This is a genomic window from Demequina lignilytica, from assembly GCF_030418375.1.
In the GTDB taxonomy this organism is placed as follows: Bacteria; Actinomycetota; Actinomycetes; order Actinomycetales; family Demequinaceae; genus Demequina; species Demequina lignilytica.
The window spans coordinates 56,269-109,633 of the sequence record NZ_JAUHPZ010000005.1; the positions used below are offsets into that span (position 1 = coordinate 56,269).

Genomic DNA, 53,365 nt, shown 5'->3' on the forward strand with positions numbered 1-53,365 from the left:
GGAGCGCGGATCCTCGAGCAGGTGGAGCAGGGGGTCGTCGAGCGCGAGGGGATCGGCCGTCACGGTGCCCATGAGGTCGATGTCGAGCAGCACGGACCAGAGCCGGTGCGCGGCGGCAGCGTCGAGGGCGGCGAGCTCCTGGGTGGTGACCACGCCGTCGGGGAGGGCGTCGTCACCCCACGCGCTGCGGCGGCGCAGCATCGCGAACGCCCGCGGGTCGCCGTCGGGCGTGGTCACGGTGAGCATGCGGAGCGGCTCGCTCTGGTGGCGCACGGAGGGGTCCGCGAAGCGCGCCGCGAGCGCCTCCGGGTCCGCCAGCGTCATGCTGCCGGGCCGGGTCAGGCGAGCCTGGACCGACGAGATCACCGGACCGTGCCGAGCCGGGTCGACCGGCTCGATCGCCACCAGGAGGTCCTCCGAGCCGGGCACGGGGCGCAGCCCGGCGCCGCGGGGCACCCGCACCGTCGCCTGCCAGCTCGCCAGCCCGTAGCCGAACCGCTGGTAGATGGAGGTCTCCGCGGCGTAGAGGGCGCTCGCGACCTCGCCCCGCCGGCGCGCGTCCTCGAGGTGCGCCGCCATCATGGCGGTCAGCAGCCCGCGCCGCCGGTGGCCCGTGTGGACGCCGACCCCGGTGAGCCCGGCGACGGGGACCTCGGCGCCTCCGGGCACCCGCATGCCGAAGCGGAACGTCGCCGCCACCCCGGCGAGGGTGCCGACGGTGCCGCGCGACGCATCGTCGATCTCGACGCCGAGCATCCGCGAGGCCGGCGTCATGGTCTCCCAGTGCGGCAGGTCCTCGTCCTTGAGCTCGTCGGCGAACGCCCACGAGGCGACGCGCAGCACCTCGCCCACGCGGGACGGTGCGACGTCGATCAGGCGGTACCCGGGTGCGAGGCTCATGGCGGCCATCGTCCCACCCGGGGCGATGACGCGCGCCCTCACTCCCCGCGCAGCTCGCGGATCCGGCCCTCGAGCCGGCGGTACTCGACCTTGAGGCAGCGGTTCTGGATGGCGTCGATGCCGGCGGCGTCCGCGATCTCCATCGCCTCGTCCGACCGGATCCCCAGCTGGAGGAACAGCGTCTTCACGTCCGCGTCGACCGCCTCGCGGGCGATCGCCGGCGTGTGCTCGGCCCGGCGGAACACGTCGACCATGTCGACCCGGACCGGCAGGTCCGCGAGCGAGGCGTAGAAGCCGTGGCCGCGGATCTCCTCGGCGCCCGCGGCCGGGTTGACCATGTAGAGCTCGTACGGCGTGTGCTCCATCAGCCAGATCGCCACCTGGTAGCTCGTGCGCGACGGGTTGGGGGAGGCGCCGACGATCGCGACGCGGCGGGTCGCCGCGAGGATCCGGGCGAGGTGCTCGTCGTCGGGCGCGTCGGTGTGGTGCGGCGCCGGGCAGGCGTCGCCGGCGGGGAACGCGTCGAGGCGGAACTGGTCCATGGCATCGGAACATAACAGCGCGCCGTGGGATTCCGAAGGGACCGCGGTCCTGCCGTGCGACGGCGTGGCCGGGCCCGCCCGCGCATCGTCCCGACGGGGAATGTTGACCAAGTCTTTGCTGTTGCCACCGAGTGACGGCGTGCCGCCCCGGTGCGCCGGAGAGCGAGAGACACCAGGAGGAATGATGGCGAGCAACGCTCCCGTGAAGACCACCGAGTCGACCCCCAAGATCGGCCTCAAGGTCGATGACCTCACGGCGATCAACGCCGGTCTCGGCCAGGTGCTGTCGGACACGTTCACCCTCTACCTGAAGACCCACGGCTACCACTGGAACGTGACCGGGCCGCACTTCCGGTCGCTGCACCTGCTCTTCGAGGAGCAGTACCAGGAGCTGTGGGCCGCCGCGGACGTGCTGGCGGAGCGCATGCGCGCGCTCGGCTCCGGCGCCCCGGGCTCCATGGCCGAGTTCCTCGAGCACGCGTCGATCGTCGACGACGAGCGCACCACGGACGCGATGACCATGGTCGAGAACCTGGCGCGCGACCACGAGACCCTGGCACGCCTGATCCGCCCGCTGGTCGAGGTCGCCGAGGACGCCGGAGACGGTGCCACCGCGGACCTGTTCAACGCGCGCCTCGCCGCGCACGAGCAGGCGGCGTGGATGCTCCGGTCCTTCGCGGCCTGACCCGCGCCCCGGACGCGACGGAGGCCCCCACCGACCGGTGGGGGCCTCCGTCGCGTCCGGCTCAGATGTAGTACATCGCCGGCTCGCGCACCGGCTCCGGCGGCTGGTCCGGATCGGGGTGACGGTGCGAGTCGCCCGCGTCCACCGCCGATGCGGCGGTCGACGCCTCGGTGGGCCCGGGGTGGCTGCGGATGACGGCTGGGATGCCGACCGCCGTGGCGCCGTCGGGGATGTCCTTCACCACGACGGCGTTCGCGCCGACGCGGGCGTCGGAGCCGACCCGCAGGGGTCCGAGCACCTTGGCGCCCGCGCCGATCACGACGCGGTCGCCGATGGTGGGGTGGCGCTTGCCGGGGCTCATCGTGGTGCCGCCCAGGTTGATGCCGTTGAACATCAGCACGTCGTCCCCGACCACGGCGGTCTCGCCGATCACGACCCCCGTGCCGTGGTCGATGAACAGCCGCCGCCCGAGCTGCGCGCCCGGGTGGATCTCGATCCCGGTCGCGCGACGCGCCCGCTGCGAGATCAGCCGGGCGTAGGACCGCATGCCGTGCCGCCAGAACCAGTGCGCGACCCGGTGGTACCAGACGGCGTGAACTCCCTGGTAGGAGCCCGCGATCACCCACCACGCGGGCGCCGCAGGATCGCGGCGCTGCACGGTGCGGATGTCCTCGAGCGCTCGGGCGAGCGCTGAGATGTCGGATGCCATCGGTACTGCCTTCCGGGAGGGGCTGGGGTGCTGGGGGACTGGAACGCGCGGGGCGTCCGCTTTAGTCCATCAGGTCGGCGTAGAGCACCGAGGAGAGGTAGCGCTCGCCGAACGAGGGGATGATCGCGACGATGGTCTTGCCGGCGTTCTCAGGGCGCTTGCCCAGCTCGATGGCGGCGTGGATCGCGGCGCCGGACGAGATGCCCACGAGCAGCCCCTCCTTGCGGGCGGCGGCGCGCGCGGTCGCGACCGCGGTCTCCGCGTCGACGTCGATGATCTCGTCGTAGATCTCGGTGTTGAGGATCTCCGGGACGAAGTTCGCGCCGATGCCCTGGATCTTGTGGGGGCCCGGCTGGCCGCCGTTGAGGATCGGGGACTCGGCCGGCTCGACCCCGACGATCTGCACGGAGGGCTTGCGAGCCTTGAGGACCTCGCCGACGCCGGTGATGGTGCCGCCGGTGCCGATGCCGGCGACCACGATGTCGACCTCGCCGTCCGTGTCGTTCCAGATCTCCTCGGCGGTGGTCCTGCGGTGGATCTCCGGGTTCGCCTCGTTCGCGAACTGGCGCGCCAGCACCGAGCCGGGACGCTCCTCGGCGATCTTGGTGGCCGCCTCGACCGCGCCGCGCATGCCCTCGGGCCCGGGCGTGAGGATCAGCTCCGCGCCGAAGGCGCGCAGCAGGGCGCGACGCTCCTTGGACATGGTCTCGGGCATGGTGAGCACGACGTTGTAGCCGCGCGCCGCGCCGACCATGGCGAGCGCGATGCCGGTGTTGCCGGACGTGGCCTCGACGATCGTGCCGCCGGGCTGGAGCGAGCCGTCCGCCTCGGCGGCGTCGACGATCGCGACGCCCAGGCGGTCCTTGACGGAGTTCGCGGGATTGTAGAACTCGAGCTTGCCGAGCACCGTGGCGTCGACGCCCTCGGTGAGCGTGTTGATGCGGACGAGCGGGGTGTTGCCGATGAGGGCGGTGGCGTCCTGATAGATGCGGGCCATGGCGGTGTCTTCCTGTTCCTTGAGTCGGGGACCTGCGTCGAGATGGTGCAACAACGGTGCATCGCGAACGATGCCGGGGCGAGCGCTGGGCGGCCGTGTCCCGTCGACCCGCGGGCGGGTTCGGGGGCGGTCAGCGCTCTACAGACAGCAGCAGACGCAGGCGCGGCAGCACATCGCGTCGGAGGAGCGCATCAGGCGGGCAGAGGCGGGCGCGGTGACCGCGCGGCGCTCGATGCTCATCGTCCTGACCTTTCGTCGCTCCGCCGCAAGGGTAGCGCCGGGCCGGGGGCGAGGCAACCCGTGCGGGCCTCCTGACGCGGCGGCGTTCCTGCTACTACGGTGGGAAGACGGGGTGCGGACGATGCCCCGGGCCAGGGAGGCGACGATGACGGGACCGCTCGACGTGGCCGTGGAGCGCGAGGGCCTGGTGCCGGCGACGGCCAAGGACGTGTGGCGCTGCGTGACCGAGCCCGATCTCCGGGTCGAGGTGTTCAGCATGGTCACGCAGGCCGTCACCGAGGCGGGTGAGCCCGGTCAGGTGGGCCACGTCCTCCAGTTCAGCGAGATCGACGCCGGGAGCGATCCGGTGGTGGTCCGGCTCACGACGATCGAGGTCGAGCCCTACCGGCGGCTGGTGCAGGAGCGCGTGGGTCCGGACGGCACGTTCACGTCCTCGACCTTCCTCGAGGAGACGCAGGACGGCACCCACGTGAGGCGTGTCTTCCACGTGTACAAGGCCGAGCCCAGCGTCGCCGAGCGCGCGATGCGCAAGGCGATCTCCACCTTCTTCACGCTCGGCGGCACGGTCCGGCTCAAGGCCGACATCGGGGACCTCATCAGGCACTTCTCCTGACCGGCGCGTTAGCCTGAGCGTGTTGAGGGCGCGAGGGAGAGAGAGCATGGTCGGGCACAGCATCAGCGTCGAGCGGGTCATCGCGGCCGAGCGCGAGCGCGTGTGGCAGGTCATCACGGACCTGGACTACTCACCCGAGGTGATCCGGTCGATCCAGTCCGTCGAGCGGGTGGCCGGCGAGGGCTGGGCCGTCGGCGTGCGGTGGCGGGAGACCCGGCGGCTGTGGGGCAGGTCGGAGACCGAGGAGATGTGGGTGGACGCCGTCGAGGCGCCGGTGTCCACCACGGTCGGCTCCCACTCGCGGGGCACGGACTACACGACCGTGTTCGCCCTCGAGGAGGTCGAGGGCGGCACGCTCCTGCGGATCGACTTCGGCGCCGAGACGCCGAACCCCGGGCCGGCGCAGCGGGTGGGGTGGCTGGTGTTCGGCAAGGCGGGCATGAGAGCGACGGAGAAGGCGCTCGAGGACGACCTCGAGGACATCGCTCGGGTCGCCGAGGAGGCGGCGGAGTGAGCTGGTTCACCGCCAGCCACATCGAGTGGCTCGCGGTCATCCTCGCGACCATCGCGACCTTCGTGGTCGGCTTCGCCTGGTACCACCCCCGCACGCTGGGCCCGCTGTGGATCCGGCTGGTCGGGCTCACCGAGGAGGAGGTGCGGACGGCGCCGCCGCTGCGGTTCGTGGCGACCGGCGTGGTCGCGTTCGTCACCGCGATCGTGCTGAACGTCCTGATGGTCGAGCTGTCGGTGCTCTCCGTGGGCGGGGGAGCGCTGTTCGGAGCCTTCCTCGCGTTCGTGATGCGGGCGGGCAACCAGGTGATCCATCACGGCTTCGAGCTCCGGCCCCACACCCTCACCCTGGTCAACGGCGGGCACGACATCGTGGCGCTCGCGGTCGCCGGGGCGATCATCGGGGCGTTCGTCTGACCCTGACGGTACTGTCGCCGTAGGCGGGGCCCTCGGGGCCGCGTCGCCGACTCGGGGAGGGGTCATGGACTGGTTCGATCTGGGCGCGATCAACTGGATCGCGGTGCTCGTGGCGTTCGTGGTGAGCTTCGCGCTCGGCTGGTGGTGGTACTCGCCCGCCGGCTTCTGGAACCTCTGGCGGGACAAGGCCGGCGTGACCGACGACCTGATGAAGGACGCGAACATGGGTGCCGCGTTCGGCGGGACGGTCGTGTTCAACGTGCTGGGCGTGATCCTGCTCGCGCTGCTGATGGCGGGGCTGGGGATCGACACGTGGTCGGGCGGGCTCGTGCTCGGCGCGCTGGTCGGCCTGATCTTCCGCGGAGGCGCCCACGCCATCCACAACGGCTTCGCCGTCCGCAGCCCCGCCGTCACCGCGATCGACACGGCGCACGACACGGTCGCGCTCGCGGTCGCGGGCGTGATCCTGGGACTCTTCTGAGAGAAGCGCGCGACGGGAATGATGCCCGGTCGGGGTGGTTGACGACAGTATGACTGCAGAGATCACCGCCCCCACCCTCGGAACCCTCGACCTGTCCGGCGCGCCGCTTGCGCTCGGCGGGAACGTCTTCGGCTGGACCGCCGATCGTGAGGCCTCCTTCGCGATCCTCGACGGCTTCGTCGCCGCCGGCGGCCGCATGATCGATACCGCCGACGCCTACTCGGCCTGGGCGCCCGGCAACAGCGGCGGCGAGTCCGAGACCGTGATCGGGGAGTGGCTGGCCGCCGGCCGGTCCCGCGACGACGTGCTCGTCGCCACCAAGGTGAGCCAGCACCCCGAGTTCGCGGGCCTCGCAGCGGCCAACGTCGCGGCCGCGGCGCGGGCGAGCCTGGCACGCCTCGGCACCGACCGCCTCGACCTCTACTACGCCCACTTCGACGACGCGTCCACGCCGCTCGAGGAGACGGTCGCCGCCTTCTCCACCCTGGTCGACCAGGGCCTGGTGCGGGAGATCGGGATCTCGAACTACAGCGCGGCTCGCATCGACGAGTGGATGGCGATCGTGGAGCGCGAGGGCCTGCACCGGCCCGTCGCCCTGCAGCCGCACTACAACCTGATGGAGCGCGACTTCGAGACGGAGCTGCGGGCCGCCGCCGAGCGCCACGGGCTCGGAGTCCTGCCCTACTGGGCGCTCGCCAAGGGCTTCCTCACCGGCAAGTACCGCGACGGTGCGGAGGTCGACAGCCAGCGGGCCGGACAGGCCGCCGAGTACCTCGACGACCGTGGGCGCGCTGTGCTCGCGGCGCTCGACGCCGCCGCGGCCGCGCATGACGTGCCGGTCGCGACCGTCGCGCTCGCGTGGCTGCGCTCGCAGCCCACCGTGGTCGCGCCGATCGCCTCCGCGCGCACGGTCGGCCAGCTCGACCCGCTGATCGAGGCGCTCACGCTCGAGCTCACCGAGGACGAGGTCCAGGCCCTCACCGACGCCTCGGCCTGACGCCGTCCGGACATGCCGCCCGGACGGGCGGCACAGTCCGGTCGGAACGCGGCGCTCCGCCCCTCCCGCCGGTGCGGTCGACCGTGCGACGATGCGCGCGTGGACACCACAGCATCGTTCCCGCGGCTCGATCACGACGCGGCGACCGCCTTGGTGCGGCAGGCCTGGGGACTGGACGTGACGGACATCCGCGACCTGGGCAGCAACGAGGACCAGAACCTCCTCGCCACCCTCGCGGACGGCCGGCGAGCGCTGCTCAAGGTCTCCCACCCGGGCATCGCACCCGCGGCGCTCGACGCGCAGCACGCGGCGGTGGCCCACCTGTCGGGGCGCGGGATCGGCGCGCTCCTGCCGTCGCCCTGGCCCGCGCTGGACGGCGGGACGGTGGTGCCGCTCGCGGCGCCGGAGCGGCCCGCGCACGCGAGGGTGCTCGACTTCCTCGACGGCACGCCGCCCGGGGGTGCACGACGGCTCCCCTCCGGGCTGGCCGCGAGCCTCGGCGCCGTGGCCGGACGCGTGGTCGCCGGGCTGGAGGGGTGGAGCCATGAGGCGCTCTCCGCGGGCGGGCCGTGGGACCTGCGCGAGGCATCGGCCGTGGTCGCGGAGGCGGTTCCGCTGCTCGATGCCGGCGAGCGGGATCGGGTCGCGGTCGCGATGGCCCGCGCGGACGCCGCCCTCGCGTCGCTCGCCGACGCGCTGCCGGTGCAGCCCATCCACGGCGACCTCACCGAGGACAACGTGGTGCTCGCGGCGGACGGGGCGCTCGCCGGGGTGATCGACCTGGGCGACCTGGGCACGTCATGGCGCGTGGCGGAGCTGGCGATCGCGCTGTGCGCACTGCTCCATCGCGGCGACGCTGCCATGTCCGACGTGCTGGCCGCCGCCGCGGCGTTCGACCGTGAGGCGCCGCTGACGGAGCCGGAGCTCCGGGCCCTGTGGCCGCTCGTCGTGCGTCGAGCGGCGGTGCTGGTCGCGGCGGGCGCCCGGGTCCGCGCCGAGGATCCCGGGAACGCCTACGCGGAGGCGCGCCGCCTGCTCGAGGCCCGCATGCTCGAGACCGCGCTGCGGTGGGCGTCGGGCGAGGCCGAGCTGCTCCTGCGCGACGCGCTCGGCCGCGTTCCCGCGGTCGACTGGAGCGGCGCGCGCCCGCTGATCGACCTCGGATCCGCTGCGGTCATCGACCTGTCGGTCACGTCCGCGGTGCACGACTCCGGTGCCTGGCTGGAGCCGTACCGCCCCATGGGCGTGCTGGCGGCCGCACGGGACGGCGCGGGAGCCGCGGTCACCCGCTACGGCGAGCACCGCCTCGACGTGCAGGCGGGGCAGGGCTACGCGCCGCGCTCCTACGCCCTCGCGATCGAGGGCGCGGTCGACGGCGGCGCCGTGCTGACCGCGCCGTGCGACGGATGGGTCGAGGAGGCGCGGGGCGCCGTGCGCCTCACCTGCGACGTCGGGCCCGCGATCCTGCTGACCGGGGCCACGGCGCTGGTCGAGGGGCGGGTCGCGGCGGGCGAGCCCCTGGCGCGGGTGCGCGACAACGGGATCGTCGGCGTGCAGGCCTCGGCAGTCGCGGATGCCTGGCCGCCCGCGCGTGTGGCGGCGGGGCACGAGGGCGCGTGGCGGCGGCTCTGCCCCGACCCCTCGGCACTGCTCGGCAGGAAGCCGGCCGTCGCATCGTCCCCCGACGAGCCGGGTCTTCTCGCCGCGCGGACCCGGGCGTTCGCGCCGGTCCAGGAGCACTACTACGAGGCGCCGCCGCGGATCGAGCGCGGCTGGCGCCACCATCTGATCGACGTCCGCGGGCGCGGCTACCTCGACATGGTGAACAACGTGGCGATCCTCGGGCACGGGGAGCCGCGGATCGCTGACGCCGTCGACCGCCAGCTGCGGCTGCTCAACACCAACTCGAGGTTCCACTACGGCGCGGTGGTCGAGCTCTCCGAGGCGCTCGCGGCCCGCGCTCCCGAGGGGCTCGACACGGTGCTGCTGGTCAACTCGGGTTCGGAGGCGGTGGACCTCGCGCTGCGGATGGTGCGTGCGGCGACCGGGCGCTCGGACGTGCTCGCCCTCACCGAGGCGTACCACGGGTGGACCGTGGGCTCCGATGCCGTCTCGACGTCGCTGGGCGACAACCCGCACGCGCTCGCCACGCGACCCGACTGGGTGCACCTGCTCGACGCGCCCAACGCCTACCGCGGGCGTCACCGGGGTCCCGACGCGGGGCGGTACCTGGACGACGCGCTCGGGAGGCTCGAGGAGCTCGACTCCGCGGGGGTGTCGCTCGCGGGGCTCATCGCGGAGCCGATCTTCGGCAACGGGGGAGGGATCCTGCTGCCCGGCGGCTACCTGGCCGGCCTGGCGTCGGCGGTGCGGGAGCGCGGCGGGCTGGTGATCTCGGACGAGGTCCAGGTGGGCTACGGCCGGCTCGGCGCGCACTTCTGGGGCTTCGAGCAGCAGGGCCTGGTGCCCGACCTGATCGCCGTCGCCAAGGCGATTGGGAACGGACATCCGTTGGGGGCGGTGATCACCACGCGGGCGATCGCGGAGGCGTTCGCGGTCGAAGGCTCGTTCTTCGCCTCGGCGGGCGGGAGCCCGGTGAGCTGCGTGGTCGGATCGACGGTACTGCGCGTGCTCGACGAGGACGGGCTGCAGGAGAACGCCCGCGTGGTCGGCGCGCTGCTCGCCGACGGTCTCCGGTTGCTCACGCGCCGCCACCCCGCGCTCGGGGCGGTGCACGGGATGGGGCTGTACCTGGGCGTCGAGGTGGTGGCCGGCGGTCCGGACGCGCCCGACCCCGTCGCGGCCCGTGAGATCTGCGAGGATCTGCTGACCGAGGGCGTGATCGTGCAGCCCACGGGGGACCACAAGAACGTGCTGAAGATCAAGCCGCCGCTCACCATCGACGCGGCGGCCGTGCGGCGCTTCCTCGGGGCGCTCGGGCGGGTCATGGAGCTCCGGGAGGCCCGTGCGGCGCTGTGACGCGCATCGTCCCTGCCCGAAATGGAGAATCGGGGTACGAAACCCGACGGTTTCGTACCCCGATTGTCCATCTCGCGAGAGCGGGTGACGGGAATCGAACCCGCACCATCAGTTTGGAAGACTGAGGCTCTACCATTGAGCTACACCCGCGTTGCCTGCCCGCGATGCCGCGTGCTCAGCGCGTACTAGAGTAGCGGAGCCTTGCCGATGCGGGGTACCGCGCCCGCGCCACGGGTGCGACGGGGTGTAGCGCAGCTTGGTAGCGCATCTGCTTTGGGAGCAGAGGGTCGCAGGTTCAAATCCTGTCACCCCGACCATGCACGAGGGGCCGGATCCGCGCGGATCCGGCCCCTCGTGCGTGCGGGTGCGGCGCGTCAGGCGAGCGTGATGAGCGGCTCGGTGATCGTGAGGCCCATGGCCGCGCCCTGGCTCGCGAAGAGCAGGAACAGCGCGAGCGCGCCGCCGATGAGGCCCAGGTTCTTGTTGAAGGAGATCTGCTCGGTCTGCTTGGCCTGAGCGTCGCTCTCCTTCCAGTACGCGTGCATGAAGAAGGTGATCGGGATGAGGGTCGCGGCGATCAGCAGCGCGCCGATCTCGCCCCAGACGCCCAGCAGGATCATCACGCCGCCGATGCCCATGGCGACGCCGGACAGGATCACGCCGGCCTTGCCGCCCGGCGCGCCCTTGTAGGCGGCGTACTGCGCCATGGCGTTGGCGGCCGCGATGTGGCCGAACGCGGAGAACAGGAAGATGAGCGCGACCAGGATGCGCGCGACCAGGAAGACGATGTCCATGGGATACCCCTCGGTTGGTTGTAGGTTGAACTAACGAGGGAGACTGTAGGGCGTGATTGGTTGAGGTGTCAACTACCGCGTCGCTCTCAGCGCCTCGATCAGCGCCTCGACCCCGTACGCGAAGGCTCGGTCGAGGTCTCCGTCGAGGTGGAAGGCGCCCGCGAGCTCCATCGACAGGAAGCCGGAGGCCCACGCGGTCACGGTCCGCGCGGCGTCGAGCGCGCGCTCGGCGCCGGCGAGTCGCGCGGCGACCTCGAGGATCGGCTCCGCCGCGTCCGCGTATGCCCCCGCGTCGAGCGCCGACTCCTCCGCGGCGGGGGAGAACATCGCGCCGAACGCGTGGGGGTCGCGGCGGGCGAAGCCGCGCAGTGCGGCCGCCATCGCGCGCAGGTCCTCGCCGGCGTCCACGCCGACCGCGGCGCTCGCGAGCAGGCTACGGACCTCGCGGGCGATGTCGCCGACGATCAACCGGACCAGGTCGGCCCGGTTCGCCACATGCTTGTACAGCGACGGCGGACGCACCCCGACCTCGGAGGCGACGCGCTGCATCGTCAGCCCCTCCATGCCCGCGTCCGACAGGACGGAGCGCCCCGCGGCGACGATGCGCTCCACCGAGGTGCGAGACGGTGCTGGCATGCGGGCCCCTCCTTTGGCTATTGACATTAGCCATGATGGCTACGTATGTTAGCCATGGTAGTCGATGACGGAGGTGCGAACGATGATCGCCACGAATCTCGCGGTGCGATTCCTGCTCGAGGTCGCAGGTCTCGCCGCGCTCGCGTACGCAGGGACCCAGGTCGCCGATGGTGCCTGGGGGTGGGTGCTCGCGGCGGCGCTCCCGGCGGCGATGATCGCCCTGTGGGCCCGGGTCGCGGCCCCGAAGGCCCGCACCGGCCTGTCGCAGGAGGCGCGCCAACGGCTCGGTTCCGGGATCCTGCTCCTCGCCGCGGTCGCGCTGGCGATCGCGGGCGCGCCGGGGCTCGCCGTCGCATACGCCGTCGCGGTCGTCGCGAACACGGTCCTGCTCGGGGTGCTCGGCGCGGCCGACACGCTTGCCGCGGTCGAGGCGGTGGCGCGATGAGGCTCGCGGATGGGCTGCACCGGATCGGCAACGAGATCGTCGCCTGCTACCTGGTCGAGGACTCGTCCGGGCTGACGCTGGTCGACGCAGGGCTCCCGGGACAGTGGCGCGAGCTCGTGGCCGAGCTCGGGGCCATGGGGCGCGAGGTGTCCGACATCCGCGCGGTGGTGCTCACCCACGGCGACGAGGACCACATCGGCTTCGCCGAGCGCCTGCGCCGGGATCACGGGATCCCGGTGCTGGTGCATGGCGCGGACGCGGGCCGGGCGCGTGGTGAGGGCAAGCCGTCGACGCCGTGGGGAAGCTGGCGCCTGGGGCCAGCGCTCCGATTCCTCGCGTACGCGGCGCGTCGGGGCGGGCTGCGCGCCGCCCCGCTCACCGAGGTCGCGACCTTCGAGGCGGGCGAGGTGCTGGACGTGCCCGGCGATCCCCGGGTGATCGGGATGCCCGGGCACTCGCCCGGATCCGTCGCCCTCCACTTCCCCCGTGCGCGCGCCGTCATGGTCGGGGATGCGCTCACGACCCGCCACGTGCTCACGGGCGCTGAGGGACCGGCTCCTGCCCCGTTCACGGACGCCCCGGCTCAGGCGGCGTCCTCCCTGGACGCGCTCGCGGGGCTCGACGTGGACTGGGTGCTGCCGGGGCACGGCGAACCGTGGAGCGGCGGGGTCGAGGAGCTCGTCCGGCAGTACCGCGCGGCCTCCTGAGCCTGCGGCCTCAGCCCGCGAGGAGGCCGACGGTGAGCAGGATCAGCGCGAGCGCCGGCAGCGCCCCCTGCACGGCGGCCGCGCGGCTGTAGGTCCGCCCGCCCGACGCCAGGAGCACCGCCGCGGCGGCCGCCATCGAGCCGCAGCCCGCGTACACGAGCGCGGCCCCGGCGGCCTCGGACCCCGTCCAGAGAAGGACGATGCCGACCGCCGTCACCACCGCGAGGAAGAGGTTGTAGAACCCCTGGTTGAACGCCAGTCCCCGGGTGACCCGCGCATCGTCCTCCGACGCGATCCCGAACACCGCCCGCGTCCGCGGCGTCATCCAGGTGACGGACTCGAGCCACCAGATGTACACGTGGATGGCGGCGGCGAGCGCGGCCAGGACGAGCGCGGCGACGGTCATGGTGCTCCTCGGCGTCGGTGGGACCTGCGACGATGCTCCCATGACCAACGTCGCAGCGCTCCGCCGGGCCGTCATGGCCGTGGCGCTCATCAACCTGGGCTACGGGATCGTCGAGTTCACCGTGTCCCAGCTGATCGGCTCGGTCTCGCTGGTCGCGGACTCCGTCGACTTCCTCGAGGACGCCGCGCTCAACCTGCTCATCTTCTTCGCGTTCACCTGGTCGCTCCGCCGTCGCGCGAAGGTGGGCCACGTGCTCGCGGTGATCATCTTCATCCCATCCGTGTTCACGCTGGTCACCGCCGTGATCAAGATCATGGACCCCACGCGCCCCGACACGGTGCCCATGTCGCTCGCGGCGCTCGGCGCGCTGATCGCCAACCTCGCCGCCGCGGCGATCCTCGCCCGGCATCGTCACCACGGCGGATCGCTGGCGCGCGCGGCGTGGCTCTCGGCGAGAAACGATGCGCTCGCGAACGTCGCGGTGATCGCGGCGGCCCTGGTCGCGCTCGCGTGGGTGTCGGGATGGCCCGACATCATCGTCGGGATCGGCATCGCCTATCTCAACGCCGACGCCGGCATCAAGGTCTGGCGCGCGGCCACCAAGGAGCGGCTCGAGGCGAAGTACGCGGAGGCCTGAGGTCCCGGCTCCGGAATACCCGATGGGGTATACGCTCCGAAGTGGACCGAAGGAGGCTCCCATGGGATTCGTACGCTTCATGAGCTCGACCGCAGGACGGTGGACCCGCTCGCTCGCGGGCGTCGCGCTCGTCGTGGCCGCGGTGTCGCTCGGCGGTGCCTGGCTCTGGCTCATCGCGCCGGGCGCGGTGTTCATCCTGGTCGGACTGCTCGACGTGTGCCTGCTCGCGCCGCTGTTCCGCATGCCCCTGGCGGGCCGGAAGGTCCGCGACCGGGTCGCCTGACCGGGCGCTCAGGCGAGCTCGAGCCGCATGACCGCCCGCGCGGTCGTGGGGCGGGACACGACCGCGAGCCCCGCCGCCGCGAAGATCCCCACCGATCCCACGTAGAGGTCGGAGACGGTCGCGTCGCCCGCCCGCGGGTAGCCCTCGACGGCCGTCGCGCCGCCCTGGCGTGCGTGATCGACCGCGGCGACGGCGAGCGCCTTCGCGAGCCCCAGGCCCCGGAAGCCCTTCCTCACCACGAAGCACGTGATCGCCCACACGTCGGCATCGTCCCGATCCTCGTCGCGCCCGCTCCACGGGATCCGCGCGGTGCGCAGGCGCGGATAGGCCGTCCGCGGCTCGACCGCGACCCACGCGGCGGGCTCGCCGTCGACGTAGGCCAGCAGCCCGGACGTGGGCGCGTCGGGCCGCCCGCAGCCGGCCTGCTCCTCGAGCCTCGCCGCGCGCGCCTCGCGGCCGGTCGCCTTCCAGTCCCGCTGGGCCAGCTTGAACCACTGGCACCGGCAGCCGTTCGCATCGCCGCCCTCCCGCATCACCAGGTCGAGATCGGCGCCGGACGCCAGATTCGCAGGGACGATGCGCGGCTGGGTCATGCGGTCACGCTACCGGCGCCGTAGTCTCATCGCATGGCAGACTCCTCGCGGCTCACGTACGTCCTGGTCGATGGCGAGAACATCGACGCCACGCTCGGCACCTCGATCCTGGGCCGCCGCCCCAAGCCGGAGGAGCGGCCGCGGTGGGAGAGGGTGCTGCGCCACATCGAGCAGCGCTGGGGTCAGCCCGCGCAGGGGCTGTTCTTCCTCGCCGCGAACAACGAGCTGCCGATGACGTTCGTGCAGGCGCTCCTGGCGATCGGCTTCCGTCCCGTGCCGCTGTCGGGGTCCGCGGGGGAGAAGGTCGTGGACATCGCGATCCAGCGCACCCTCGACGCGCTCGCGGAGCGTGACGCGGACGTGCTGCTGGTGAGCAACGACGGCGACTTTGTGGACCACGTCGACGAGCTCCTCGACGGCCGCCGCGTCGGCGTCGCCGGGTTCGTGGAGTTCCGCAACAACGGCTTCATCCAGCTCCAGTCGCAGGGCCTCGAGTTCTTCGACATGGAGTACGACATCCATGCCTTCAACGAGCCGCTGCCGCGCGTGCGGATCATCCCGATCGAGGACTTCGACCCGCTCGAGTTCCTGTAGGGGCGTGCGCTCGCCGCGCCGTCGGCGCCGGCCGGCATGTGAATCTCGATTAACAAAATGCGTGACAACCGCGCCTCGGCGCGGCAGACTGAGGGCGTCCTCGCGCCCGCGTCCCGGGCGCGGTACAGCGTCGTACGAAGGGATGCGGGATGAGCATCGATGCCTCCGCGCCGCCGGTGGTGGCGCTCGCCGCCACCGTGCGGGAGCCGGGTGGCGCCCCCGAGATCGCCGAGGTGCGGCTCGATGCGCTCCGTGCGGACGAGGTGCTGGTCGCGGTCGCCGCGTCGGGCGTCTGCCACACGGATCTGACCGCGCTCGACGGGGGCGTCGGCTACTCGTTCCCCGCGGTGTTCGGCCACGAGGGCGCCGGCACGGTGGTCGAGGTGGGATCGGGCGTGACCCGCGTGGCGCCGGGAGACCGTGTGGTGCTGACCTTCGACTCGTGCGGGGCCTGTCGACGCTGCCGCGACGGGCATCCGGCGTCGTGCGAGGAGTTCGCGGCGCGCAACTACCTGGGCGCCCGCGCCGACGGCTCGCCCACGCTGCGCGACTCCGCCGGGGAGCCGGTGGCCGCCGCCTGGATGGCGCAGTCGTCCTGGGCCACGCACGCGATCGCGCGCGAGACCAACGTGGTGCGGATCGGGGATCACATCCCGTTCGCGCTCGCGGCGCCGCTCGGCTGCGGCGTGCTCACCGGCGCGGGCACGGTGCTCCGCGTCCTCCGGCCCACCGACCGCGACTCGCTGCTCGTGATGGGCGCCGGCACCGTGGGGCTGTCGGCGGTGATGGTGGCGCGCTCGCTCGGATGCGCGACCATCACGGTGGTCGAGCCGGACGTCGCGCGCCGCTCGCTCGCGATCGACCTGGGCGCGGACCTGGTGGTCGCGCCCGACGCGTTCGACCCACGGGCCGCGGCGCACGACCTCGCGATCGACACGGTCGGCACCCAGGACTCGCTCGACGCCGCGCTCGGTGGGCTCGCGTCGCCGGGCGTGTGCGCCACCGTCGCCCTGCGGCCGGGGGCGAACCGGGTGACGGTGAGCCAGACGGCCCTCCTGTGGGGCCGCACCCTGGTCGGAGTGATCGAGGGGGACGCGATGCCCGACGCGACCATCCCGCTCCTGGTCGCGATGTGGAGGGCGGGTCTGCTGCCGCTCGAACGGCTGGTGGTGCCGTTCCGCTTCGAGCGGGTGGACGATGCGGTGGGCGCCGCGCGCGTCGGGCGCGCCGTCAAGGCCGTGCTCCTGCTCGGCGACGAGTCGGTGCCGCCCGCACGACGTCCCCGCACGGCGACCGCCGCGGACCGGGTCAGACGGATCGCCGCCTCCGGCGCGGGCGAGGCCGACGAGCTCGCGATGCTGTGGGACCTGCTCCCGCCGGTGCGCGCCGACGACCTGCGAGGCCTCTGGCACGGCGCCGGCATCGACACCGGGCATCGCACCCAGCAGTTGCTGGTGCGGTCGCGCTGGTACGGCAAGAACTTCATCGACGCCGAGACCGTGCAGCCGCTGGTGGTGCGCGACGAGCACGGGGAGCTCCGGTCCGCCTCCACGCTCGCGGGCGGCGCCGGGGCGTGGCTCGCCGACTCCGCGCACCGTGGGAAGGTCACGGCGACCATGAGCTACGACGCGCGCCCCCTCCACGACCACTTCGTGCGCGTCGACGCGGACACGCTGCTCGGCGTGATGGCCGGGCGGGGCGCCCTCGACGACGGCCGTCCCTACTACTTCGTGCTCGAGCGCGACCCGCGCGGCGAGGTCGGACCCCTGCCGGAGCTCGACTCCTGAGCGGCGCTACGCGGCATCGCCCACGGAGATCGCGACGGCCTCGACCGCGGGGCTCTCGGCGAGGTGCGCGTCGACGCGTGCGAGCAGGTCACGGGAGGCGCGCACCACGATCGCGCCGGCGAGGACGGCCGCGGCCGCGACCGTGTAGGGCAGCCAGTCGCCCGCCTGCGACGCCAGCCAGGCCGCGAGCGGCGGCGCGACCGCTCCGCCGAGGAAGCGCACCGACGAGTAGGCGGAGGAGGCGACCGTGCGGGGGAGGTCGGTGGCCTCCATGACGGCCTCGGTGAAGACCGTGTTGAGCACGCCCAGCAGCAGGCCGCCGACCACCACGCAGACCACGAGCGCCGACGGCGAGCCGACGGCCGCCGCCGCCGCGAGGAGGTCCGCGGAGAGGAGGGCGAGCGTGACGGCGAGCACGCTGGTGCGGCGGTAGCGCGCGGTCAGGAGGGGTGCCACCCACACCGACGTGACGGCCACGCCCACGCCCCACCCGAAGAACGTCAGCCCCAGCTCGATGGCGCCGAAGCCCAGGGGGAAGGGCGTGTACGCGAGCAGGGTGAAGAAGCCGATGTTGTACAGCACCGCGGTCACCGCGAGGCGGCGCAGGCCCCGCTCGCGGCGCAGCGCCGAGAACGGCGCGCGCAGCGGCACCCGGACCCGCGGGGTGGTGTCGTCCCTGTGCATCACGAGCAGCGCGACGAACGCGATCGCCATCAACGCCGCCGTGCCGAAGAACGGGGCGCGCCAGCTGACCTCGCCCAGCAACCCGCCGAGCAGCGGGCCGATCGCGATGCCGAGCCCCAGCGCGGCCTCGTAGAGGATGATCGCGTTCCCGGCGCCGCCGGCTGCGGCGCCGACGATGGTGGCGAGCGCCGTCGAGATGAACAGCGCGTTGCCCAGGCCCCAGCCGGCGCGCAGCCCGATGATGGTGTTCACGTCTCCCGCAGCGCCCGCGCAGGCGGCGAACACCACCACCAGCCCGAGCCCGATGAGCAGCGTCCGGCGCGCGCCGATCCGTCCAGACACCCAGCTGGTCACCAGCATCGCGAGCCCGGTGACCAGCAGGTACGAGGTGAACAGCAGCTCCGCCTGCGTGGGGCTCGCGTCGAGCTGCGCGGAGATGGCGGGGAGGATCGGGTCGACCAGGCCGATGCCCATGAAGGCGATGACCGCGGCGAACGCGACGGCCCAGACCGCGCGGGGCTGGTGCAGCAGGCTGGAGGTGGCGGGGGAGCGGCTCATAGGGACTCCTTGTCGAGAGCGGTGAGGATCTCGACGGTCGCGGCGAGGTGCTCCCACGCGTCGGCGTCGAGTCCGGAGAAGTAGGGGGAGAGGGCGCCGCCGAGCTCGGCACGCCAGTCGGCGATCGCGACGCGGCCCTCATCCGTGAGGGTGAGGATGGCGGCGCGTGCGTCGTCAGGGTCGGGCCCCTTCACGACGAGGCCCTGCTCGGTCAGCTGCTGGGCGATCTGGGTGAGCGCCGGCTGGCTCACGCGCACGGCGGCCGCGAGGGTGCCGATGCGCTGGGGCCCCTCGCGGTCGAGGATCGACAGCAGGCGCCACGACGACGCGGGCGTGGAGTTGCCCGTGGCCTGCGCGGCAAGGCGGGTCAGGCGCTGGGTCTGGGCGACGAGCTCGACGATCACGCGGCGACGGTTTTCCATAAGCAACTTATTTAAGTGGCTGATGTACAAATGTCAAGGCGACGACTCGTGCCCGAGGCTCCCGGGCATCGTCCGGTTCGAATTGGGTCGTTCGCGTATGGCGGGTACGCTTGTGGGGTTGCCCGACCACCGGGAGCCGACGGAGCACCCGCGGGCCCCACACCCCACCATTCAGGAGTAGTAGTGACCAGCGCCCTCGAGAAGATCGACGCCACGACTGTCAAGCTGACGGTCAACCTCACCGAGGAGGACCTCAAGCCCTCCATGGAGCACGCCTACGAGCACGTGGGCAAGCAGGTGCAGATCCCCGGCTTCCGCAAGGGCAAGGTCCCCGCGAAGGTGCTGGAGCAGCGCGTGGGCAAGGGCGCGATCATCGAGCACGCCGTCAACGACGGCCTGCCCGGCTGGTACTCGGAGGCCGTCAAGGAGTCGGGCATCCGCCCCTTCGGCCAGCCCGAGGTCGAGGTCACCAAGATCCCCGGTGTGGTCGCCGGTGACGAGGGCCTCGAGTTCACCGCCGTGGTCGAGGTCCGCCCCGAGGTGACCCTGCCCGCCGCCGCCGACCTCACCATCGAGGTCGAGCCGGTCGCCGTCTCCGACGAGGACGTCAACGAGCGCCTCGACGCGCTCCGCGAGCGCTTCGGCACCCTGGTCTCGGTCGACCGCCCGGCCGCCGAGGGCGACTTCGTCACCATCGACCTCACCGCCGTGATCGACGGCGAGACCATCGACTCGGTCCAGGGCACCTCGTACCAGATCGGTGCGGGCAACATGCTCGAGGGCATCGACGAGGCGATCACCGGTCTGTCCGCCGACGAGACCACCACGTACGAGGGCCCGCTCGCCGCGGGCGACCACGCGGGCGAGACCGCCCAGATCACCGTCACGGTGACCGCGGTGAAGGCCCGCGAGCTCCCCGCGGCCGACGACGACTTCGCGCAGCTCGCCTCCGAGTTCGACACCATCGAGGAGCTCCGCGAGGACCTCACCGAGCAGGCCGCGCGCATCAAGACGAACAACCAGGCCATGGAGGCCCGCGAGCAGCTCCTCGAGAAGCTGACCGAGGCCACCGAGTTCGAGCTCCCCAAGAAGGTCATCGAGACCGAGGTCCACAACCACCTCGAGAACGAGAACCGCCTCGAGGACGACGAGCACCGCGCCGAGGTCACCGAGGAGGCGACCAAGGCCCTGCGCACGCAGATCCTGCTCGACCAGCTCGCGGACGACCTGGACATCGAGGTCGAGCAGTCGGAGCTCCTCGACTACCTGATCAACTCGTCGCGCCAGTACGGCATGGACCCGGGCACCTTCATCCAGCAGGTGGAGCAGGCCGGCCAGATCCCCGCGATGGTCGCCGAGGTCGCCCGCTCGAAGGCCACCGCCTTCGCGCTGCGCCGCGCCACCGTGGTCGACACCGCGGGCGCCGCGGTGGACCTGTCCGCCGTGATCGGCTCGCTCGAGGACGAGAAGTCGGAGGAGGCCGAGGAGGCCGCCGCCGAGACCGCCGAGGCGTAACCAGCCGCAGACGCGACAGCGCCCCGGTCACCGTGAGGTGGCCGGGGCGCTGTGCTGTCCGCGGTGCGGGCGCCGCTACTGGGTGTCGAGGTCGGTGCACCAGCTGGCGGGGTTGTCGCCGCCGCACTCGTTCACGAGCCAGCCGGCGAAGGCGATGATCGCGATGGTGGCGACGATCCCCAGCACGATCAGGATGTAGCCGATCACCAGGGCGGCGACGCCCTGGCCGCGGTTGTCGGCCTCGCCGCGCTTGACCGCCGCCAGGCCCAGGTGGCCGAAGATGACGCCGGCGATCGCCGTGATGCCCGTGATGAGACCGAGCAGGGAGAGCACCATGCCCGTGGTGTTCATCCAGTTCTTCGGGTACGGCGTGGTCATGGGCGCCGCGGCGTACTGAGGGGCGCCGTACGCCGGCGGGGCCGCGTACTGGGGGGCGCCGTACCCCGGCGGGGGCGGGGGCGTCGAGCCGGGCGGCGGCGGGGGCGTGGCGCCGGGCTGCTGGCCGTACGGCGCGGCGGGCGGCTGCGCGTACGGGTCGGCCGGAGCGGCCTCGCCGCTCGGCTCGGGCTGATACGCCCCGGACCCCGTGGGGTCCTGGGGGTTCGGGTTCTGGTCCTGGGTCGACACGTCCCCTCCTCGGTGCTCGGGTGCCGGACGCCTCCAGGCTATTGCCCGGCGGTGCGCCGCGCATCGTCCCGTCGGTGGATCCGAGCGGCGTCGCACCTCGGGGTTCACCCTGGCGGTGGCGGGGCGAGGGCTACGGGGTGGTGCTGCACCAGGACGCGGGATCGGGCCCGGCGCATTGCGACACGACCCAGCCGACGAAGCCGAGCACGACCACCATGATGACGATGCTCAGGCCCAGCAGGATGTAGCCGAGGATCAGCCCCGCGAGACCCACGCTGCGGTTGTCCGCCTCGCCGTGGGCGACGGCGTTGAGGCTCAGGTGCCCGAAGACGATGCCGGCGATGGCGGTGACGCCCGTGACCAGCCCCACCAGCGACAGCACGAGCGAGGTGACGCCCATCCAGTTCTTCGCGCGCCACGGCGGCGGGGGATAGGGGCCGGGTGGCGCGGCCGCGTGGGGCGGAGGCCCCGGGGACGGTGCCGGCGCGACGTCTCGCTGCGGGGTCGGAGTCTCGGCTGAGGTGCTCATGATGCCCTCCTTCGGCCAGCGCCTCTGGGGACCTCATCTCCACGGTAGTCCCGCCGGTGCGGGCCCGCATGCTCTGCCCGCGCATCGTTCCCCCCGTAGCGAAAACCGGGGTCAAACGGCATGGGGGTGTCCTCGTGTCGCGTTAGTGTCGAGCAGGACGCACGACAGGAGGAGAGGCGTGGACCACATCACCGCACGAGGCGACGGGCCCGGGATGGCCCTCAACGACTCGATCTTCAACCGGCTGCTGCGGGAGCGGATCATCTGGCTGGGCGACGAGGTGCGCGACGACAACGCGAACGCCATCTGCGCGCAGATGATGCTGCTGGCGGCCGAGGACCCGGACCAGGACATCTACCTCTACATCAACAGCCCCGGCGGCTCGATCACCGCGGGCATGGCGATCTACGACACGATGCAGTACATCAAGCCCGACGTCGCGACCGTGGCGATGGGCATGGCGGCGTCGATGGGACAGTTCCTGCTGAGCTCCGGTGCTCCCGGCAAGCGCTTCGCGACGCCGCACGCCCGCGTGATGATGCACCAGCCCTCCGGCGGCATCTACGGCACGGCGACGGACATCCGCATCAACGCCGAGCTCATCATGCACATGAAGAAGACGCTCGCCTCGCTGACCGCCGAGCAGACCGGCAAGACCGTCGCGGAGATCACCAAGGACGCCGACCGCGACCGGTGGTTCACCGCGGACGAGGCGCTCGAGTACGGCTTCGTCGACAAGGTCATCAAGCACGCGGCCGAGGCCGGCGACAAGTCCCAGGGAGGCAAGGCGTGAGCGAGATCCAGCGCGCGTTCCAGGCGGCCGGACGCACGGCCGGCACGTTCGGCGGCGGGGCCTACGACGCCCCCTCGTCGCGATACATCCTCCCGCAGTTCGAGGAGCGGACCGCCTACGGCTTCAAGCGTCAGGACCCCTACGCGAAGCTGTTCGAGGACCGCATCATCTTCCTCGGCGTGCAGATCGACGACGCGTCGGCGGACGACGTGATGGCGCAGCTGCTGGTGCTCGAGTCGCAGGACCCGGACCGCCTGATCACGCTGTACATCAACTCGCCCGGCGGCTCGCAGACCGCGCTGACCGCGATCTACGACACGATGCAGTACGTCAAGCCCGAGATCCAGACCGTGTGCCTGGGTCAGGCGGCGTCCGCGGCGGCGGTGCTGCTCGCGGCGGGCACGCCCGGCAAGCGCCTCGCGCTGCCCAACGCCCGCGTGATGATCCACCAGCCGCGCATCGAGGGCGGCGCCCGCGCCCAGGCCTCGGACATCGAGATCTACGCGGAGGAGATGCTCCGCATGCGCGAGTGGCTCGAGAACACGCTCGCCTACCACTCCGGCCAGACCCCGGAGAAGGTCCGCGAGGACATCGAGCGCGACACGTTCCTCTCGGCCGAGCAGGCCAAGGAGTACGGCCTGGTCGACGTGGTCCTCGAGTCGCGCAAGGGCGCGACCGCGGTGGCCGCGCCGCCCGCCTGACCCGCGCATCGTCCCGTCCGAGGGGCTCCGGCACGCGCCGGAGCCCCTCGGCGCGTTTCCGGGCCGTGTCGGGGAGGTCACGATTCGGCTGACTTGCTTGGTGTCCTTCCTGCTAGGCGGATTCCGGGCCCGACGGACCGGCGCGCCGCCCCGCGCGTGTCACACCGCCTGGGTAGCCTGGAGGGGCGTGAGAGGAGACTCCCGATGAATCGACCCGCGGACAGCGGCGACCTGCTGAAGTGCTCGTTCTGTGGCAAGACGCAGAAGCAGGTGCGCAAGCTCATCGCGGGCGGTGGCGTGTACATCTGCGACGAGTGCATCGAGCTGTGCAACGAGATCATCGAGGAGGAGTTCGCCGAGCAGGTCGAGGCCGAGCTCACCGAGCTGCCCAAGCCGCGCGAGATCTACGACTTCCTCGAGCAGTACATCGTGGGCCAGGACCAGGCGAAGCGGGCGCTGTCCGTCGCGGTGTACAACCACTACAAGCGCGTCCGCGCCGGCGAGACCCGCACCAAGGCGGACGACGACCAGATCGAGATCGCCAAGTCCAACGTGCTGTTCATCGGTCCCACCGGCACCGGCAAGACCTACCTCGCGCAGACCCTCGCGAAGATGCTGAACGTACCGTTCGCGATCGCCGACGCCACCGCGCTGACCGAGGCCGGCTATGTGGGCGAGGACGTCGAGAACATCCTGCTGAAGCTGCTGCAGTCGGCTGACTACGACGTCGACAAGGCGCAGCGGGGGATCATCTACATCGACGAGATCGACAAGGTCGCCCGCAAGGCGGAGAACCCGTCGATCACCCGCGACGTGTCCGGCGAGGGCGTGCAGCAGGCGCTGCTCAAGATACTCGAGGGCTCCGTGGCGTCGGTGCCGCCGCAGGGCGGGCGCAAGCACCCGCACCAGGAGTTCATCCAGATCGACACCACCGACGTGCTGTTCATCCTCGGCGGGGCGTTCGCGGGTCTCGAGGAGATCATCTCGGCGCGTGTGGGCCGTAAGGGCATCGGCTTCGGGTCGACGCTCAAGGAGGCGGACAACACCGACCTGTTCTCTCAGGTCACGCCGTCCGACCTGCACAAGTTCGGGCTGATCCCCGAGTTCATCGGCCGGATGCCCGTGATCGCCACGGTGTCGCCGCTGGACGTCGATGCGATGGTCTCGATCCTCACCGAGCCCAAGAACGCGCTGGTGAAGCAGTACCAGCGGATGTTCGACCTCGACAACGTCGAGCTCGAGTTCGAGCCGGCCGCAGTGCGCGCGATCGCCGAGCAGGCGCTCGAGCGCGGCACGGGCGCGCGCGGCCTGCGGGCGATCATGGAGGAGGTCCTCCAGGACACCATGTTCGAGGTCCCCGGCCGCGACGACATCTCCCGCGTGGTGGTGACGGAGGCGACGGTGCTGAGGCGCGGCGAGCCGACGTTCGAGGGCCGCGACCTGGAGGCCGGCGCAGCGTAGTCGGTTGCCCTCAACCCGCTGCGCACCAGTCGCACCCGCCCTCAACCGGCTGCGGGGAAGTGAGCGCCCGATCTGGGCGTTCGTGAACTCCTGCGGGAGGTTCAGCGACCATCGGGCCGGTGCTCACAGCCCACGGCTCGACGTGGCGCATCCCCACGGCGCCGGGCACGGCGGCGGTGCTCCTGTCGGAGTCCTACAACGGCTGCATGACACACCTCCGTGCGATCCCTCGCACGAGCACAGCGCTCACCATCAGCGATGCGCTCGCGCGTGATCCGAGGGCCTTCACCTTCGCCGAGCTGGTCGCGTTGTCATCCCACAAGCGCGCTCGGGGCGCCGTCGCTCGGGGCGATGCCGTCAGGCTGGCGCCGGATTCCTACGTCGCGGCATTGCACGCGGACTCGTTCGCGGCGCGCGCCGACGCCGCGCTGCTCTGGGCGGGCCCCAATGCGGCGCTGGCGGGCAGCGCGGCGCTGTTCGCGTGGGGACTGATCGACGCCCCTCCGATAGAGATCGAGATCGCGGTGCCGCACGACGAACGCCCCTACCCTCCGCCGTGGATCCGTGTCCGTCGCCTGACGTATCGACCGCGCACGCGCCGGATCGGCCGTGCCACCGTGCTGAGTCCGTCGCTCGCGATCGTCCTGGGATTCGGCGGCCTTGCTCGGGACTCGCGCGGCGCGATGGTCTTCCGGGCCGTCACCCGGGGTGTCGCCAGCGCCGACGAGCTGGCGGATGAGCTCGCCCGGGTGCCACGGTGCCGGGCGCGCAAGGAGCTGATGCGAAGGATCGACGCCGCCGCTCGCGGCGCCGAGAGCCACCTCGAGGAGCAGGGTGCGCGGACGGTGTTCAACACCCGGGAGTTCGCGCGCTTCGTCCGACAGCACCGGGTGCGGGTCCGGGGCGAGCGCTTCCGGATCGACATGTACGACCCCGGGACCATGACCGCCGTCGAGCTCGATGGCGCGGCCTATCACTCGAGCCCCTATCAGCGCCAACGTGACGTCCGAAGGGACGCGATCCTCGCGAGCGTGGGGATCCTGACCGTGCGGCTGACCTACGAGGACATCACCGAGAGGCCGGAGTGGTGCCGGTCGGTGGTGCGCGACGTCCTCCGGTCCAGGCGGGTGCAGGCCTCGAGTTCCCCGCAGGAGTCGAGGACCTCGCAGAAAGGGCGCTGAGTTCCCCCCTGCCGGAGCGGTGAGGGTGGAGGCGCGAGGGTGCGGGTGCGGGTGCGGGTGAGGGTGAGGGTGGGGGTCAGGCCAGGACCGCGTTCTCCGTCCGCATCACCGTCGGATCCGCGATCTCGTCGACCGAGCCGTCCTCCGGCGCCTCGCCGTCCACGCCGGGCTCCAGCGCCGCGACGGCGTCCACGATCTGCATCGTGCGCACCCGACCGGCCGCGAGCAGGTCGGGCTCCGCGGCCCGCACGAACGCGACCTTGGCCTCCGGGACCAGCAGGTCGATCGACTCGATCTCGGTGCGCTGCGACACCTTCGCCTCGGACTTCACCTTGCGGAGCACCGAGAGCGCCTCGCCCGCGGCGGCCAGCAGGGGAGCGCCGCCCGAGGTCGTGCCCGCGGCGGCGCGCACCGGCGCCGAGACCGGCCACGCGGCGCGGTGGACCGAGCCCTCCTGGTACCAGCTCCAGACCTCCTCGGTCGCGAACGGCAGCACCGGCGCGAACAGGCGCAGGAACACGCCCAGCGCCGTCACCAGCGTGGCGCGCGCGGACGCGGCTCCCTCGGAGCACGGCGCGAACGGGTCGATCGCCTCGCCGGGCGCGGCGCCGTCGTACGCGCGGGTCTTCACGAGCTCCAGGTAGTCGTCGCAGAACGTCCAGAACAGGGTCTCGGCGACCTCGAGCGCCTTCGTGTGGTCGTAGCCGTCGAGCGCGGCGGTCGCGGCGTCCACCACGTCGGCCAGCGCGGACAACATCGCGGAGTCGAGGGCCTCGGTCACCGGCTTGGCGGTGACGGCGGCGGCCGCGGACACGCCCTCGGCGAGCGACGAGCCCGCGGCGGTCGCGACGCCCGAGGCGCCCAGCACGAACTTCGACGCGTTCAGCACCTTCATCGCGAGGCGGCGGCCGATCTTCATCTGGCCCTCGTCGAACGCGGCGTCGGTGCCCAGGCGTGCCGCGGCGGCCCAGTAGCGGACCGCGTCCGAGCCGTGCGACTCGAGCAGCCCCATCGGGGTCACGACGTTGCCCTTCGACTTCGACATCTTCTTGCGGTCGGGATCGAGGATCCAGCCGGAGATCGCCGCGTGCTTCCACGGCAGGGTGCCGTGCTCGGCGTGCGAGCGCACCACCGTGGAGAACAGCCAGGTGCGGATGATGTCCTGGCCCTGCGGGCGCAGGTCCATCGGGAAGGTGGCGGCGAACAGCGCCGGGTTGTCGCGCCAGCCGCACACGATCTGCGGGGTGAGCGAGGACGTCGCCCACGTGTCCATGATGTCCTTCTCGCCCGTGAAGCCGCCGGGGACGTCGCGCTGCGACGCGTCGAAGCCCGGGGGCACGTCGGCGGACGGGTCCACCGGGAGCGCGTCCTCGGACGGCACGATCGGGTGGTCGTAATCGGGCGAGCCGTCCGCGAGCACCGGGTACCAGACCGGGATCGGCACGCCGAAGAAGCGCTGGCGCGAGATCAGCCAGTCGCCGGTGAGGCCCTTCACCCAGTTCTCGTAGCGCACGCGCATGAAGTCGGGCACGAAGTCGAGCTCCGCGCCGCGGGCGACCAGGTCCGCATTGAGAGAGGCGTCCGTGCCGCCGTTGCGGATGTACCACTGCCGGGTGGTCACGATCTCGAGCGGCTTGTCGCCCTTCTCGAAGAACTTCACCGGGTGGCTGATCGGGCGCGGCTCGCCCTCCATCAGGCCCTTCTCGACCAGCATCTCCACGATCCGCTTCTGGGCGGAGAACACGGTCATCCCGGCGATCTCGCCGTACGCGGCGAGCCCCTCGGGGGAGGAGATCCCCGCCGGCGCCTCGGGGAGCACCCGGCCGTCCCAGCCGAGCACCGGGCGCGTCGGCAGCTTGAGCTCGCGCCACCACGTCACGTCGGTGATGTCGCCGAAGGTGCAGATCATCGCGATGCCGGAGCCCTTGTCGGGCTGCGCCAGGTGGTGCGGCACGACGGGGACCTCGACGCCGAACAGCGGGGTCCGCACGTGGGTGCCGAACAGGCCCTGGTAGCGCTCGTCGTCCGGGTGCGCGACCAGCGCCACGCACGCGGGCAGCAGCTCGGGGCGGGTGGTCTCGATCCACACCGTCCCGAAGGATCCGGTCGCCTCCTCCATGTCCGCCGCCGGCTCGAAGGCGAGCCGGTGGTACGCGCCGGGGCGCTCGCGGTCCTCGAGCTCGGCCTGCGCGACGGCGGTGCGGAACGTCACGTCCCACAGCGTGGGGGCCTCGGCCTGGTAGCACTCGCCGCGACCGAGCCCGCGCAGGAAGGCCTGCTGCGCGACCGCCTGCGAGGACGGGGAGATGGTCTGATAGGTGCGCGACCAGTCCACGGACAGGCCCAGGTGGCGCCACAGCGCCTCGAACTGCTTCTCGTCCTCGGCGGTGAGGCGCTCGCACAGCTCGACGAAGTTGCGACGGGAGATCGGCTGCTGGTCCGCGGCCTTGACCGACTTGCCCTCGCCGCCGGCGAACGGCGGCTCGTAGCCGTCCACGTACGGCAGCGTCGGGTCGCAGCGCACGCCGTAGTAGTTCTGCACGCGGCGCTCGGTCGGCAGGCCGTTGTCGTCCCAGCCCATCGGGTAGAAGACCTCGCGGCCCTGCATGCGCTGGTAGCGCGCGACCACGTCGGTGTGCGTGTAGGAGAACACGTGACCCACGTGCAGCGACCCGGAGACGGTCGGCGGAGGGGTGTCGATCGAGTAGACCTGCTCACGGGTGGCCGACTCGTCGAACCGGTAGGTCCCGGCGGCCTCCCACGACTCGTTCCAGCGGTCCTCGAGGCCGTCGACGGTCGCCTTGTCAGGGATGCGAGAAGTCATGGGGGACATTCTTCCAGAGCCGGGACGATGCGGCGGTCGGCTAGAGCTCGACGGCCGCCACCACCTCCGTGGGCGTGGTGGAGCCCTCCCCGGGCCGGGCGGGGTCCCACGGCTCGACGGACACGGCCACCGCGGCGGCGCCGTCGAGCGGCGTGATCCAGGACGATGCGTAGGTGCCGTCGGGCGTGGGCCGCAGCACCGGCCCGGGCACGGGTGCGCCGCCGTCGGCCGGCACCACCCACACCTGGTACGTGAGGTCGTCGCCCAGCGCGGGGAGCGAGCCGTCGATGGCGATGCCGTCCGCCTCCTCGCCGCCCACGGCGTGCGAGACCCATACCGTCGCCCCGCCGAGACCGAGCGCCAGATCCTCGCGATCGCCCGCCGCCCGGATCCGCTCGTAGTCGGTGATGGTCGAGCCGTCGGTGCCGAGGCCCTGGAGCAGCGAGACGACGCCCACGCCGGCCACCACCAGGACGGCGGCGGCCAGGGCGAGCACCCGTGCGACGGGGCGCCGCCGTCGCGCCGCGGCAAGGGACGATGCCGGTCGCGGCGCCTGCGGCGTGTCCCGCACCTCGCGGGCGATCCGGGAGGCGAGGTCGGCCGAGGGGCCCGGCACCGCATCGTCCCGGGTCTCGGCGAGCGCCTCGACGGTCGTCGCGAGCGAGCGCAGCTCGGCACGGCATCGGGTGCACGAGTCGAGGTGCGCCTCGAAGTCGCGGAGCTCCTCGGGGTCGAGGGCTCCGATCGCGTAGCCCGCTGCCAGGTCGTGGACGTCCATCACGCTCCCTCCAATGCATCGCGCAGGCGGCCCAGGCCGTCGCGGATCCTGGTCTTGGCCGTGCCCAGCGGCACGCCCAGATGGTCGGCGACCTCCGCGTGCGTGCGGCCGCCGTAGAAGGCGGCCTCGACGGCCTCGCGCTGCAGGGCGGAGAGCCGTCCGAGCGCGGTGCGCACCCGGTCGGTCTGCCAGGCCCGGTAGTCGTCCTCGACCACGGCGTCCTGGGGGACGGGCGCCGCGCCGGGCGCTCCCAGGGTCGTGGCCTCGTGCTCGGCCTGCACCCGCTGGCGCTGCTCGCGGCGCACGCGGTCGACTGCGCGGCGGTGGGTGATCATGAGCACCCAGGAGCGCGCGGTCGCGCGCCGGGGATCGAACGAGGCCGCCCGGCGCCAGGCCTCGACCAGCGCCTCCTGGGTCACGTCCTCGGCCAGCTGCGGATCCCGGACTGTTCGCAGGGCGAGGCGGTGGGCCTGGGGGAGCAGCTCCGTGTACAGCCGCTCGAAGGCGCGAGCGTCGCCGCGGCCGGCGGCGACGAGCAGAGCATCCAGGTCCACCGTCACCTCCTCGCGGTCGTCGATCCTCGGGGTCATGCGGGCTCCCATCCCACCATGCCGGCCCGGGGCGCCCTTCAGCGACGCGCCCCGGGCCGGGGTCTCAGGCGCGGACCGGCTCCTCGACGCGGGCCCGGCGGTCCGCGGCCACGGCGATGCCGATCAGCAGCACGGCGGACGCGGCGTGGAGCACGTTGTCGGCCGAGTTCAGCGCCAGGATGTTGAGCGAGTGATCGCCGCCGATGAACGGACCGAGCGCGGCCAGCAGCAGGTACGCGGCGCCGATCACGCCGTTCGTGACACGCGACGCGCTGATCGAGGCCCGGGCCGCGAGGATCATGGCCGCGCCGATCAGCAGGTGCGCCACGTTGTGCGTGACGTTGACCTCGAAGATCCCGAGGAGCATGCCGCCCTCGTGGCCGGCGGCGGCGTGGCCCCCGGAGACCGTGAAGCCGAGAAGCCCGACCAGGACGTAGACGGCGCCGAACGCCGTGCCGATGCTGCGGTTGATGCTGCCCTTCATGCTGTCCTCCTTGCTAGGTGTTGACGAGGCGGGTTCGCGCGGCCCACCGGCGCGGATTGGAGGGATTTCACGATCGGGCCGGTAGCCTCCCGTTATGCGGGCGACGCTGGCGGGGGACGTGCTCAAGGAGCTGGAGGCTCTCGACGCGCGCGCCGGCGCCCAGCTGGAGCCCCGGCTGCGCGACATGCTCCGCCTGCGGGTGTCCTACCTCAACGGATGCGTCAACTCGATCCGCCTGCATTCCGAGTCGCTCACGCTCGAGGGCGTCCGCCCCGACGTGATCGCCGCGCTCGCGCGCCCCGTGCGGCTCATGCGCGCGGGCCTGGTCTCCGACGGCGAGGAGGCGGCGCTCCGGCTCGCGGAGGTGCTGACCGATGCGCCGCGCGGTCTCGAGCCCGAGGCGCGCGTGGACGCCGGGCACTGGTACAACTCGACGCAGATCGGCGCGATCGTGCAGACGGTGGCGCTCACCAACGCGTGGAACCGCGTCCTGCGCGGCACCGACTGACCGGTCCGCGGCGCGTCAGTACCGGGCGGCCATGAGGTCGGCGACCTCATGCACGCCGACGAGCACCTCGGTGGCGCCCTGCGCGCTGAGATAGCCGACGTCTCGCGAGCCGTGCCCGCGGGCGACGATCTCCGCGTCGAGCGACAGCCCGCGTGCCGCCGCGACCACCGCGCCCGCGTTGAGCGGATCGGGGATGCCGATCACCACCGCACGAGCATCGGCGATGCCGGCGGCACGGAGGACCTTGGCGCGCGCGGCGTTGCCGAGCACCGCCTCGTGCCCGAGCTCGCGGATCGCCTCCACCCGCGTCTCGTCGTCGTCGATCACCACGACCGGCACGTCCCGGTCCCACAGGCTGCGGGCCACGCGCCCGCCGACCCGCCCGTAGCCGACCACGATCACGTGACCGGTCGCCTCCGCGTGGATCGGTGCGTCGTCCGCGTCGTCGGGGTTGGCGCGGGCGTAGACCCGCGACGCCCACGCGAACAGCAGGGGATTGAGGACGATCGAGATGATCGCTCCCGCGAGCACCAGATCCTGAGCGCTCTGAGGCATCACCTCGAGATCCGCCCCGAGCGTCACGAGGATGAAGGAGAACTCGCCGATCTGCGCGAGCGACGCGGCGACCATGAGCGCCATCGATCGCGAGTAGCGCATCATGCGCACCAGGGCGAAGGCGACCACGGCCTTGCCCGCGACGATGATCGCGACGGTCGCGAGCAGCGCCCACGGGTGCTCGACCACGATCGCCGGGTCGACCAGCATCCCGACCGCGACGAAGAAGAGCACGGCGAACGCGTCGCGCAGCGGCAGGGAGTCCTCGGCGGCGCGGTGGGCGAGGTCGGACTCGCGCAGGATCATGCCCGCGAAGAACGCCCCGAGCGCGAAGGACACCTCGAACAGCCACGCCGCCCCGACCGCGACGCCCAACCCGATCGCCAGCACGCCCAGCGTGAACAGCTCGCGCGAGCCCGTGTGCGCGACGCGGGCGAGGGCCCAGGGGATGACGCGCCGGCCCACGACGAGCATGAGCACCACGAACGCGGCGACCCGCAGGACGGTCATCGCGAGCTCCCCCGCGAGTGCGCCGAGCGACAGGTCCCCGTCGGTGCCCGCGAGGACGGGCACGACCACGAGCGCGATCACCATCGCGAGGTCCTCGACGATCAGCCAGCCGACCGCGATGTGCCCCGCGCGGGTGTCGAGCATCTGGCGCTCCTCGAGCGCCCGCAGCATCACGACCGTGGAGGCGACGGACAGCGCGAGCCCGAACAGCAGCGCCCCGCTGATCCCCCACCCCAGCCACAGGCCCAGGCCGGTGCCCAGCGCCGTCGCGAGCGTCATCTGGGCGATCGCGCCCGGCAGGGCGATCTTGCGCACGGCGAGCAGCTCGCGGAAGGAGAAATGCAGGCCCACGCCGAACATCAGCAGGATCACGCCGATCTCCGACAGCTGCGTGGCCAGCTCCACGTCGCCGACGTAGCCGGGGGTGTGGGGGCCGATCAGCAGGCCCGCCGCCAGGTAGCCGACGATCGGGGACAGGCGCAGCTTCTGCGCGATGAAGCCGAGGATGAACGCCCCGACCAGGCCCACCGCGATCGTCGTGATGAGCGGGGCGTGATGCAGCATGCCCTGAACCTAGTCGACCCATGTGACGCCGATATGTCGGTTGCCCCCGTCGGCCCGATCGGGCCGCGCGGCGCGCCGCGGCCCGACGGGTACCCGGGACGGGGCGTATGGGGTATCGTTCTGGGCACTAGGTCCTAGTACCTACGTCCCGGCCGCAAGTCCCTGGTGGCCGGACGGGGAACGGTCGACAGCACACGAGGGCGCCTCTCCCCGGAGGCGCCCTCGTCGTCTGTGCGGGTGGCGCGCGGAAATCGTGCGTCCTGCCTGGTTCGACGCGCGAAACGGACCGCGCGCGGGTAGCGTCGGTCCCATGATCCGTTTCGTGGTGAATGCGCTGATCTTCCTGGGCTCTGCGGCCGTCGGCCTGTGGGTCTCCTCTCTGATCGTGGACGGCTTCTCGATCACCGGCGTCGGCATCGTGATCGCCGTGGTGATCTTCGCGATCCTGCAGAGCATCCTGTCGCCGTTCATCTTCAAGATGACCACCAAGTACGCCTCGGCGTTCACGGGCGGCGTCGGGCTCGTGTCGACGTTCGTGTCCCTGCTGATCACCTCGCTCATCTCCGACAACCTGTCGATCGACGGCGTGACCGCGTGGATCGCGAGCACGGTGCTCGTGTGGCTGTTCACCGCGATCGCCACGTGGCTGCTGCCGCTGATCTTCCTGCGCAACCAGGTCGAGAAGCGCAAGGGCTGATCCGGCGCCGGACGTCGCGACCTCCCGGGGTCGCGGCGCGCCGTCGCGCTCCGGCACACGTATCGTCACCCCTGGATTTGGGACCTTCGACCCTGGCGTGATATACCCCTAGGGGTATAAACCTGAAAGGTAGGGCGGTCACCGACGATCGCCCTCATGATCAGCGAAGAAGGTGATCGGAATGGCCCGAGTGGTCGTCCTCGGGGCCGGCGTGTCCGGCCACACGGCGGCGCTCTACCTGCGCAAGCTCCTCCCCAAGGAGCACACCGTGACGGTGGTGAACCCCAAGCCCACCTACAACTGGATCCCGTCGAACATCTGGGTCGGCGTGGGCAAGATGACCCACGAGGACGTCGTGTTCGACCTCGGACCCATCTACGCCAAGAAGGGGATCGAGTTCGTCCAGGCGAAGGCCTTCGCGCTGTGGCCCGAGGGGGACGCGGACGATGCGCGTCCCGCCGTCGAGGTCGAGCGCACCGACGCGGGGCATCAGGGGCAGACGGAGAAGCTGCGCTACGACTACGTGATCAACGCGACCGGTCCCAAGCTGAACTTCGGCGCCACGCCGGGCCTCGGACCCGACGACGGCCACACGCTCTCGGTCTGCACGCCCGACCACGCGACCGAGGCATCGGCCCGGCTGGCGGCCCTGACGCAGGTGCTGCGCACCAAGAAGCAGACCGTGGTGATCGGCGTCGGGCACGGCACGTGCACCTGCGAGGGTGCGGCGTTCGAGTACACGTTCAACGTCGAGCACGAGCTGCGCGAGGCCGGCGTGCGCGACAACGCGCGGCTCGTGTACCTCACGAACGAGAACGAGCTCGGCGACTTCGGCGTGGGCGGCATGCAGTTCGAGCAGAACGGCTTCCGCACGTCCTCGCAGCTGTGGACCGAGTCGCTGTTCCGCGAGCGCGGGGTCGAGGCGATCACGGGCGCGGCCGTCACCTCGATCGAGCCCGGAGTCATCCACTACGACCAGCTGGACGGCTCGCACAACGACCTCGAGTTCGACTTCGCCATGCTGCTGCCGCCGTTCAAGGGCAACGACTGGAAGGCGTTCGGCAAGGACGGCGAGGACATCACCTCGACCGTGTTCGCGCCGTCCGGGTTCCTCAAGGTCGACGCGGACTACACGCCCAAGAAGTACGAGGAGTGGAGCGCGAAGGACTGGCCTCGCACCTACCAGAGCCCGGTCTACCGGAACGTGTTCGCGGTGGGCATCGCGTTCGCTCCGCCGCACCAGATCTCGAAGCCGCGGGCGACGCCCGACGGCGTCGCGGTCGCACCGTCGCCGCCGCGCACCGGCATGCCGTCGGGGACCATGGGCAAGGTGGTCGCCAAGTCGATCGCCGACATGATCCTCAAGGGAGCCGCCGCGCCGACCCACTCGGCGTCCATGTCCGAGATGGCCGCGGCGTGCGTCGCCTCCGCCGGGCACGGCATGAAGTCGGGCACCGCCGCCGCCATGACCATGAGCCCCGTGGTGCCCGACTGGGAGAGGTACCCGGAGACGGGTCGCGACCTCAAGGCCACCAAGGGCGAGATCGGGCTGTCCGGCCACTGGGTGAAGCGCATGCTCCACACCCTGTTCATCTACAAGGCGAAGGCCCGTCCGGGCTGGACCATGATCCCGGAATGATCGGAGGCGAGTGATGGATCAGACCAACGCCCGCATCGGCGAGGCCCCGCTGCCCACCACGGGCGAGCTGCGCCGCCGGCGGAACGTGCTCGTGCAGTTCTGGCGCTTCGTGTCCACGTCATGGGTGATGTGGAGGCTCGCGCAGAAGCACCACTAGGTGCGGGGCGGCGGACGTCCTCCGCCCCGTCAGGTTCCCGGCCCGGCGCGCCCCCTTCGGCGTGCCGGGCCGATGCGCGCCCGGGCTAGCCTGGGCGCATGCGAGTGGTGATGGACCACGAGATCCCCGACCGCGCGCCGCTGGTGATCGCGCCGGGGGAGCGGGTGACCGTGGGTGAGCGCGACGCCGAGTGGCCCGCGTTCGTGCTGGTGTCCGCCGCGTCGGGTGAGGGCTGGGTGCCGGAGCGGCACCTCGACGCCGCGCGACCCGTCGCGACCGTGCTCGCCGCGTACGACACCCGGGAGCTCCCCGTCGCCGCGGGCGACTCGGTCGAGCCCGTCAGGGACGATGCGGTGAGCGGCTGGTGCTGGTGCCGCGACCTCGCAGGGCGCGAGGGGTGGGTGCCGCACCGCGTGCTGCAGATGGACTGAGCGGTCAGCCCTCGCGCGGATCCGCCGGGCAGGCGGGCATGGGGCCCGCGGGGCACTCCGCCGCCGGCGCCGGGTCGGCGAGGCAGGCGGTGATGTCGAGACGGCGGTCCGGGTCCAGGCGGCCCAGGATCTTGAGGGCGAGTCCGGCGAGCTGGTCGACCTCGTCGTCGCTGAGGTCGTCGAGGATCATCTCGCGCACGGCGTCCGCGTGCAGGGGTTGCGTGTCGAGGAGCGTCGCCGTGCCGCGGTCGGTGAGCTCGGCGTTGAAGGCGCGCCCGTCCTCGGCGCAGGGGGTGCGCGTGGCGAGCCCCTTCTTCTCGAGGCTCGTGACCACGCGGGACAGCCGGGGGAGGGTGGCGTTGGTGCGGGCGGCGAGCGCGCTGAGGCGCATCCGGTGCCCGTCGGCCTCCCACAGCGCCTCGAGGAGCGTGTACTCGAAGGCGGTGAGGCCGGCGGCGGCCATGCGGTGGTCGAGCGCGGTCGGCAGCAGCTCGAGGAGCGCGTGCAGGCGCGCGACGGCCACGCGCTCGCCGTGGCGCAGGGCGGTGTCGGTGGTCGTCATGAGCCCATCCTACTCGAAGGTTGCATCTACAACAATAAGGGTCTAGAGTCTGTACTTGTAGGTACAACCAAAGGGCCGCGAGGCGGTCCGGATCCCAGGAGAGGATGCACATCATGACCACCTTCACCATCATCGGCACCGGCAACATGGCCAACGCGATCGGCGGCGTGCTCGCCGAGGGCGGCTCGTCCGTCACGTACATCGCCAAGGACCAGGTCGGCACCGCGCCGCTGTCCGGCGACGTCGTCGTGCTCGCCGTGCCCTACCCGGCGGTCGACTCGATCCTCGCGGCCTACGGCGACGCCTTCGACGGCAAGGTCGTCGTCGACATCACCAACCCGCTGAACTTCGAGACCTTCGACTCGCTGGTGGTGCCCGCCGGCTCGTCGGCCGCCGCCGAGATCCAGGCGAAGATCCCCGGCGCGACCGTGGTCAAGGCCTTCAACACCAACTTCGCGGCGACGCTCGCGTCGAAGCAGATCGGCGAGCTCACCACCACCGTGCTGGTCGCCGGCGACTCCGCCGCCGCCAAGGCCGCCCTGGTCGCGGCCGTCGAGGCCGGTGGCCTCGGTGCGATCGACGCCGGCTCGCTGGCCCGCGCCCACGAGCTCGAGGCGATCGGCTTCGCGCAGCTCACCCTCGCGGTGGGCGAGAAGCTCGGCTGGACCGGCGGCTTCGCCGTCCAGCGCTGACTGCGCCGGCGCGCGCCGGCCACCCCTCCCGGCGCGCGCCAGCCGTCACCCCTCGCCCGCGCGGCCACCCGGCCGCGCGGGCGCACCCGTACCCGCATCGTCCCCGGAGCTCCCTTCGCATGAACGCGCCCTCCCGCCGCCGCACGTCCCTGATCATCCTGAGCGCGATCGTGCTCCTCGCCGTCGGCGTCACCGTCGGGACCACGATGGCGCGGTCCTCCGACGACGGCGTCCCCCCGGTCGCGGCGCTGCCGGGTGCCGCGGGGATGGGCGAGGTCGAGCTCCTGGTCGCCGACCTCGCCCCCATGGTGGAGTTCTACGCGGGTGGAGTCGGCCTGGAGGTCATCGAGCAGACCTCCGAGACCGCAGTGCTCGGCGCGGACGGCGAGGCGCTGGTGCGGATCGTCCGCGCGCCCGGGCTCGGCACCGACGACCCTGGCGAGGCGGGGCTCTACCACTCCGCCTTCCTGTTCGCGGATGCCTCCGAGCTCGCGTCGGCGGTGGTCCGTGTGGCGACGGCCTCGCCCGAGGCCTTCCAGGGCGCCTCCGACCACACGGTGAGCAACGCGTTCTACTTCGCGGACCCCGAGGGCAACGGCGTCGAGCTGTACGTCGACCTGCCGCGCGATACCTGGACCTGGACCGACGGGCGCGTCACCATGGGCACGTACGCCCTGGACCCGAACGCCTTCCTCGCCGAGCACCTGCCGGCGTCCGGGCCGACGCTGGCGGCGACCGGCGTCGCGATGGGGCACGTCCACCTGCGCGGAGGCGACGTCGACGCCGCCGAGCGCTTCTACGTCGATGTCATCGGCATGGCCGTGACCAGCCGGATCGACTCCGCGGTGTTCCTCAGCGCGGGCGGCTACCACCATCACCTCGCGGTCAACACATGGAGCTCCGCCGGCGCGGGCGAGCGTCCCGAGGCGCTCGGCCTCGGCCACCTCACGGTCACGGTGCCGGACGCCGCCACCGTCGACGCCGTGGAGGCTCGCGCCCGCGCGGCAGGCGCCGTGCACGAGCGCACCGTCGACGGGCTGACGGTGCTGGATCCGTGGGGCACCCAGGTCGTGGTGCGGGTCGCGGCGTGACGGCTCGGCGGGACTACGGCGTCAGCACCGCGATACCGCGCTCGGCGAAGGCGTCCCGGAACTCCGGCGCCGGCGGTGCCTCGGTGACGATGTAGTCGGCGCGCTCCAGCGGGGCGAACTGCGCGAACAGCTTGCGCCCGAACTTGGTGGAGTCGCACAGCACCGCGACCTTGTCCGCACGGTCCATCATGTCGCGCATCATCTGCGCCTCCGCCACGTTGGAGGTGCTGTAGCCGCCCGAGACGGTGAGCCCGCCGATCGCCACGAAGGCGAGATCGGCGTTCACCTCCACGCCGGGGGAGCCGAGCGGGGTGAACGTCACCGGGCCGATCGTCGCCTGGGCGCTCTCGCGGACGATGCCGCCGAAGACGTAGAGGCTCCGGTACACGCCCGCGGGGATCTCGCTGGGCAGGAGCAGGTTGTTGGTCGCGATGGTGAGATCGCTGCGATCCCGGAGGGCGCGCGCGAGGGCGAGCACGGTCGTGCCGCCGTTGACGAGGATGCTCTGCCCGTCCTGCACCAGGCTCGCGGCGAGGCCGCCGATGAGCTCCTTCGCCGAGGTCTGCACGCGCCGGCGGATCTCGAGGCCGGTGTCGGGCTTCGGGAGCGCGTCGGGGCTGACCGCGCCCCCGTGCGTGCGGATGAGGACGCCGTCGGCGTCCAGCTGGTCCAGGTCGCGCCGGATGGTGTCGACGGAGACGCCGAACATGTCGGCGAGCTCCGCGACGGTCACCTGGCCGTTCTCCGCGACGTGCGCGGCGAGTCGCGCCTTGCGCCCGGCGGGAAGCCGGCGGCGTGCCTCCTCGGTCATCATTGCCCCCAGAGGTTGGTTCATACCCGCAGTTGTAGCACAAACCCGCATCAACACGCAGAATGTTTGCCTTAACATCGGCAAACAGGCATCGCAGGTTACGAAATCGTTGCCAGAACATGCCGCTTCTCGACTTGACATGCGTTATTTTGCCGGTCTAGCGTGAGGGAAGCCGCACAAGAGCGCATTGAGGCGCAAAACGCGGCACACTTCGATAAGGAGAAGCAACGATGAGCAACGGTGCTCGAGCACGGAAGGCATTCATGGCCGGCGCGGCCGGCTTCGCGATCTTCGGCCTCGCGGCCTGCAGCAGCGGTGGCACCACCACCGATGACGGTTCGACTGGGACCGACACCGGATCGGGCGAGGAGGTCACCCTCGAGTTCGCCCAGTGGTGGGAGCCCGAGCTTCCCGAGGGCATGCTGCGCGGTCTGATGGACCAGTTCGAGGAGGAGAACCCCGGCATCACCGTCGAGCTCCTCTCCGGCCCCTACGCCTCCACCAAGGAGCAGGTGGTCGCGGGTGCAGCCTCCGGCACCATGTCCGACGTGGTCGGGCTCGACGGCGCCTGGGTCTCCGACTTCGTCCAGCAGGGCGCGATCTCCGACCTCTCGGCCCTCATGACCGAGGCGGGATACGACGAGTCCCAGCTCGCGAGCCAGGTCCAGCTGAACGGCTCGACCTACATGATCCCGGTGGTCAACTTCGCGTACATGCTGTTCTCGAACCAGGACCTGCTCGACGCCGCGGGCGTCGACGTGCCCACCACGCGGTCCGAGTTCGAGGCCGCCGCCAAGGCCGTCACCACCGACGACGTGTCCGGCTGGATCCTCCCGCTGTCGCTGGAGGCGCCGAACGGCATCCAGAACGACGTGATGTCGTGGGTGTGGGCCTCCGGCGGTTCGATGCTCGCCGACGGCCAGCCCGACGTCACCAACGACGAGGTCAAGAGCGCGGTCGAGTTCATCGCCCAGCTCGACGCCGACGGCGTGATCGCTCCCGGCGCGGCCACCCTCAAGGAGCAGGACAAGGTGGAGGAGTTCACCAACGGCCGCGTGGCCATGATGGTCTCCTCGCTCGCGCACATCAACACGATCCGCGAGTCGAACCCCGACCTGAACTTCACCCTCTCGGCGCTGCCGGCCGAGGACGGCTACACCGGTGAGCGCGGCACCCCGTACGCCTCGTGGGGCATCGGTGTCGCGGAGAACTCCGAGCACAAGGCCGAGGCCTTCAAGCTCATCGAGTTCCTCATGAGCGAGGCCGCCAACGGCGAGCTCGCGAACGCCGCGAACGCCTTCCCGGGCAACAGCACCGCGGTGCCGGAGTTCGTGGAGAACGACCCGATGTTCCAGACCGCGTTCGACGTCTGGCAGGCGGGCTACCCGGCGAACGAGTTCGTCGGCCTCCCCGTGGCGGAGCAGCTGATGCGCGACTTCTCCGAGCAGTTCCAGAGCATGCTCGCCGGCGAGATCGACGTCGACACCGCCCTCGCGAACGCTCAGGCGGCGTGGGAGGAGGAGTTCTAGGAGCTCCTCCCCCTCCCACCCACCACCAGGGTCGCGCCGGGTGCCCCCGACGCCCGGCGCGACCCTCACCCCCCAAGGAGCGTCATCTCATGACCACCACCCTCACGCCTCCCGAGGCGAGGGCCGGCAAGGGAGCGGAACCCCCGACCGCCTCCACCCGGCGCCGCGACCTCCTCCGGCGGCTCGGCCCCTTCGGCTTCCTGTCGCCCACGCTGGTGCTGCTGATCATCCTGATGGTCACGCCGATCGTCATGGTCATCGGCTACTCGCTGATGGACCGGGTCATCACGGCCCCCGAGTCGAACTTCGTCGGCTTCGAGAACTACGGCGAGGTCCTCACCGACCCCGTGTTCATGGTCGCGGTGAGGAACACCGTGTTCTTCGCCGGCGCCTCGGTCATCGCCCACTTCGTGATCGGCATGGGCTTCGCGCTGATGCTGAACTCGCCGATGCTCGGTCACCGCACCAAGGCGATCTTCCGCACCGTCTACATCCTCCCGTGGCTGTTCACCATCGCGATCGTCGCGGTGCTGTGGCGCATGCTGCTGTCGCCCAACGGCATCGTCAACTACCTGACCGAGACGTTCGGGCTCAGCTCTGGCACGGTCGAGTGGCTGTCCGACCCGAGCCTCGCGCTCCCCGCGGTGACCTTCATCAACATCTGGTCCGGCTACCCGTTCTTCATGGTCAGCCTGCTGGCGGGCCTCCAGGGGATCTCGAAGGACCTGTACGAGGCCGCGCTGATCGACCGCGCGGGCCCCGTGAAGCAGTTCTTCCACGTCACCATCCCGCAGCTCAAGCCGATCATCATCTCGATGGCGCTGCTGGACTTCATCTGGACCACGCAGCAGTTCGCGCTCATCTGGATGACCACCGGCGGCGGCCCCATCAACCGCACGGAGATGCTGTCGACCTACACCTACAAGCTGGCGTTCGCGACCTACGACTTCTCGGTCGCCTCGGCCGCGGCGGTGATCGTCCTCGTGCTGTCGATGATCCTCGCCTACCTGTACGTCCGTCATCAGAAGGCGAGGGACTGACATGTCCGCCACCACCGTCGACGCCGCCGGCGTCCCCACGCGCGAGCAGGTCGTCCGCCGCCACAAGGCCAAGAAGGCCGCCCTGATCGCCGCCCTGGTGGTCTGCGCCGCCTTCCCCGCGGCGCCCATCGTCTGGATGCTCTCCAGCTCCTTCAAGACCAACGGCGAGATCTTCGCGTACCCGCCCCGCCTGGTGACCAGCAACTTCAGCTTCGACGCCTACGTCGCGATCCTGACGGACCCGGAGAAGCTGCGGTTCTTCTTCAACAGCTACCTCATCGCCGGAGCGGTCACCGTGCTCACCCTCGCGGTGGCGGTGCTCGCGGCCTACGCGTTCAGCCGCTTCGAGTTCCCCGGCAAGCGCCTCATCAACGTGGTGGTGATCTCGGTCCAGGCCGTGCCGCCGATCACGCTGCTGATCCCGTACTTCGGGCTCGTGGTCGCGCTCGGGCTGTACAACACCTACCCGGGCCTGATCCTGACCTACATGGTGTTCACGCTGCCCTACGCGATCATCATGATGACCGGGTACTTCAACACCCTGCCGCGCGAGCTCGACGAGGCCGTCAAGGTCGACGGCGGACGGCCCATCACGGCGCTGTTCCGCGTGCTGCTCCCGATCTCCGTCCCCGGCATGGTCTCGGTGGGTGTCTACACCTTCATGATCGCGTGGAACGAGTACCTCTTCGCGCTCACCCTCACCCGCACCAACGACATGCGCACGGTGCCGATCGGCATCCAGCTGCTCATGGGCCAGCACGCCTACGAGTGGAACCAGATGATGGCCATGAGCGTGCTCGGCTCCATCCCCGTCCTGGTGCTCTTCCTGTTCTTCCAGCGCTACTTCATCGGCGGCATGTCCGCCGGCGCCGTCAAGGCGTAGCGCCGGACCACAACCCCCGCAACCCGAAAGGAACACCCATGCTCACCTCCGGCGACGCCATCCTCCAGGTGGCTCACGAGAACAGCTTCGCTGTCCCGGCCTTCAACATCTCCGACTGGAACATGTGCCGCGGCATCGTCGAGATCAGCGAGGAGAAGAACGCCCCGCTGCTCATCGCGATCCACCCCGACGAGCTGTCCCACACCACGGACGCCCTCATGCCCGCGATCCGCGAGCTCGCGCACCGGGCCTCCGTCCCCGTCGCGATCCACTTCGACCACGGCGCCACCGTCGACCAGATGGTGTGGGCGGTGCAGAGCGGCTTCACCTCGGTGATGCTGGACGGCTCGATGCTCCCGTTCGACGAGAACGTGGCGCTCACCAAGGCCGCGGTCGACATCGCGCACGCGGTCGGGCTGTCCGTCGAGGGCGAGCTCGGCACCATCGGCAAGACCGACGCGGAGGCCGAGGACGGCGCCGCGGAGATCATCTACACGGTGCCCGAGGACGCGGTCCGTTTCATCGAGCTCACCGGCGTGGACTCGCTCGCCATCGCGATCGGCACCTCGCACGGCATCTACCCGTCGTGGATGAAGCCCGAGCTCAAGCTCGACCTGCTCAAGGAGATCAAGGCCGCGGTGAACATCCCGCTGGTGCTCCACGGCGGCTCGAACAACCCCGACTCGGAGATCGGCGAGGCGGCCACGCTGGGTGTCAACAAGATCAACATCTCCTCGGACATCAAGGTGGCCTACCACACCAAGATGCGCGAGGTCATGGCGGACGCGAGCCTGCGCGAGCCCAACACGATCCAGCCGCCGGCGATCGAGGCCATGAAGGTCGAGGCCGCCCACAAGATCGACCTGTTCGGCGCCGCCGGCAAGGCCTCCCTGTTCTGAGAGGGAGCCACAGGTGATCGCGGACATGGACGGGGCGGCGGCGGCCGGCGCCGAGGCGGGGGCAGCGGTGCTCGGTCTCGGGGGCTGCCTCGACTATGAGATCACCTGGGACGTCGCCGCGCTCGAGGAGCTCGCACGGCGCCACGGGATCGTGGCCTCCGAGCTCGAGCGCGGCGACGTCATCGGCAGCGAGCGGGATCTGGTGCGCTCGATCCTCGCCTTCCTCAGGGACGGCGTCGGGGGAGAGCGCGCGGTCGCCGCGCTCGAGCCGATCGAGGCGCTCAGCCGCATGTTCGAGCGGCGCATCACGCTCGGCGGCACCTCGGTGCGCGCCGCGCTCGCGATGAGCCGCATCGGCGTCCCCAGCACGCTCCACCTGGTGAGCGTCGACGACCACGTTCGCCGGCTCCTTCCGGCGGGCGTGGTCTGGATCTGCAGCGGTGACGAGGACACCCTCAACCCGCATCTGATCGTGCAGTTCCCGCGCGGGGCGCGGGTGAGGCTGGCGGACGGCACGGAGCTGGTCGCGCCGGCGTCGAACCGCCTCATCTACGTGTGCGACCGCCCGAACACCGAGATGATCATCGATCCCGGGCTGGGCGACCTGCTCGAGGAAGCGCGGCTGTTCCTCATCAGCGGCTTCAACGCCATGATGAGCGAGGCGGCGCTGCGCGCCCGCATCCAGACGATGCGGGACGCGATCGAGCGCATGCCCGCCGGTTCGCTCGTGGTCTTCGAGGACGCCGGCTACCACGTGCCCGAGCTGGCGGACGTGCTGATCCGCGAGCTCTCCGACGTGGTGGACGTCTACGGGATGAACGAGGACGAGCTCGCGACGCGGGTCGGCCGCGACGTCGACCTGCTGGACCCCGCCGACGTGGCCGACGCTCTCGCCACGCTGCGCGCGCTGATCCCCGGCCCCACGCTGGTGGTCCATACGAGCGCGTGGGCGCTCGCCTACGGTCCGGGCGCCGCGCGATTCGCGGACGCCCTGGACGCCGGTTCCGCGCTCGCGGGCACGCGCTACCTCCACGGTGACGCCCTGGACGCCGACCTGTACGCCGCGACGATGCGGCTGCCCCGCCAGGAGCGCGGCGTCGCCTTCGCGGAGGGCATCGAGGCGCTGCTGGGCGACCGCGTCGCGTGCCGCGCCGCCCGCGTGCTCGACACCGACAGCCCCACCACCATCGGCCTGGGAGACACCTTCGTGGGCGGCGTCGTGGCCGCCCTGGTGTCGCAGGCCGCGACGAGGAGCCGCGCATGACCACCCTCACCGCCCGGGCGACGCTGCTCGGCGCGAACCAGCCGGCCGACCGTTTCTACGCCGGAGGCGAGCGCATCGCCGCGTTCCGTGGCGACGGAGCGGCACGCCCGCACACCCCGGAGGACTGGGTCGGGTCCGTGACGCCGCTGTTCGGCGAGGCCTCGCTCGGACGCACGGTGCTCCCGGACGGGACGGCGCTGGCGGACGCGGTCGCGGCCGACCCGGTCGCCTGGTTGGGTGAGGAGCACGTCGCCGCGTTCGGCGCCGACACGTGCCTGCTGGTGAAGCTCCTCGATGCGGGCCAGCGGCTGCCGGTGCACGCGCACCCCGACGTCCCCTTCGCGGCCGAGCACCTGGGGCTCGCTCACGGCAAGACCGAGGCCTGGATCTTCCTCGAGCCCGCGGACGTGCACCTGGGCTTCACGCGCGAGGTGGGCGAGGACGAGCTCGCCCGGTGGGTGAGCGCGCAGGACACCGCGGCGATGCTGGGCGCGATGCATCGGCTGAGCGTCGAGGCGGGCGACGCGGTGCTGGTGCCGGCCGGCACCGCGCACGCGATCGGAGAGGGCGCGTTCCTGGTCGAGCTCCAGGAGCCCACGGACCTCTCGATCCTCATGGAGTGGGACGGCTTCGCGATCGACGGAGCCGTCGCCGGGCACCTGGGGCTGGGCTTCGACCGTGCGCTTCGCGCCGTCGACCGCCGTGCCCTGTCCCGGGAGCAGGTCGAGTCCCTGCGCACCGCTCGGGCGCGCGACGGCGGAAGCCTCCTTGCCGCCGCGGCGCCCTTCTTCCGGGCGGAGCGCGTGCGCGGGGACTCGGTCCTGGAGGCGGGGTTCTCGGTGCTGGTGTGCACCTCGGGCGCCGCGACCCTCACGTCCGAGTCAGGTGACTCGCTTGATGTCCGGCGTGGCGCCACGGCCCTGCTTCCGCACGCCGCGGGCGTCTGGTCGGTGACCGCCGGGCCCGGTTTCGAGGCGATCCGCTGCCGTCCGCCGTCGCCGGCGGACGCGGTCTGAGGGCGGCGGCCGCCATGTCCGAGCCATCCGCCTCGTCCCTGCTCTCGGAGGGGTTCGCCTCGCGTCCCGACGCTCTCGCCGAGATCCGGGAGCAGGTCGGCGACCCGCGGTCGGGCCCAGGGGCGCGCTCCTACCGCGTGACGATGCTCGGCGGCGTGAGCGTCGAGATCCTCCCCGAGCGCGGCCTCGACCTGGGCTCGCTGTGGTACGACAACGTGCCGTACGCCTGGCGCTCCGCGCTGGGGCCGCGCGGCGGATCGCGTGACCCGCGCGGTGAGGGATGGATCGGACGGTTCGGCGGGGGAGCGCTCGCGACCTGCGGATTCGACAACATCGGCCCCGCGCGCGACGGGTTCGGCCTGCACGGCTCGCACCATCTCACGCCGGCCGAGGACGTCGCCGTCGGGCGCACCCCGGACGGCGACGTCCTCGTGACGGGCGTGATCGACTCCGCGAGCGTGTTCGGTCGCCAGGTCGAGGTGCGGCGGGAGATCCGCGTGCGCGCGGGCGCTCCGCGCGTCGAGGTGCGGGACACGGTCGTCAACCGCGGCGTCGTGCCCGCGGCGATCCCCGTGCTCTACCACGTCAACCTGGGCGCCCCGCTGGTGCTGCCGGGCACCGCGGTGGCCGTCGATGCCGCCACGCATGAACCGCGCGACCCCGAGGCCGCGGCGGTGCCGTGGTCCGTCTACCCCGAGCCGTCGGACGCGGTGGGGGAGTCCGTGTGGGAGCACGCGGGGCTGGTCGCCGACGCCGCGGGCGTCGCGCGCGCCCAGGTCACGTCTCCGACGGGCCGAACGGCGACAATCGAGTGGCGCGCCTCGGAGCAGCCGCGCTGCGTCCAGTGGATCTACCCGACCCGCGGCGGCTGGGCGCTGGGGATCGAGCCGACGAACGCGCCGCTGTTCGGTCCGGACCGCACCGGCACGCACGCGGGCGCGCCCGTGCTCGGGCCAGGCGAGGGCACGACCACGGGCGTCACGATCGACGTCAGCCGCTGAGGGGTGCGGCCGCGACGGGCCGCGCGGTCAGTCGCCGAGCTGCTCCAGCAGGGTGCGCTGCTCGACCACGCGTTCCTCCAGGTGTGCCGCGAGCGCGTCCGTGTCGGCGTCCGTCCATCCCTCGGGCTCCGTGACGCCCACCCAGGCCTGAAGGTTGCCGGTCACGGAGTACATGTGCCCATAGCCCTCGGGGACGGAGCCCGCGGCGGGGAGGTCGAGCAGCAGCTGCCACCCTGTCACCAGCGGGAACCATGCCATGGTCGACGAGACGTCCGGCGCGCGCGTGCCCTGCATCCACTCCGGCTCCCGGTAGAAGGCGGTGGGGGTGAAGAAGACCACCGGGTCGGAGCCGTGCTGGAAGTAGACGATCCGGGTGTCGCCCCATGTCGACGTCGGCGCGTCGAGCGAGTCCACCTCTCCCGTGAATCGGACCGTGCGTCCCTCGCTCACGGTCGGCAGCCACTGGGGCGTGCCGGCGTCGCGGGTCCGCTCGAGCTCGTTGTGCAGCAGGTTGACGAACGGCGGCCCGGACAGCAGCGCCCCGTCGATCGGCTCGTTGATGATGTCGATGCTGCTGAGCACCGACTCCACGCCGTACGAGCCCAGCGAGAGGCCGTACAGATACATCTCGGGTCGCGAGGTCTCGGGCAGCTCGGCCCAGTAGTCGTGGATGACGCGGAACTCCTCCTGCGAGGTCTCCTTGACGGCCTGCTGGTCGGCGAGCAGCGAGATCCAGCTGGGCAGGTACGAGTACTGCAGGCCCGCGATCGCGGTGTCGCCGTTGAACAGGTACTCGAGGGAGTCGACGCCGTTGGGCTCCAGGAAGCCGGTGCCGGTGGTGGTGCCGACGATCAGCACCTTCCGGTCGAACGCACCCGTGCGGATCAGCTCGTCGAGCAGCAGCTGGGCGCGCTCCTCGAGCGTGTCCGCCGACTTCAGGCCGACGTAGACGCGGATGGGCTCACGCGCTCCGCCGCCGTTGTAGCCGTCGAGCTCGTCGATCGTCGGGCCCGAGGAGACGAAGCTGCGACCCTGGCGGCCGAGATCCTCCCACTCGACCGTCGAGGCGGGGCTGCCGGAGCGCAGGGCCGAGGTCACCTCCTCCACGCCGGCCTTGTCGTTCGTGTCGCGTACGGAGAAGATCGCGTTCGCCCCGGCGAAGAAGCCCTGCACAAGCGCTCCGGACACGAGCAGCCAGAGCAGCAGGAGCAGCCCGGCCGTGGAGAGCGTGATCGCGAGACGGCGCGGCAGCCAGCGGTCGAGCGTGTCGCCCGCCCAGCGGAACAGCGTGCGGAACGACCTCGACACGATCAGGACCAGCGCCGCGGTCAGCAGCCCCGAGCCGATCACGAGGGGCCACGCGGTGGGGTGGAGGTCGTCCATGCCGAAGGTGTGGCGGATCTCGTTCTGCCAGCCGACCCATCCCCAGATCGCGGACGCCAGCATCAGACCGATGAAGCCGAGCAGCACCCAGGCGACGATCGTCCGCGCGCGCCCGCGCAGGTTCGGGATCTCGAGGTAGTTCCAGATCGCGTGTCCGGCCGCGCCGATCCCGTAGCCGAGCATGAAGGACACTCCCGTGGCGACGCCCTGGACCACGGATCCGCGGGGGAGGAGCGACGGCAGCAGGCTGACGGCGATGAAGAGGGCGCCGACCACCAGGCCCACGCCCGAGAAGCTCGGCTCGAAGATCCGCGGGGGGCGGGTCCAGCCGGGCCGGGCCTCCCGAGTCGCGCGGCGGCTGCCCGCGAGGTGGCGCTCGTGGCGGTTGCGGGGTCGCTCGTCCGCGCTCACGCGCTCGCGCGCGGCATGGGGTGATTCGCTGGTCTGAGCCATCATCGGTGCCCCCCTCTGCGGTCGACTGTAGCGGGGATGAATCCGGACCGGAACAGCGCGACCCGGAGAACCCCGGACCTCCGTTCACAGGTGAGAGCGCGCTCTCACGAGATCTGCAACGATGCGAAGGTCACGGTTGGGCAAACGGGGTGCCATCACGCTGTTACGAGCGTTAGCGTCGAAGGGTGCGGACACAATGGCGTGCCCGCACCTCGCCTCACGAGCGCGGCCACGACGGTGTGGCCGCGCTCGTCGCATCTCCGGGTGGCGTCAGCAGGACCCGGCGTCCACCACGGGGGGATCCTCAGCGCACCCGGCCGCCGCATCGTCCCGGCCCAGCCAGAGGCCCACGGCGACCGCGGCGATGACGACCAGCGCCACCGCCACCCACAGCGCGCGGCCGACGGCCGCCAGGTAGACGATGCCGTGCCACGTCGGGCTGCGTCGTAGCCGTGCGCACGGTTCCGCCGGTGCCATGGATCCCCCCGCGGCGGCGGTCAGTCGACGGGGTCCCGCAGCAGCGGCTGGGTCATGCAGTGCGCGCCGCCGCGCCCGCGGCCGAGCTCCGCGCCGACGATCTCCAGCACCTCGACCCCCGCGGCCCGGAGCTTCTTGTTGGTGGCGACGTTGCGGTCGTACGCGACCACCACGCCGGGCTCGAGCGCGAGCAGGTTGTTGCCGGAGTCCCACTGCTGGCGCTCGGACATGTAGCGGTCGCCGCCGGTCTCGATCACGCGCAGATGGTCCAGCCCGAGCGCGCCCGCGACGACGTCGACGAAGGGCCGGTCCTCGCGGTTGACGTCGAGGAACGTCGGGGCGGGCGCCTCGCGGATGGTGAAGGTCTCGATCTGATCGATGATCCCGGGGAACACGGTGCAGACGTCGCGGTCGGCGAGCGTGAACACGGTGTCGAGGTGCATGGCGGCCCGCATGCGCGGCATCTTCGCCACGATCACCTGCTCCGCGCCCTCGCCCAGGAACAGCTCCATCGCGAGCTGGGTGATGGCCTGGCGGGAGGAGCGCTCCGACATGCCGATCACCACGGTGCCGTTGCCGATCGGCATGACGTCGCCGCCCTCGAGCGTGGCGAAGCCGTGCTCCATCTCGGGATCGCCCCACCAGGTGCGGACCGCGCCCGCGAAGTCGGGGTGGTACGAGTAGACGGCCTTCATCAGCAGCGTCTCGGCGTGGCGTGCGGGCCAGTACAGCGGGTTGAGGGTGACCCCGCCGTAGACCCAGCTGGTGGTGTCGCGCGTGAAGAGCGTGTTGGGCAGCGGGGGCAGCAGGTAGTCCGTCATGCCCGACTCCTCGCGCACCAGCTGGACGCCGGGCGGGGAGAAGTCGCGCGGGAGGTCGTGCGTGGAGAGGCCGCCGATGAGGTAGTCGGCGAGCGTGGCGCTGTCGAGCTCGTCGAGGAACTCGCGGATGTCGGTCGCGAGGCCGAGCCCGACCTCGTCGGGGGTGATCTTGCGGCTCAGCAGCCAGTCACGGGCCTCGGGCACGTGCAGGGTCTCGGCCAGCAGGGTGTGCAGCTCCTTGACCTCGATGCCGCGGTCCTGCATCAGCGTGACGAAGCCCTGATGGTGCTGCTCCGCCTGCTCGACCCAGAGGACGTCGTCGTAGAGCAGGTCGTGGCAGTTCGAGGGGGTGAGCCGGTGGTGGGCGAGCCCCGGCGAGCAGACGAGCACGGAGTGCAGGCGCCCGACCTCGGAATGCACGCCGTAGCGCGGCTGCGTGGTGGGCGGCGCGGTCATCTCGGACACGTGTGATCTCCGTTCCTGGGCGTCGTGTCGAACCTACCAGCGGGGACGATGCGGTGGTCCGGGACGATGCGTCATGCGGGGAAGCGGTCGGACAGCGCGGAGGCCTCCGACTCGATGGTCTCGGCGGGGACCAGGTCCGTCGCGCCGTCGAGGAGCATCGAGGACCAGGCGTCGAGCGCCTCGTCGGCGATGCCGTCGCCGTAGAGCGCCTCGGTCAGGCGGGTCACCTCGGCGTCGACCAGGGCGGCGAGGTCGTCGTCCGCCAGGAAGCGTGCCGCGAGGATGTTCCCGTCGCTGGGCCCGCCCGCGCCGGCCTGGGCGCCGCCGGGCGCCCTCCCGCCGGGCATCGTCCGGTCGCCCGCGTCTGCTCCCGCGCCGACGCCTGCGCCGCCGCCCGTGCCGGGCGTCGCCCCGTAGGCGAGGTTGAGGTCCCAGTTCACCACCGTCATGAGCCCGGTGTCGGGGTCGAAGTAGAGGTAGGAGTTGTTGCCGCGGCCGTCGATGTCGTCGTCGTTGTCGACCAGCTCCTGGAACGCGAGGTACGTCGCGAAGGCGTCGACGTCGAGGTGGTCGGCGAGCTCCGCGGCGAACGTCGCGTCGTCGGCGTTGTTCACGAACTCGAGGAAGTCGATCAGCGGCTCCAGGTCGTCGTCGCCTCCCTCCTGGTCGAAGACCTCGGCGTACGCGTCGGAGTCGTCGCCCAGGTAGTCGTAGCCGCCGCCGGCCTCGGCCTTGTAGAGCGCGCCGTCGCCGAGCTCGCGCTCCATCCAGGAGTCGTCGGGATTCTCGACCACCAGCCGGAGCGCGGGCTCGCCGTCGTCGACGGTCAGCGCGACGGAGATCGCCTGCTGGGCCGCGAGACCCGAAGCGTCGAGCAGCTCGAGCGCGATCGCCTCGTTGAGGGACGTCTCGGAGGAGTTGCCGCGGATGACGAACTCCGTCGAGCCGTCGTGGGCCTGCCCGTCGACGTACTTGTCGAGGCGCACGATCCAGGGCAGGGTCGCCGGGTCGTCCGCGCTCGACGCTCCGCGCAGGGAGGAGTTGCCCTTGAGCTTGAGGCCGGCATCCTCGTAGGTCACCCCGTCGATGGTGACGGTCGCCGCGATCCACACCTTCTCGCCCGCGGACTCGTACGCGGACATGAGGGCGTCGTAGTCGGTCTGCTCGTACTCGACCTCGAAGGTGTGCAGGACGGTCGAGTCCCAGACGTCGGCGATGGCGGCGGCGTCGACGGACGCGGCGGAGGTGCTCTCGGCCTCGGAGGCGTCGCAGGCGCTGACGCCCAGCGCGAGGGTGGCGGTGGCGAGCAGCGGGAGCAGGGCGCGTCGTCGGGTCATGCGATCCAGTGGACCGCACGTCCCTGGGAGGGGGCTGGGAGTCCGGTGGGGATCAGCGGATGCCGGCGGCGCGCCGCGCGTTCACCGTGCGCACCTGGCTGGGGATGGTGAAGAGGTCGACCAGCCAGCCGATGCCGAGCAGGCCCGCGGTCAGGAGCCACAGGATCCCGCGGCCGATCTTGCCCAGGTAGAAGTGATGCACGCCGAAGATCCCGAGGAAGAACCACAGGATGTAGGTGATCGCCGTGTCCTTGGGCGGGAGCGGGACGGTCGGGTAGCTCATGCCTCGAGCGTAGGCACGGGCGGTCGGGACCCGCCATCGGGGAACGCCCTGATCTTGCGTGACCGCCGCATCGTCCCGGCCCGCTCATCGTCCCCGGACAGCAGAAGACCCCGCCACCGGAAAGGTAGTGGCGGGGTCCGGCCTGCTCTCAGCGGCTCAGCGCGAGAAGATCGACCCGAAGATGGAGCCGAACGAGCCGGCGTTCGAGGTCTGCTCGCAGGTGCAGCGCTGGTCCTTGGCGACGCCCGCGAGGGCCTGCTCGACGTGGTTGCCGCAACCGGTCCACGTGGCCTTGCCGCACTGGCTGCAGGTGATGCGAGAGCACATAGGGTGACTCCTTCTTGTCGTCTTGTCCCGGCGGTCGCCGGTCGGTCTGAGGCGACCGGGCCATGAGGGGGGAGGCGGCGCCGGTCGCTTGATGTCCAGTATGCATACCCCAGGGGGTATGTGTCAAGAGGGCGGTGCTACGTTGCTGGAATGGCAGACGACAGCCCGAGGATGCGCATCGTGATGACGGCCCCCGTGGACTCCATCATCGCCGCTGCGACCCCCTGGCCGCACGTCAGGCCGCTCCAGCCCGAGGACATCCCGTGGCTCGCCGCCGCCTCGTGGGAGGCCTACCAGGGGGACCGCGGCTTCGAGACCTGGGACGCTGCGGTCGCCTCGACGCAGTCGATCTTCACCGGCCGGTGGGGCGACTTCATGCCCGTCGCGTCGCCGGTGGGCGTGACCGAGGACGGCTACGTCGCCGGCGTGGTCGCGACCGTCCAGCGCATCACGATCGACGACGCGCCGGACAGCCCGTTCGTCCTCAACTGCCTCACGATCCCCGATCACCGGCGTCAGGGCGTCGCGTCGGGCCTGCTCGCTGCCGCCGCGCGCGCCGCCAAGGCCGTGGGGGAGCACGCCCTCGGGCTGACCGTGGACGAGGACAACGCGGGTGCGCGGGCGCTGTACGAGGGGCTGGGGTTCGTCGAGGTCTCGCGGGGGCCCGAAGGGTCGTGAGCCGGGACCCGCGCGGGATAGCGTGAGCCCCATGGGTTTCCTGTCGAAGGTGTTCGGGGGCGGGCGCAGCAGGGTCGCGCCGTACAGCCTGTGGAGCGACGATGCGCAGCAGCTCGACGCGCTCGAGGCCCGCGGGGCGGACGTCACCGCGCCGCGGGAGTCCGAGTTCTTCCTCAGCTTCACCTCCGAGCCCAAGGTGCGCCTCGCCGTCGATGAGCTGCGGGCCATGCGCATCACCCACGAGCTTGTGGAGCCCAGCCACGACATCCCCGAGTGGATGGTGTTCGTGCGGGGCTTCAACAAGCCGCTGGTGCCGGACTACCTGCGCGAGACCATCGACCTGTGCGAGCGCATCGCCGACCAGTACGGCGGCGAGTACGAGGGCTGGGCCGGCCTGCTGACCGACGAGGAGAAGGGCGACTCGGACGCCCTCGACGTGCTGCGATGACCGGGTACCGGCTCCGTCGCTGGACGGACGCCGACCTGCCGCTGCTGATCGCGGCCAACGCCCCGGAGATGACCGCCCACCTGGGCGGGCCGGAGACGGAGGCGCGGGTGCGCCGCCGCCACGAGCAGTACATCCGCGGGTGGGACGCGGGGATGCCGCGGATGTACTCGATCCGGGACGATGCCGGGGTCGGGGTGGGCGGCATCGGCTGGTGGGTCTCGGAGTGGGACGGTCGCGCGTGCTACGAGGCCGGATGGAACGTGCTGCCCGCGTTCCAGCGCAGGGGTGCCGCGAGCGCTGCGCTGCGGCTGCTGGTCGTGGACGCGCGGGCGCACCGTGACGTCTCCGGGGCTGCGGCGCCGCTGCTGATGGCCTGCCCGAACGTGGACAACGACGCGTCGAACGCGCTGTGCCGGACGGCGGGCTTCACCCGCGTGGGCGTGATCGAGGAGGAGTACCGCGGGGTCGACATGACCCTCAACGTCTGGACCTGCCCGCTCGACTGACCCCGACTAGAATCGAGAGTGGTCCCCGACCTCACCGAGGAGGGGAGAGAGATCATGAGATCCCTGGTATTCAGGGTCCAGGCCACCGGCATCTGGCTCGCCGCAGCGATCGCGCTGCTGTCGGCCCTGACCCTGTTCTTCTACGAGCCGGGCGTGATCGAGGAGGCCGTCGGCGGCACCATGGAGGGCGAGGAGATCGTCCCGTTGTGGGGCTACATGATGAACGGCTTCGTCGTGAT

The 53,365-nt window shown here is 71.7% G+C and carries 61 protein-coding genes and 2 tRNA genes (2 of these 63 running past the window's edge); 37 read left to right on the forward strand and 26 right to left on the reverse strand.

Features of this window, described 5'->3' with window-relative positions; translation table 11 throughout:
* Window positions 1-900, reverse strand: the 5' portion of a protein-coding gene (locus QQX13_RS08985; protein ID WP_301153167.1) for a GNAT family N-acetyltransferase. Its footprint begins 366 nt before the window's first position; the window shows 900 of its 1,266 coding nt (coding positions 1-900); the start codon lies at window positions 898-900; the stop codon falls past the left edge of the window.
* A 38-nt stretch (window positions 901-938) separates the two neighbouring features.
* On the reverse strand, window positions 939-1,442 hold the full coding sequence (locus QQX13_RS08990) for a CoA-binding protein (protein ID WP_301122022.1): 504 nt from the start codon (window positions 1,440-1,442) through the stop codon (window positions 939-941).
* A gap of 184 nt (window positions 1,443-1,626) precedes the next feature.
* Between QQX13_RS08990 and QQX13_RS08995 the strand changes: the two genes are divergently transcribed.
* On the forward strand, window positions 1,627-2,127 hold the full coding sequence (locus tag QQX13_RS08995; RefSeq protein WP_301122020.1) for a Dps family protein: 501 nt from the start codon (window positions 1,627-1,629) through the stop codon (window positions 2,125-2,127).
* A 61-nt stretch (window positions 2,128-2,188) separates the two neighbouring features.
* On the opposite strand, the gene cysE is transcribed toward QQX13_RS08995, so the two are convergent.
* Together cysE and cysK are read right to left on the reverse strand one after the other, a co-directional pair.
* The gene (cysE, locus tag QQX13_RS09000; protein ID WP_436968573.1) at window positions 2,189-2,824 is read right to left on the reverse strand and encodes a serine O-acetyltransferase; all 636 of its coding nucleotides are present in this window, start codon (window positions 2,822-2,824) and stop codon (window positions 2,189-2,191) included.
* Between the two features lie 73 nt (window positions 2,825-2,897).
* Entirely contained in the window at window positions 2,898-3,833 is a 936-nt protein-coding gene (gene cysK / locus QQX13_RS09005; RefSeq protein WP_301153169.1) for a cysteine synthase A, read from the reverse strand.
* 385 nt (window positions 3,834-4,218) lie between these two features.
* Between cysK and QQX13_RS09010 the strand changes: the two genes are divergently transcribed.
* The 6 genes from QQX13_RS09010 (at window position 4,219) to QQX13_RS09035 (ending at window position 10,070) form a co-directional block, all read left to right on the forward strand.
* Window positions 4,219-4,686: an SRPBCC family protein gene (locus QQX13_RS09010; RefSeq protein ID WP_301122014.1), complete on the forward strand. Its 468-nt coding sequence runs from the start codon at window positions 4,219-4,221 to the stop codon at window positions 4,684-4,686.
* A 46-nt stretch (window positions 4,687-4,732) separates the two neighbouring features.
* On the forward strand, window positions 4,733-5,200 hold the full coding sequence (locus QQX13_RS09015) for an SRPBCC family protein (RefSeq protein ID WP_301122012.1): 468 nt from the start codon (window positions 4,733-4,735) through the stop codon (window positions 5,198-5,200).
* Complete coding sequence (locus tag QQX13_RS09020) at window positions 5,197-5,613, forward strand: DUF1761 domain-containing protein (RefSeq protein WP_301153170.1); 417 nt, start codon at window positions 5,197-5,199, stop codon at window positions 5,611-5,613. Before QQX13_RS09015 ends, QQX13_RS09020 begins: the two co-directional genes overlap by 4 nt.
* A gap of 64 nt (window positions 5,614-5,677) precedes the next feature.
* Entirely contained in the window at window positions 5,678-6,094 is a 417-nt protein-coding gene (locus QQX13_RS09025; protein WP_301122008.1) for a DUF1761 domain-containing protein, read from the forward strand.
* 49 nt (window positions 6,095-6,143) lie between these two features.
* Window positions 6,144-7,091 (forward strand): aldo/keto reductase, encoded by a 948-nt coding sequence (locus QQX13_RS09030; protein ID WP_301153172.1) that lies wholly within the window; start codon window positions 6,144-6,146, stop codon window positions 7,089-7,091.
* Window positions 7,092-7,190: 99 nt separating this feature from the next.
* On the forward strand, window positions 7,191-10,070 hold the full coding sequence (locus QQX13_RS09035) for an aminotransferase (protein WP_301153173.1): 2,880 nt from the start codon (window positions 7,191-7,193) through the stop codon (window positions 10,068-10,070).
* 79 nt (window positions 10,071-10,149) lie between these two features.
* Here the strand turns inward: QQX13_RS09035 and QQX13_RS09040 are convergent.
* Window positions 10,150-10,220 (reverse strand) — tRNA-Gly (locus QQX13_RS09040).
* A gap of 90 nt (window positions 10,221-10,310) precedes the next feature.
* On the opposite strand from QQX13_RS09040, the gene QQX13_RS09045 reads away from it, so the two are divergent.
* Window positions 10,311-10,387 (forward strand) — tRNA-Pro (locus tag QQX13_RS09045).
* 57 nt (window positions 10,388-10,444) lie between these two features.
* Here QQX13_RS09045 and QQX13_RS09050 read toward each other — a convergent pair.
* Window positions 10,445-10,864, reverse strand: coding sequence for a DoxX family protein (locus tag QQX13_RS09050; protein ID WP_301153174.1), 420 nt, complete (start codon window positions 10,862-10,864; stop codon window positions 10,445-10,447).
* Between the two features lie 72 nt (window positions 10,865-10,936).
* Window positions 10,937-11,500: a TetR/AcrR family transcriptional regulator gene (locus tag QQX13_RS09055; RefSeq protein WP_301153175.1), complete on the reverse strand. Its 564-nt coding sequence runs from the start codon at window positions 11,498-11,500 to the stop codon at window positions 10,937-10,939.
* An 82-nt stretch (window positions 11,501-11,582) separates the two neighbouring features.
* On the opposite strand from QQX13_RS09055, the gene QQX13_RS09060 reads away from it, so the two are divergent.
* Together QQX13_RS09060 and QQX13_RS09065 are read left to right on the forward strand one after the other, a co-directional pair.
* Window positions 11,583-11,945 (forward strand): DUF2568 domain-containing protein, encoded by a 363-nt coding sequence (locus QQX13_RS09060; protein ID WP_301153176.1) that lies wholly within the window; start codon window positions 11,583-11,585, stop codon window positions 11,943-11,945.
* Window positions 11,942-12,652, forward strand: coding sequence for an MBL fold metallo-hydrolase (locus QQX13_RS09065; RefSeq protein WP_301153178.1), 711 nt, complete (start codon window positions 11,942-11,944; stop codon window positions 12,650-12,652). The genes QQX13_RS09060 and QQX13_RS09065 overlap by 4 nt, the downstream gene beginning before the upstream one ends.
* Window positions 12,653-12,662: 10 nt before the next feature.
* Here the strand turns inward: QQX13_RS09065 and QQX13_RS09070 are convergent, their stop codons facing one another.
* The gene (locus QQX13_RS09070; RefSeq protein WP_301153179.1) at window positions 12,663-13,058 is read right to left on the reverse strand and encodes a DUF1304 domain-containing protein; all 396 of its coding nucleotides are present in this window, start codon (window positions 13,056-13,058) and stop codon (window positions 12,663-12,665) included.
* Window positions 13,059-13,098: 40 nt separating this feature from the next.
* Here QQX13_RS09070 and QQX13_RS09075 point away from each other — a divergent pair, with 40 nt between their 5' ends.
* Together QQX13_RS09075 and QQX13_RS09080 are read left to right on the forward strand one after the other, a co-directional pair.
* Complete coding sequence (locus QQX13_RS09075) at window positions 13,099-13,695, forward strand: cation efflux transmembrane domain-containing protein (RefSeq protein WP_301153181.1); 597 nt, start codon at window positions 13,099-13,101, stop codon at window positions 13,693-13,695.
* Between the two features lie 61 nt (window positions 13,696-13,756).
* Entirely contained in the window at window positions 13,757-13,978 is a 222-nt protein-coding gene (locus QQX13_RS09080) for a hypothetical protein (protein ID WP_301153182.1), read from the forward strand.
* An 8-nt stretch (window positions 13,979-13,986) separates the two neighbouring features.
* On the opposite strand, the gene QQX13_RS09085 is transcribed toward QQX13_RS09080, so the two are convergent.
* On the reverse strand, window positions 13,987-14,571 hold the full coding sequence (locus QQX13_RS09085; protein ID WP_301153183.1) for a GNAT family N-acetyltransferase: 585 nt from the start codon (window positions 14,569-14,571) through the stop codon (window positions 13,987-13,989).
* Between the two features lie 33 nt (window positions 14,572-14,604).
* Between QQX13_RS09085 and QQX13_RS09090 the strand changes: the two genes are divergently transcribed.
* Window positions 14,605-15,165, forward strand: coding sequence for an NYN domain-containing protein (locus QQX13_RS09090; RefSeq protein ID WP_301118606.1), 561 nt, complete (start codon window positions 14,605-14,607; stop codon window positions 15,163-15,165).
* Between the two features lie 149 nt (window positions 15,166-15,314).
* Complete coding sequence (locus QQX13_RS09095) at window positions 15,315-16,952, forward strand: alcohol dehydrogenase catalytic domain-containing protein (RefSeq protein WP_301153184.1); 1,638 nt, start codon at window positions 15,315-15,317, stop codon at window positions 16,950-16,952.
* Between the two features lie 6 nt (window positions 16,953-16,958).
* On the opposite strand, the gene QQX13_RS09100 is transcribed toward QQX13_RS09095, so the two are convergent.
* Together QQX13_RS09100 and QQX13_RS09105 are read right to left on the reverse strand one after the other, a co-directional pair.
* Window positions 16,959-18,194, reverse strand: coding sequence for an MFS transporter (locus QQX13_RS09100; protein WP_301153186.1), 1,236 nt, complete (start codon window positions 18,192-18,194; stop codon window positions 16,959-16,961).
* Window positions 18,191-18,616 (reverse strand): MarR family winged helix-turn-helix transcriptional regulator, encoded by a 426-nt coding sequence (locus QQX13_RS09105; protein WP_301144525.1) that lies wholly within the window; start codon window positions 18,614-18,616, stop codon window positions 18,191-18,193. The genes QQX13_RS09100 and QQX13_RS09105 overlap by 4 nt, the downstream gene beginning before the upstream one ends.
* Before the next feature lie 183 nt (window positions 18,617-18,799).
* On the opposite strand from QQX13_RS09105, the gene tig reads away from it, so the two are divergent.
* Window positions 18,800-20,131 carry a trigger factor gene (gene tig / locus QQX13_RS09110; protein ID WP_301153188.1) on the forward strand — a complete coding sequence of 444 codons (1,332 nt, stop codon included), beginning with the start codon at window positions 18,800-18,802 and terminating at the stop codon, window positions 20,129-20,131.
* A 75-nt stretch (window positions 20,132-20,206) separates the two neighbouring features.
* On the opposite strand, the gene QQX13_RS09115 is transcribed toward tig, so the two are convergent.
* Complete coding sequence (locus QQX13_RS09115; protein WP_301153190.1) at window positions 20,207-20,758, reverse strand: DUF4190 domain-containing protein; 552 nt, start codon at window positions 20,756-20,758, stop codon at window positions 20,207-20,209.
* Between the two features lie 130 nt (window positions 20,759-20,888).
* Window positions 20,889-21,287: a DUF4190 domain-containing protein gene (locus QQX13_RS09120; RefSeq protein WP_301153192.1), complete on the reverse strand. Its 399-nt coding sequence runs from the start codon at window positions 21,285-21,287 to the stop codon at window positions 20,889-20,891.
* Window positions 21,288-21,501: 214 nt separating this feature from the next.
* Between QQX13_RS09120 and QQX13_RS09125 the strand changes: the two genes are divergently transcribed.
* From QQX13_RS09125 to QQX13_RS09140, 4 genes are all read left to right on the forward strand, one after another.
* Entirely contained in the window at window positions 21,502-22,080 is a 579-nt protein-coding gene (locus QQX13_RS09125; protein ID WP_301118628.1) for an ATP-dependent Clp protease proteolytic subunit, read from the forward strand.
* On the forward strand, window positions 22,077-22,781 hold the full coding sequence (locus QQX13_RS09130) for an ATP-dependent Clp protease proteolytic subunit (RefSeq protein ID WP_301118599.1): 705 nt from the start codon (window positions 22,077-22,079) through the stop codon (window positions 22,779-22,781). Before QQX13_RS09125 ends, QQX13_RS09130 begins: the two co-directional genes overlap by 4 nt.
* 204 nt (window positions 22,782-22,985) lie before the next feature.
* The gene (gene clpX / locus QQX13_RS09135; RefSeq protein WP_301118598.1) at window positions 22,986-24,242 is read left to right on the forward strand and encodes an ATP-dependent Clp protease ATP-binding subunit ClpX; all 1,257 of its coding nucleotides are present in this window, start codon (window positions 22,986-22,988) and stop codon (window positions 24,240-24,242) included.
* Between the two features lie 119 nt (window positions 24,243-24,361).
* Window positions 24,362-25,423, forward strand: a complete 1,062-nt coding sequence (locus tag QQX13_RS09140; protein ID WP_301153194.1) for an endonuclease domain-containing protein — start codon at window positions 24,362-24,364, stop codon at window positions 25,421-25,423.
* Window positions 25,424-25,499: 76 nt separating this feature from the next.
* Here QQX13_RS09140 and valS read toward each other — a convergent pair whose 3' ends face one another.
* The 4 genes from valS to QQX13_RS09160 form a co-directional block, all read right to left on the reverse strand.
* The gene (gene valS, locus QQX13_RS09145) at window positions 25,500-28,256 is read right to left on the reverse strand and encodes a valine--tRNA ligase (protein WP_301153196.1); all 2,757 of its coding nucleotides are present in this window, start codon (window positions 28,254-28,256) and stop codon (window positions 25,500-25,502) included.
* A 31-nt stretch (window positions 28,257-28,287) separates the two neighbouring features.
* Window positions 28,288-29,025, reverse strand: a complete 738-nt coding sequence (locus QQX13_RS09150; RefSeq protein ID WP_301153197.1) for an anti-sigma factor — start codon at window positions 29,023-29,025, stop codon at window positions 28,288-28,290.
* On the reverse strand, window positions 29,025-29,615 hold the full coding sequence (locus tag QQX13_RS09155; protein WP_301153199.1) for a sigma-70 family RNA polymerase sigma factor: 591 nt from the start codon (window positions 29,613-29,615) through the stop codon (window positions 29,025-29,027). Before QQX13_RS09155 ends, QQX13_RS09150 begins: the two co-directional genes overlap by 1 nt.
* A 64-nt stretch (window positions 29,616-29,679) precedes the next feature.
* Window positions 29,680-30,099 carry a DUF4383 domain-containing protein gene (locus tag QQX13_RS09160; protein WP_301153200.1) on the reverse strand — a complete coding sequence of 140 codons (420 nt, stop codon included), beginning with the start codon at window positions 30,097-30,099 and terminating at the stop codon, window positions 29,680-29,682.
* 94 nt (window positions 30,100-30,193) lie between these two features.
* Here QQX13_RS09160 and QQX13_RS09165 point away from each other — a divergent pair, with 94 nt between their 5' ends.
* Window positions 30,194-30,607, forward strand: a complete 414-nt coding sequence (locus QQX13_RS09165; RefSeq protein ID WP_301118590.1) for a carboxymuconolactone decarboxylase family protein — start codon at window positions 30,194-30,196, stop codon at window positions 30,605-30,607.
* A 15-nt stretch (window positions 30,608-30,622) separates the two neighbouring features.
* Here QQX13_RS09165 and QQX13_RS09170 read toward each other — a convergent pair whose 3' ends face one another.
* Window positions 30,623-32,236 (reverse strand): cation:proton antiporter domain-containing protein, encoded by a 1,614-nt coding sequence (locus tag QQX13_RS09170; RefSeq protein ID WP_301153201.1) that lies wholly within the window; start codon window positions 32,234-32,236, stop codon window positions 30,623-30,625.
* Window positions 32,237-32,546: 310 nt separating this feature from the next.
* Between QQX13_RS09170 and QQX13_RS09175 the strand changes: the two genes are divergently transcribed.
* The 4 genes from QQX13_RS09175 (at window position 32,547) to QQX13_RS09190 (ending at window position 35,160) form a co-directional block, all read left to right on the forward strand.
* Window positions 32,547-32,933, forward strand: a complete 387-nt coding sequence (locus QQX13_RS09175) for a phage holin family protein (protein WP_301118588.1) — start codon at window positions 32,547-32,549, stop codon at window positions 32,931-32,933.
* Window positions 32,934-33,114: 181 nt separating this feature from the next.
* Entirely contained in the window at window positions 33,115-34,572 is a 1,458-nt protein-coding gene (locus QQX13_RS09180; protein WP_301153202.1) for an NAD(P)/FAD-dependent oxidoreductase, read from the forward strand.
* A gap of 13 nt (window positions 34,573-34,585) precedes the next feature.
* Window positions 34,586-34,729, forward strand: coding sequence for a hypothetical protein (locus QQX13_RS09185; RefSeq protein WP_301118586.1), 144 nt, complete (start codon window positions 34,586-34,588; stop codon window positions 34,727-34,729).
* Between the two features lie 98 nt (window positions 34,730-34,827).
* Window positions 34,828-35,160, forward strand: coding sequence for an SH3 domain-containing protein (locus tag QQX13_RS09190; protein WP_301153203.1), 333 nt, complete (start codon window positions 34,828-34,830; stop codon window positions 35,158-35,160).
* Between the two features lie 4 nt (window positions 35,161-35,164).
* On the opposite strand, the gene QQX13_RS09195 is transcribed toward QQX13_RS09190, so the two are convergent.
* Window positions 35,165-35,722, reverse strand: coding sequence for a MarR family winged helix-turn-helix transcriptional regulator (locus tag QQX13_RS09195; RefSeq protein ID WP_301153205.1), 558 nt, complete (start codon window positions 35,720-35,722; stop codon window positions 35,165-35,167).
* Window positions 35,723-35,835: 113 nt separating this feature from the next.
* Here QQX13_RS09195 and QQX13_RS09200 point away from each other — a divergent pair, with 113 nt between their 5' ends.
* Together QQX13_RS09200 and QQX13_RS09205 are read left to right on the forward strand one after the other, a co-directional pair.
* The gene (locus QQX13_RS09200; protein WP_301118583.1) at window positions 35,836-36,414 is read left to right on the forward strand and encodes an NADPH-dependent F420 reductase; all 579 of its coding nucleotides are present in this window, start codon (window positions 35,836-35,838) and stop codon (window positions 36,412-36,414) included.
* Between the two features lie 119 nt (window positions 36,415-36,533).
* The gene (locus QQX13_RS09205) at window positions 36,534-37,505 is read left to right on the forward strand and encodes a VOC family protein (protein WP_301153206.1); all 972 of its coding nucleotides are present in this window, start codon (window positions 36,534-36,536) and stop codon (window positions 37,503-37,505) included.
* A 13-nt stretch (window positions 37,506-37,518) separates the two neighbouring features.
* Here the strand turns inward: QQX13_RS09205 and QQX13_RS09210 are convergent, their stop codons facing one another.
* The gene (locus QQX13_RS09210) at window positions 37,519-38,340 is read right to left on the reverse strand and encodes a DeoR/GlpR family DNA-binding transcription regulator (RefSeq protein WP_301118581.1); all 822 of its coding nucleotides are present in this window, start codon (window positions 38,338-38,340) and stop codon (window positions 37,519-37,521) included.
* 206 nt (window positions 38,341-38,546) lie between these two features.
* On the opposite strand from QQX13_RS09210, the gene QQX13_RS09215 reads away from it, so the two are divergent.
* The 7 genes from QQX13_RS09215 to QQX13_RS09245 all read left to right on the forward strand — a co-directional run bounded on the left by QQX13_RS09215 (window position 38,547) and on the right by QQX13_RS09245 (window position 45,948).
* Complete coding sequence (locus QQX13_RS09215) at window positions 38,547-39,845, forward strand: ABC transporter substrate-binding protein (protein WP_301153208.1); 1,299 nt, start codon at window positions 38,547-38,549, stop codon at window positions 39,843-39,845.
* Window positions 39,846-39,934: 89 nt separating this feature from the next.
* A complete protein-coding gene (locus QQX13_RS09220) occupies window positions 39,935-40,885 on the forward strand; it encodes a carbohydrate ABC transporter permease (protein WP_301153209.1) in 951 nt (316 codons plus the stop codon).
* Window position 40,886: 1 nt separating this feature from the next.
* Window positions 40,887-41,768, forward strand: coding sequence for a carbohydrate ABC transporter permease (locus QQX13_RS09225; protein WP_301118578.1), 882 nt, complete (start codon window positions 40,887-40,889; stop codon window positions 41,766-41,768).
* Window positions 41,769-41,806: 38 nt separating this feature from the next.
* Complete coding sequence (locus QQX13_RS09230; RefSeq protein ID WP_301153211.1) at window positions 41,807-42,667, forward strand: ketose-bisphosphate aldolase; 861 nt, start codon at window positions 41,807-41,809, stop codon at window positions 42,665-42,667.
* A gap of 13 nt (window positions 42,668-42,680) precedes the next feature.
* A complete protein-coding gene (locus QQX13_RS09235; RefSeq protein WP_301153212.1) occupies window positions 42,681-43,931 on the forward strand; it encodes an ADP-dependent glucokinase/phosphofructokinase in 1,251 nt (416 codons plus the stop codon).
* On the forward strand, window positions 43,928-44,947 hold the full coding sequence (locus QQX13_RS09240; RefSeq protein WP_301153214.1) for a class I mannose-6-phosphate isomerase: 1,020 nt from the start codon (window positions 43,928-43,930) through the stop codon (window positions 44,945-44,947). The genes QQX13_RS09235 and QQX13_RS09240 overlap by 4 nt, the downstream gene beginning before the upstream one ends.
* 14 nt (window positions 44,948-44,961) lie before the next feature.
* Window positions 44,962-45,948, forward strand: coding sequence for a DUF4432 family protein (locus QQX13_RS09245; RefSeq protein WP_301153215.1), 987 nt, complete (start codon window positions 44,962-44,964; stop codon window positions 45,946-45,948).
* Window positions 45,949-45,975: 27 nt separating this feature from the next.
* Here QQX13_RS09245 and QQX13_RS09250 read toward each other — a convergent pair whose 3' ends face one another.
* From QQX13_RS09250 to QQX13_RS09275, 6 genes are all read right to left on the reverse strand, one after another.
* Entirely contained in the window at window positions 45,976-47,787 is a 1,812-nt protein-coding gene (locus QQX13_RS09250) for an alpha/beta hydrolase (protein ID WP_301153217.1), read from the reverse strand.
* A 267-nt stretch (window positions 47,788-48,054) separates the two neighbouring features.
* A complete protein-coding gene (locus QQX13_RS09255; protein ID WP_301153218.1) occupies window positions 48,055-48,261 on the reverse strand; it encodes a hypothetical protein in 207 nt (68 codons plus the stop codon).
* 20 nt (window positions 48,262-48,281) lie between these two features.
* The gene (locus QQX13_RS09260; RefSeq protein WP_301153284.1) at window positions 48,282-49,538 is read right to left on the reverse strand and encodes an arginine deiminase; all 1,257 of its coding nucleotides are present in this window, start codon (window positions 49,536-49,538) and stop codon (window positions 48,282-48,284) included.
* A gap of 80 nt (window positions 49,539-49,618) precedes the next feature.
* Window positions 49,619-50,884 (reverse strand): CotH kinase family protein, encoded by a 1,266-nt coding sequence (locus tag QQX13_RS09265; protein WP_301153219.1) that lies wholly within the window; start codon window positions 50,882-50,884, stop codon window positions 49,619-49,621.
* Window positions 50,885-50,936: 52 nt separating this feature from the next.
* Window positions 50,937-51,167 (reverse strand): TM2 domain-containing protein, encoded by a 231-nt coding sequence (locus QQX13_RS09270; protein ID WP_301118570.1) that lies wholly within the window; start codon window positions 51,165-51,167, stop codon window positions 50,937-50,939.
* Window positions 51,168-51,323: 156 nt separating this feature from the next.
* Window positions 51,324-51,494, reverse strand: a complete 171-nt coding sequence (locus QQX13_RS09275) for a DUF8730 family Cys-rich protein (RefSeq protein ID WP_301118569.1) — start codon at window positions 51,492-51,494, stop codon at window positions 51,324-51,326.
* A 150-nt stretch (window positions 51,495-51,644) separates the two neighbouring features.
* On the opposite strand from QQX13_RS09275, the gene QQX13_RS09280 reads away from it, so the two are divergent.
* The 4 genes in view from QQX13_RS09280 to QQX13_RS09295 are tightly spaced (at most 54 nt apart) and all read left to right on the forward strand, a layout consistent with a single transcriptional unit that may run on beyond the window.
* Entirely contained in the window at window positions 51,645-52,172 is a 528-nt protein-coding gene (locus tag QQX13_RS09280) for a GNAT family N-acetyltransferase (RefSeq protein ID WP_301153221.1), read from the forward strand.
* A gap of 31 nt (window positions 52,173-52,203) precedes the next feature.
* A complete protein-coding gene (locus QQX13_RS09285; RefSeq protein ID WP_301118567.1) occupies window positions 52,204-52,620 on the forward strand; it encodes a ribonuclease E inhibitor RraB in 417 nt (138 codons plus the stop codon).
* Complete coding sequence (locus QQX13_RS09290) at window positions 52,617-53,126, forward strand: GNAT family N-acetyltransferase (protein ID WP_301153223.1); 510 nt, start codon at window positions 52,617-52,619, stop codon at window positions 53,124-53,126. The genes QQX13_RS09285 and QQX13_RS09290 overlap by 4 nt, the downstream gene beginning before the upstream one ends.
* A gap of 54 nt (window positions 53,127-53,180) precedes the next feature.
* Window positions 53,181-53,365, forward strand: partial view of a hypothetical protein gene (locus QQX13_RS09295; RefSeq protein WP_301153225.1) — the beginning only. The gene runs 280 nt beyond the window's last position; only the first 185 of its 465 coding nucleotides appear in the window; it begins with the start codon at window positions 53,181-53,183; the stop codon falls past the right edge of the window.

Coding starts and splice junctions, on each gene's coding strand:
- QQX13_RS08990 (WP_301122022.1), bottom strand. CDS start 1,442: ATGGACCAGTTCCGCCTCGACGCGTTCCCCGCCGGCGACGCCTGCCCG.
- QQX13_RS08995 (WP_301122020.1), top strand. CDS start 1,627: ATGGCGAGCAACGCTCCCGTGAAGACCACCGAGTCGACCCCCAAGATC.
- cysK (WP_301153169.1), bottom strand. CDS start 3,833: ATGGCCCGCATCTATCAGGACGCCACCGCCCTCATCGGCAACACCCCG.
- QQX13_RS09010 (WP_301122014.1), top strand. CDS start 4,219: ATGACGGGACCGCTCGACGTGGCCGTGGAGCGCGAGGGCCTGGTGCCG.
- QQX13_RS09015 (WP_301122012.1), top strand. CDS start 4,733: ATGGTCGGGCACAGCATCAGCGTCGAGCGGGTCATCGCGGCCGAGCGC.
- QQX13_RS09025 (WP_301122008.1), top strand. CDS start 5,678: ATGGACTGGTTCGATCTGGGCGCGATCAACTGGATCGCGGTGCTCGTG.
- QQX13_RS09030 (WP_301153172.1), top strand. CDS start 6,144: ATGACTGCAGAGATCACCGCCCCCACCCTCGGAACCCTCGACCTGTCC.
- QQX13_RS09050 (WP_301153174.1), bottom strand. CDS start 10,864: ATGGACATCGTCTTCCTGGTCGCGCGCATCCTGGTCGCGCTCATCTTC.
- QQX13_RS09055 (WP_301153175.1), bottom strand. CDS start 11,500: ATGCCAGCACCGTCTCGCACCTCGGTGGAGCGCATCGTCGCCGCGGGG.
- QQX13_RS09060 (WP_301153176.1), top strand. CDS start 11,583: ATGATCGCCACGAATCTCGCGGTGCGATTCCTGCTCGAGGTCGCAGGT.
- QQX13_RS09065 (WP_301153178.1), top strand. CDS start 11,942: ATGAGGCTCGCGGATGGGCTGCACCGGATCGGCAACGAGATCGTCGCC.
- QQX13_RS09070 (WP_301153179.1), bottom strand. CDS start 13,058: ATGACCGTCGCCGCGCTCGTCCTGGCCGCGCTCGCCGCCGCCATCCAC.
- QQX13_RS09075 (WP_301153181.1), top strand. CDS start 13,099: ATGACCAACGTCGCAGCGCTCCGCCGGGCCGTCATGGCCGTGGCGCTC.
- QQX13_RS09080 (WP_301153182.1), top strand. CDS start 13,757: ATGGGATTCGTACGCTTCATGAGCTCGACCGCAGGACGGTGGACCCGC.
- QQX13_RS09085 (WP_301153183.1), bottom strand. CDS start 14,571: ATGACCCAGCCGCGCATCGTCCCTGCGAATCTGGCGTCCGGCGCCGAT.
- QQX13_RS09090 (WP_301118606.1), top strand. CDS start 14,605: ATGGCAGACTCCTCGCGGCTCACGTACGTCCTGGTCGATGGCGAGAAC.
- QQX13_RS09095 (WP_301153184.1), top strand. CDS start 15,315: ATGAGCATCGATGCCTCCGCGCCGCCGGTGGTGGCGCTCGCCGCCACC.
- QQX13_RS09100 (WP_301153186.1), bottom strand. CDS start 18,194: ATGAGCCGCTCCCCCGCCACCTCCAGCCTGCTGCACCAGCCCCGCGCG.
- QQX13_RS09105 (WP_301144525.1), bottom strand. CDS start 18,616: ATGGAAAACCGTCGCCGCGTGATCGTCGAGCTCGTCGCCCAGACCCAG.
- QQX13_RS09120 (WP_301153192.1), bottom strand. CDS start 21,287: ATGAGCACCTCAGCCGAGACTCCGACCCCGCAGCGAGACGTCGCGCCG.
- QQX13_RS09125 (WP_301118628.1), top strand. CDS start 21,502: ATGGCCCTCAACGACTCGATCTTCAACCGGCTGCTGCGGGAGCGGATC.
- clpX (WP_301118598.1), top strand. CDS start 22,986: ATGAATCGACCCGCGGACAGCGGCGACCTGCTGAAGTGCTCGTTCTGT.
- valS (WP_301153196.1), bottom strand. CDS start 28,256: ATGTCCCCCATGACTTCTCGCATCCCTGACAAGGCGACCGTCGACGGC.
- QQX13_RS09150 (WP_301153197.1), bottom strand. CDS start 29,025: ATGGACGTCCACGACCTGGCAGCGGGCTACGCGATCGGAGCCCTCGAC.
- QQX13_RS09155 (WP_301153199.1), bottom strand. CDS start 29,615: ATGACCCCGAGGATCGACGACCGCGAGGAGGTGACGGTGGACCTGGAT.
- QQX13_RS09160 (WP_301153200.1), bottom strand. CDS start 30,099: ATGAAGGGCAGCATCAACCGCAGCATCGGCACGGCGTTCGGCGCCGTC.
- QQX13_RS09165 (WP_301118590.1), top strand. CDS start 30,194: ATGCGGGCGACGCTGGCGGGGGACGTGCTCAAGGAGCTGGAGGCTCTC.
- QQX13_RS09170 (WP_301153201.1), bottom strand. CDS start 32,236: ATGCTGCATCACGCCCCGCTCATCACGACGATCGCGGTGGGCCTGGTC.
- QQX13_RS09175 (WP_301118588.1), top strand. CDS start 32,547: ATGATCCGTTTCGTGGTGAATGCGCTGATCTTCCTGGGCTCTGCGGCC.
- QQX13_RS09180 (WP_301153202.1), top strand. CDS start 33,115: ATGGCCCGAGTGGTCGTCCTCGGGGCCGGCGTGTCCGGCCACACGGCG.
- QQX13_RS09185 (WP_301118586.1), top strand. CDS start 34,586: ATGGATCAGACCAACGCCCGCATCGGCGAGGCCCCGCTGCCCACCACG.
- QQX13_RS09190 (WP_301153203.1), top strand. CDS start 34,828: ATGCGAGTGGTGATGGACCACGAGATCCCCGACCGCGCGCCGCTGGTG.
- QQX13_RS09195 (WP_301153205.1), bottom strand. CDS start 35,722: ATGACGACCACCGACACCGCCCTGCGCCACGGCGAGCGCGTGGCCGTC.
- QQX13_RS09200 (WP_301118583.1), top strand. CDS start 35,836: ATGACCACCTTCACCATCATCGGCACCGGCAACATGGCCAACGCGATC.
- QQX13_RS09205 (WP_301153206.1), top strand. CDS start 36,534: ATGAACGCGCCCTCCCGCCGCCGCACGTCCCTGATCATCCTGAGCGCG.
- QQX13_RS09210 (WP_301118581.1), bottom strand. CDS start 38,340: ATGAACCAACCTCTGGGGGCAATGATGACCGAGGAGGCACGCCGCCGG.
- QQX13_RS09215 (WP_301153208.1), top strand. CDS start 38,547: ATGAGCAACGGTGCTCGAGCACGGAAGGCATTCATGGCCGGCGCGGCC.
- QQX13_RS09220 (WP_301153209.1), top strand. CDS start 39,935: ATGACCACCACCCTCACGCCTCCCGAGGCGAGGGCCGGCAAGGGAGCG.
- QQX13_RS09225 (WP_301118578.1), top strand. CDS start 40,887: ATGTCCGCCACCACCGTCGACGCCGCCGGCGTCCCCACGCGCGAGCAG.
- QQX13_RS09230 (WP_301153211.1), top strand. CDS start 41,807: ATGCTCACCTCCGGCGACGCCATCCTCCAGGTGGCTCACGAGAACAGC.
- QQX13_RS09240 (WP_301153214.1), top strand. CDS start 43,928: ATGACCACCCTCACCGCCCGGGCGACGCTGCTCGGCGCGAACCAGCCG.
- QQX13_RS09245 (WP_301153215.1), top strand. CDS start 44,962: ATGTCCGAGCCATCCGCCTCGTCCCTGCTCTCGGAGGGGTTCGCCTCG.
- QQX13_RS09250 (WP_301153217.1), bottom strand. CDS start 47,787: ATGATGGCTCAGACCAGCGAATCACCCCATGCCGCGCGCGAGCGCGTG.
- QQX13_RS09255 (WP_301153218.1), bottom strand. CDS start 48,261: ATGGCACCGGCGGAACCGTGCGCACGGCTACGACGCAGCCCGACGTGG.
- QQX13_RS09260 (WP_301153284.1), bottom strand. CDS start 49,538: ATGACCGCGCCGCCCACCACGCAGCCGCGCTACGGCGTGCATTCCGAG.
- QQX13_RS09265 (WP_301153219.1), bottom strand. CDS start 50,884: ATGACCCGACGACGCGCCCTGCTCCCGCTGCTCGCCACCGCCACCCTC.
- QQX13_RS09270 (WP_301118570.1), bottom strand. CDS start 51,167: ATGAGCTACCCGACCGTCCCGCTCCCGCCCAAGGACACGGCGATCACC.
- QQX13_RS09275 (WP_301118569.1), bottom strand. CDS start 51,494: ATGTGCTCTCGCATCACCTGCAGCCAGTGCGGCAAGGCCACGTGGACC.
- QQX13_RS09280 (WP_301153221.1), top strand. CDS start 51,645: ATGGCAGACGACAGCCCGAGGATGCGCATCGTGATGACGGCCCCCGTG.
- QQX13_RS09285 (WP_301118567.1), top strand. CDS start 52,204: ATGGGTTTCCTGTCGAAGGTGTTCGGGGGCGGGCGCAGCAGGGTCGCG.
- QQX13_RS09290 (WP_301153223.1), top strand. CDS start 52,617: ATGACCGGGTACCGGCTCCGTCGCTGGACGGACGCCGACCTGCCGCTG.